Annotated in this window: 51 protein-coding genes, 8 tRNA genes, 3 rRNA genes, 2 pseudogenes and 2 other annotated features (1 of these 66 running past the window's edge); of the genes and pseudogenes, 61 read left to right on the forward strand and 3 right to left on the reverse strand. The window is 47.3% G+C overall.

The window, feature by feature from the left end; all coding sequences use genetic code 11:
• The 15 genes from DCMF_RS21955 to disA all read left to right on the forward strand — a co-directional run.
• Positions 1–691, forward strand: partial view of a saccharopine dehydrogenase NADP-binding domain-containing protein gene (locus DCMF_RS21955; protein ID WP_148136406.1) — the 3' portion only. 392 nt of this gene lie to the left of the window's left edge; 691 of the gene's 1,083 nt are visible here — the last part of the coding sequence; its start codon lies off the left edge, out of view; it ends in the stop codon at positions 689–691.
• Positions 692–920: 229 nt separating this feature from the next.
• Positions 921–1,397 carry a transcription elongation factor GreA gene (gene greA, locus DCMF_RS21960; RefSeq protein ID WP_148136407.1) on the forward strand — a complete coding sequence of 159 codons (477 nt, stop codon included), beginning with the start codon at positions 921–923 and terminating at the stop codon, positions 1,395–1,397.
• A 57-nt stretch (positions 1,398–1,454) separates the two neighbouring features.
• Positions 1,455–2,894: a lysine--tRNA ligase gene (gene lysS, locus DCMF_RS21965; protein ID WP_148138030.1), complete on the forward strand. Its 1,440-nt coding sequence runs from the start codon at positions 1,455–1,457 to the stop codon at positions 2,892–2,894.
• 677 nt (positions 2,895–3,571) lie between these two features.
• Positions 3,572–5,143: ribosomal RNA gene (locus DCMF_RS21970) — 16S ribosomal RNA — on the forward strand.
• Positions 5,144–5,288: 145 nt separating this feature from the next.
• Positions 5,289–5,365 (forward strand) — tRNA-Ile (locus tag DCMF_RS21975).
• Positions 5,366–5,374: 9 nt separating this feature from the next.
• A tRNA-Ala gene (locus DCMF_RS21980) sits at positions 5,375–5,450 on the forward strand.
• A 239-nt stretch (positions 5,451–5,689) separates the two neighbouring features.
• Positions 5,690–9,047, forward strand: a 23S ribosomal RNA gene (locus tag DCMF_RS21985).
• Positions 9,048–9,120: 73 nt separating this feature from the next.
• A 5S ribosomal RNA gene (rrf, locus tag DCMF_RS21990) occupies positions 9,121–9,237 on the forward strand.
• Together the 16S, 23S and 5S rRNA genes with 3 tRNA genes alongside form the textbook arrangement of a ribosomal RNA operon.
• A gap of 21 nt (positions 9,238–9,258) precedes the next feature.
• Positions 9,259–9,333, forward strand: a tRNA-Asn gene (locus DCMF_RS21995).
• A gap of 330 nt (positions 9,334–9,663) precedes the next feature.
• A complete protein-coding gene (locus DCMF_RS22000; protein WP_148136408.1) occupies positions 9,664–10,131 on the forward strand; it encodes a CtsR family transcriptional regulator in 468 nt (155 codons plus the stop codon).
• A complete protein-coding gene (locus DCMF_RS22005; protein ID WP_148136409.1) occupies positions 10,131–10,643 on the forward strand; it encodes a UvrB/UvrC motif-containing protein in 513 nt (170 codons plus the stop codon). Before DCMF_RS22000 ends, DCMF_RS22005 begins: the two co-directional genes overlap by 1 nt.
• A gap of 12 nt (positions 10,644–10,655) precedes the next feature.
• Positions 10,656–11,732, forward strand: a complete 1,077-nt coding sequence (locus DCMF_RS22010) for a protein arginine kinase (protein ID WP_148136410.1) — start codon at positions 10,656–10,658, stop codon at positions 11,730–11,732.
• Positions 11,733–11,734: 2 nt separating this feature from the next.
• Positions 11,735–14,263 carry an ATP-dependent Clp protease ATP-binding subunit gene (locus tag DCMF_RS22015; protein WP_148136411.1) on the forward strand — a complete coding sequence of 843 codons (2,529 nt, stop codon included), beginning with the start codon at positions 11,735–11,737 and terminating at the stop codon, positions 14,261–14,263.
• 81 nt (positions 14,264–14,344) lie between these two features.
• Positions 14,345–15,709, forward strand: coding sequence for a DNA repair protein RadA (gene radA, locus DCMF_RS22020; protein ID WP_148136412.1), 1,365 nt, complete (start codon positions 14,345–14,347; stop codon positions 15,707–15,709).
• A gap of 116 nt (positions 15,710–15,825) precedes the next feature.
• Positions 15,826–16,902 carry a DNA integrity scanning diadenylate cyclase DisA gene (gene disA, locus DCMF_RS22025; RefSeq protein WP_148136413.1) on the forward strand — a complete coding sequence of 359 codons (1,077 nt, stop codon included), beginning with the start codon at positions 15,826–15,828 and terminating at the stop codon, positions 16,900–16,902.
• On the opposite strand, the gene DCMF_RS22030 is transcribed toward disA, so the two are convergent.
• Both DCMF_RS22030 and DCMF_RS22035 read right to left on the reverse strand, forming a co-directional pair.
• Positions 16,861–17,406 (reverse strand): hypothetical protein, encoded by a 546-nt coding sequence (locus tag DCMF_RS22030; RefSeq protein ID WP_214658808.1) that lies wholly within the window; start codon positions 17,404–17,406, stop codon positions 16,861–16,863. The genes disA and DCMF_RS22030 overlap by 42 nt on opposite strands.
• A gap of 145 nt (positions 17,407–17,551) precedes the next feature.
• Entirely contained in the window at positions 17,552–17,953 is a 402-nt protein-coding gene (locus DCMF_RS22035) for a nucleoside triphosphate pyrophosphohydrolase family protein (RefSeq protein ID WP_148136415.1), read from the reverse strand.
• Between the two features lie 216 nt (positions 17,954–18,169).
• Between DCMF_RS22035 and DCMF_RS22040 the strand changes: the two genes are divergently transcribed.
• From DCMF_RS22040 to DCMF_RS30545, 14 genes and pseudogenes are all read left to right on the forward strand, one after another.
• The gene (locus DCMF_RS22040) at positions 18,170–18,667 is read left to right on the forward strand and encodes a CarD family transcriptional regulator (RefSeq protein WP_148136416.1); all 498 of its coding nucleotides are present in this window, start codon (positions 18,170–18,172) and stop codon (positions 18,665–18,667) included.
• Between the two features lie 138 nt (positions 18,668–18,805).
• Positions 18,806–19,951: a PIN/TRAM domain-containing protein gene (locus tag DCMF_RS22045; protein WP_214658809.1), complete on the forward strand. Its 1,146-nt coding sequence runs from the start codon at positions 18,806–18,808 to the stop codon at positions 19,949–19,951.
• Positions 19,939–20,628: a 2-C-methyl-D-erythritol 4-phosphate cytidylyltransferase gene (gene ispD, locus DCMF_RS22050; protein WP_148136417.1), complete on the forward strand. Its 690-nt coding sequence runs from the start codon at positions 19,939–19,941 to the stop codon at positions 20,626–20,628. Before DCMF_RS22045 ends, ispD begins: the two co-directional genes overlap by 13 nt.
• Position 20,629: 1 nt before the next feature.
• Positions 20,630–21,106 carry a 2-C-methyl-D-erythritol 2,4-cyclodiphosphate synthase gene (gene ispF / locus DCMF_RS22055; protein WP_148136418.1) on the forward strand — a complete coding sequence of 159 codons (477 nt, stop codon included), beginning with the start codon at positions 20,630–20,632 and terminating at the stop codon, positions 21,104–21,106.
• Between the two features lie 127 nt (positions 21,107–21,233).
• Positions 21,234–21,860 carry a LysE family translocator gene (locus DCMF_RS22060; RefSeq protein WP_148136419.1) on the forward strand — a complete coding sequence of 209 codons (627 nt, stop codon included), beginning with the start codon at positions 21,234–21,236 and terminating at the stop codon, positions 21,858–21,860.
• Positions 21,861–21,881: 21 nt separating this feature from the next.
• A complete protein-coding gene (corA, locus tag DCMF_RS22065; RefSeq protein ID WP_148136420.1) occupies positions 21,882–22,946 on the forward strand; it encodes a magnesium/cobalt transporter CorA in 1,065 nt (354 codons plus the stop codon).
• Positions 22,947–23,135: 189 nt separating this feature from the next.
• Positions 23,136–23,717, forward strand: a complete 582-nt coding sequence (locus DCMF_RS22070) for an ANTAR domain-containing response regulator (protein ID WP_148136421.1) — start codon at positions 23,136–23,138, stop codon at positions 23,715–23,717.
• A gap of 134 nt (positions 23,718–23,851) precedes the next feature.
• A complete protein-coding gene (locus DCMF_RS22075) occupies positions 23,852–25,183 on the forward strand; it encodes a DNA recombination protein RmuC (RefSeq protein WP_148136422.1) in 1,332 nt (443 codons plus the stop codon).
• 128 nt (positions 25,184–25,311) lie between these two features.
• Positions 25,312–26,352, forward strand: a complete 1,041-nt coding sequence (locus DCMF_RS22080; RefSeq protein WP_236860091.1) for an abortive infection protein — start codon at positions 25,312–25,314, stop codon at positions 26,350–26,352.
• Positions 26,349–26,576, forward strand: a complete 228-nt coding sequence (locus DCMF_RS22085) for a cupin domain-containing protein (protein ID WP_257790983.1) — start codon at positions 26,349–26,351, stop codon at positions 26,574–26,576. Before DCMF_RS22080 ends, DCMF_RS22085 begins: the two co-directional genes overlap by 4 nt.
• A 109-nt stretch (positions 26,577–26,685) precedes the next feature.
• Complete coding sequence (locus tag DCMF_RS22090; protein ID WP_148136425.1) at positions 26,686–27,498, forward strand: class I SAM-dependent methyltransferase; 813 nt, start codon at positions 26,686–26,688, stop codon at positions 27,496–27,498.
• 96 nt (positions 27,499–27,594) lie between these two features.
• The gene (locus DCMF_RS22095) at positions 27,595–28,440 is read left to right on the forward strand and encodes a hypothetical protein (RefSeq protein ID WP_148136426.1); all 846 of its coding nucleotides are present in this window, start codon (positions 27,595–27,597) and stop codon (positions 28,438–28,440) included.
• 71 nt (positions 28,441–28,511) lie between these two features.
• A pseudogene (locus tag DCMF_RS30540) lies at positions 28,512–28,736 on the forward strand (AAA family ATPase); the annotation flags it as partial.
• Positions 28,737–28,982: 246 nt separating this feature from the next.
• Positions 28,983–29,267, forward strand: a pseudogene (locus DCMF_RS30545) (AAA family ATPase); the annotation flags it as partial.
• A gap of 27 nt (positions 29,268–29,294) precedes the next feature.
• Here the strand turns inward: DCMF_RS30545 and DCMF_RS22105 are convergent.
• Complete coding sequence (locus tag DCMF_RS22105; protein ID WP_148136428.1) at positions 29,295–29,663, reverse strand: winged helix-turn-helix transcriptional regulator; 369 nt, start codon at positions 29,661–29,663, stop codon at positions 29,295–29,297.
• 184 nt (positions 29,664–29,847) lie between these two features.
• Between DCMF_RS22105 and DCMF_RS22110 the strand changes: the two genes are divergently transcribed.
• From DCMF_RS22110 to DCMF_RS22265, 32 genes are all read left to right on the forward strand, one after another.
• The gene (locus tag DCMF_RS22110) at positions 29,848–30,426 is read left to right on the forward strand and encodes a flavodoxin family protein (protein WP_148136429.1); all 579 of its coding nucleotides are present in this window, start codon (positions 29,848–29,850) and stop codon (positions 30,424–30,426) included.
• Between the two features lie 57 nt (positions 30,427–30,483).
• On the forward strand, positions 30,484–30,696 hold the full coding sequence (locus tag DCMF_RS22115) for a transcriptional regulator (protein WP_148136430.1): 213 nt from the start codon (positions 30,484–30,486) through the stop codon (positions 30,694–30,696).
• A gap of 92 nt (positions 30,697–30,788) precedes the next feature.
• Positions 30,789–31,289 carry a flavin reductase family protein gene (locus tag DCMF_RS22120; RefSeq protein ID WP_148136431.1) on the forward strand — a complete coding sequence of 167 codons (501 nt, stop codon included), beginning with the start codon at positions 30,789–30,791 and terminating at the stop codon, positions 31,287–31,289.
• A 160-nt stretch (positions 31,290–31,449) separates the two neighbouring features.
• Positions 31,450–31,944, forward strand: coding sequence for a DUF3052 domain-containing protein (locus DCMF_RS22125; protein ID WP_148136432.1), 495 nt, complete (start codon positions 31,450–31,452; stop codon positions 31,942–31,944).
• A 371-nt stretch (positions 31,945–32,315) separates the two neighbouring features.
• Complete coding sequence (locus DCMF_RS22130) at positions 32,316–33,053, forward strand: hypothetical protein (protein WP_148136433.1); 738 nt, start codon at positions 32,316–32,318, stop codon at positions 33,051–33,053.
• 260 nt (positions 33,054–33,313) lie between these two features.
• Positions 33,314–34,192 carry a DUF1002 domain-containing protein gene (locus DCMF_RS22135; RefSeq protein WP_148136434.1) on the forward strand — a complete coding sequence of 293 codons (879 nt, stop codon included), beginning with the start codon at positions 33,314–33,316 and terminating at the stop codon, positions 34,190–34,192.
• Positions 34,193–34,283: 91 nt separating this feature from the next.
• Positions 34,284–35,756, forward strand: coding sequence for a glutamate--tRNA ligase (gene gltX, locus DCMF_RS22140; RefSeq protein ID WP_148136435.1), 1,473 nt, complete (start codon positions 34,284–34,286; stop codon positions 35,754–35,756).
• Positions 35,757–35,847: 91 nt separating this feature from the next.
• Positions 35,848–36,068, forward strand: a binding site (T-box leader).
• Between the two features lie 118 nt (positions 36,069–36,186).
• The gene (gene cysE / locus DCMF_RS22145; RefSeq protein ID WP_148136436.1) at positions 36,187–36,870 is read left to right on the forward strand and encodes a serine O-acetyltransferase; all 684 of its coding nucleotides are present in this window, start codon (positions 36,187–36,189) and stop codon (positions 36,868–36,870) included.
• Positions 36,851–38,314 carry a cysteine--tRNA ligase gene (gene cysS / locus DCMF_RS22150; protein ID WP_148136437.1) on the forward strand — a complete coding sequence of 488 codons (1,464 nt, stop codon included), beginning with the start codon at positions 36,851–36,853 and terminating at the stop codon, positions 38,312–38,314. The genes cysE and cysS overlap by 20 nt, the downstream gene beginning before the upstream one ends.
• Positions 38,274–38,717, forward strand: a complete 444-nt coding sequence (locus DCMF_RS22155) for a Mini-ribonuclease 3 (protein WP_269467152.1) — start codon at positions 38,274–38,276, stop codon at positions 38,715–38,717. The genes cysS and DCMF_RS22155 overlap by 41 nt, the downstream gene beginning before the upstream one ends.
• 33 nt (positions 38,718–38,750) lie before the next feature.
• Positions 38,751–39,431, forward strand: a complete 681-nt coding sequence (gene thyX, locus DCMF_RS22160; RefSeq protein ID WP_148136438.1) for an FAD-dependent thymidylate synthase — start codon at positions 38,751–38,753, stop codon at positions 39,429–39,431.
• 4 nt (positions 39,432–39,435) lie between these two features.
• Positions 39,436–40,176, forward strand: a complete 741-nt coding sequence (gene rlmB / locus DCMF_RS22165) for a 23S rRNA (guanosine(2251)-2'-O)-methyltransferase RlmB (RefSeq protein WP_148136439.1) — start codon at positions 39,436–39,438, stop codon at positions 40,174–40,176.
• Position 40,177: 1 nt separating this feature from the next.
• The gene (locus DCMF_RS22170) at positions 40,178–40,690 is read left to right on the forward strand and encodes an NYN domain-containing protein (RefSeq protein ID WP_214658810.1); all 513 of its coding nucleotides are present in this window, start codon (positions 40,178–40,180) and stop codon (positions 40,688–40,690) included.
• A 28-nt stretch (positions 40,691–40,718) separates the two neighbouring features.
• Positions 40,719–42,434 carry a glutamine--tRNA ligase/YqeY domain fusion protein gene (locus DCMF_RS22175; RefSeq protein ID WP_148136441.1) on the forward strand — a complete coding sequence of 572 codons (1,716 nt, stop codon included), beginning with the start codon at positions 40,719–40,721 and terminating at the stop codon, positions 42,432–42,434.
• 231 nt (positions 42,435–42,665) lie between these two features.
• On the forward strand, positions 42,666–43,316 hold the full coding sequence (gene sigH / locus DCMF_RS22180) for an RNA polymerase sporulation sigma factor SigH (RefSeq protein ID WP_148136442.1): 651 nt from the start codon (positions 42,666–42,668) through the stop codon (positions 43,314–43,316).
• 221 nt (positions 43,317–43,537) lie between these two features.
• Positions 43,538–43,613, forward strand: a tRNA-Thr gene (locus tag DCMF_RS22185).
• 52 nt (positions 43,614–43,665) lie between these two features.
• Positions 43,666–43,751, forward strand: a tRNA-Tyr gene (locus DCMF_RS22190).
• Positions 43,752–43,755: 4 nt separating this feature from the next.
• Positions 43,756–43,831, forward strand: a tRNA-Met gene (locus DCMF_RS22195).
• 4 nt (positions 43,832–43,835) lie between these two features.
• Positions 43,836–43,911: transfer RNA gene (locus DCMF_RS22200), tRNA-Thr, on the forward strand.
• Positions 43,912–43,989: 78 nt separating this feature from the next.
• A tRNA-Met gene (locus DCMF_RS22205) sits at positions 43,990–44,065 on the forward strand.
• A gap of 112 nt (positions 44,066–44,177) precedes the next feature.
• On the forward strand, positions 44,178–44,840 hold the full coding sequence (locus tag DCMF_RS22210) for a nitrite/sulfite reductase domain-containing protein (protein ID WP_148136443.1): 663 nt from the start codon (positions 44,178–44,180) through the stop codon (positions 44,838–44,840).
• Positions 44,841–45,056: 216 nt separating this feature from the next.
• Positions 45,057–46,262 (forward strand): elongation factor Tu, encoded by a 1,206-nt coding sequence (gene tuf / locus DCMF_RS22215; RefSeq protein WP_148136444.1) that lies wholly within the window; start codon positions 45,057–45,059, stop codon positions 46,260–46,262.
• Positions 46,263–46,526: 264 nt separating this feature from the next.
• Positions 46,527–46,676: a 50S ribosomal protein L33 gene (rpmG, locus tag DCMF_RS22220; protein ID WP_148136445.1), complete on the forward strand. Its 150-nt coding sequence runs from the start codon at positions 46,527–46,529 to the stop codon at positions 46,674–46,676.
• 32 nt (positions 46,677–46,708) lie between these two features.
• Positions 46,709–46,936, forward strand: a complete 228-nt coding sequence (gene secE, locus DCMF_RS22225) for a preprotein translocase subunit SecE (protein WP_148136446.1) — start codon at positions 46,709–46,711, stop codon at positions 46,934–46,936.
• A gap of 65 nt (positions 46,937–47,001) precedes the next feature.
• The gene (gene nusG / locus DCMF_RS22230; protein ID WP_148136447.1) at positions 47,002–47,526 is read left to right on the forward strand and encodes a transcription termination/antitermination protein NusG; all 525 of its coding nucleotides are present in this window, start codon (positions 47,002–47,004) and stop codon (positions 47,524–47,526) included.
• Between the two features lie 74 nt (positions 47,527–47,600).
• Positions 47,601–48,026, forward strand: a complete 426-nt coding sequence (gene rplK, locus DCMF_RS22235; RefSeq protein WP_148136448.1) for a 50S ribosomal protein L11 — start codon at positions 47,601–47,603, stop codon at positions 48,024–48,026.
• A 61-nt stretch (positions 48,027–48,087) separates the two neighbouring features.
• Positions 48,088–48,786 (forward strand): 50S ribosomal protein L1, encoded by a 699-nt coding sequence (gene rplA, locus DCMF_RS22240; RefSeq protein WP_148136449.1) that lies wholly within the window; start codon positions 48,088–48,090, stop codon positions 48,784–48,786.
• Between the two features lie 54 nt (positions 48,787–48,840).
• Positions 48,841–48,973: a sequence feature (ribosomal protein L10 leader region), on the forward strand.
• A gap of 27 nt (positions 48,974–49,000) precedes the next feature.
• On the forward strand, positions 49,001–49,531 hold the full coding sequence (gene rplJ / locus DCMF_RS22245) for a 50S ribosomal protein L10 (RefSeq protein WP_418219609.1): 531 nt from the start codon (positions 49,001–49,003) through the stop codon (positions 49,529–49,531).
• 52 nt (positions 49,532–49,583) lie between these two features.
• A complete protein-coding gene (gene rplL / locus DCMF_RS22250) occupies positions 49,584–49,964 on the forward strand; it encodes a 50S ribosomal protein L7/L12 (protein ID WP_148136451.1) in 381 nt (126 codons plus the stop codon).
• Positions 49,965–50,290: 326 nt separating this feature from the next.
• Entirely contained in the window at positions 50,291–53,782 is a 3,492-nt protein-coding gene (gene rpoB / locus DCMF_RS22255; RefSeq protein WP_148136452.1) for a DNA-directed RNA polymerase subunit beta, read from the forward strand.
• A 32-nt stretch (positions 53,783–53,814) separates the two neighbouring features.
• Positions 53,815–57,354, forward strand: a complete 3,540-nt coding sequence (rpoC, locus tag DCMF_RS22260; protein WP_148136453.1) for a DNA-directed RNA polymerase subunit beta' — start codon at positions 53,815–53,817, stop codon at positions 57,352–57,354.
• A 56-nt stretch (positions 57,355–57,410) separates the two neighbouring features.
• Positions 57,411–57,656: a ribosomal L7Ae/L30e/S12e/Gadd45 family protein gene (locus DCMF_RS22265; protein WP_148136454.1), complete on the forward strand. Its 246-nt coding sequence runs from the start codon at positions 57,411–57,413 to the stop codon at positions 57,654–57,656.
• The last annotated feature ends 15 nt before the right edge of the window (positions 57,657–57,671 follow it).

Raw genomic sequence — 57,671 nt, forward strand, 5'->3', positions numbered from 1 at the left:
TGCTCTGGAAGGAATGAAAAGAGCGGCAGAACTGGTAGGAATTAATTGGAGCAAATCAGAGATACTAATTATCGGGGCTACCGGCTCCATCGGCAGTATTTGCGCCCGCATATTGGCCAGGGATTGTAAATTCTTAACACTGGCTGCCCGGGATGAAAGCAAACTGGAGAAGTTAGCCCAGCGCATTTATTATGAAAACGGCATCGCCGTCCGAACCTCTACCGAGGTAAAAAATGTCCTGAGGCAGGCAGACATTGTTTTGGCTGTGTCAAGCGCTGTTACCGATGTGATCAATCCCCAATATTTAAAAACCGGGGCCGTGGTTTGTGATGTGGCTCGACCCCGCAGTGTCTCGCAAACGGTAGCCCGGACAAGGGACGATGTGTTGGTGATTGAAGGCGGTTTAATTGAGCTACCGGGAGATGTTAACTTTAATTTTAATTTTGGCTACCCGCCCAGACTGGCTCTTGCATGTATGGCGGAGACCATTTTATTGGCATTGGAGAATAAATGGGAGAATTACACCCTGGGCCGTGATCTAACCATAGAACAGGTGGAGAATATGGGTAAAATTGCGCAGAGACACGGTTTTCGACTGGCAGGTTTGCGGAGTTTTGAACGGCCGGTAAAGGAGGAAAACATTCTCCGCATCCGGTCCCTAAGAATGACCGGCTCCTCTCAAGCAATTTAATACCGGGGATAGTAAATAATTCCCTTGACAATTTTTAGCATCCAGCATATAATACCGCATAAAGACATCGGTAATTTACGGTCAATGCAAGCACTGCCAGGTTTTTTCACCCAGGTAGTGCTTGTTGTGGTAGTTATAGACATTCCAAATTCGCCGCATAAATTTTGGTCTTACGTCATAATGATAATATGAACTGAAGGTAACTTAACAACAAAAGGGAGCGAAATCAATGTCGGATAAAGAAGTAATTCTAACGGTTGAAGGTCTTAAGAAACTGGAAGACGAACTGGAACAGTTAAAGACTGTCCGCCGCCGAGAAGTGGCGGCCCGTATCAAGCAGGCGATTGAATTTGGTGATATCAGCGAGAATTCTGAATATGAGGATGCAAAAAATGAACAGGCATTTATCGAAGGAAGTATTCTGGCTTTAGAGAAAAAATTACGCAATGCCCGCGTGATAGATGCTAACGACGTTGATGTAGCTACTGTTTCGGTAGGATCCACGGTAAAATTGGAGGATGCTAATTCTGGTGAGCAATTGGAGTATACCATCGTCGGTTCTGTGGAAGCAGACCCGGCTAAGAATAAGATCTCCAATGAGTCCCCGGTGGGGAAAGCACTGTTGGGAAATAGTATCGGTTCGGTTGTAGAAATCAACGTACCGGTAGGTACCATTAAATACAAAGTGTTAAACATCAGTAAATAAATTATTCTGCACAAGATTTGGGGAGTGACGAAATTGGATTTGGATTTTAATGACCAAATGGTGGTCCGCCGGAAGAAAATGGACGAGCTTCGGGAGATGGGGATTGATCCTTTTGGGGCAAAATTTGAGCGGACGAGTACATCAAAAGAGATTATTTCTCGCTTTGAAGAAATGGAGCAGCAAAAAGTAGTCATTGCGGGCCGGATTATGGCTGTTCGGGAACACGGCAAGGTTAGCTTTGCCCAGTTGCAGGACAATGAGGGCCAAATTCAGATTTATGTCCGTCTGGATGATGTGGGGGAAGAGCAATTTCAGATTTTTAAGAAGGTGGATATCGGAGATATTATTGGAGTGGACGGGTTTGTTTTTCGTACCAAACGAGGGGAAATTTCCGTGCACGTAGAGAAATTGACTTTTCTCACCAAGAGCCTGAGACCCCTTCCGGAAAAATGGCATGGATTAAAAGATGTGGAACTGCGTTATCGGCAAAGGTATGTGGATCTCATTGTAAATCCCGAAGTAAAACGGGTCTTTGAATTACGCAGTAAAATTATCCGGTCTATGAGACGGTATTTGGACGGCCGGGGCTTTTTAGAGGTAGAGACGCCCACCATGCACGCCATTCCTGGAGGAGCATCGGCCCGGCCCTTTATTACGCACCACAATGCCTTGGATATTGATTTATATATGCGCATTGCTTTGGAACTGCATTTAAAGCGTTTAATTGTCGGCGGCATGGAAAAGGTTTATGAAATCGGCCGGGTATTTCGTAATGAAGGGATTTCTATTAAACACAACCCCGAATTTACCATGATGGAACTCTACTGGGCATACGCCGATTATCACGATATGATGGAAATTACCGAGAATGTAGTCGCCCATATTGCCCGTGAGGTATTAGGGTCGACGAAAATTTCTTATCAGGGAGAAGAGATTGACCTTACCCCGCCCTGGACGCGCATCAGCATGATCGATGCCATTACCAAATACTCGGGAAAAGACTTTGGTACCATCAAAACGGATGAAGAAGCCAGAGGGGCCGCGGAGGAGATTGGCGTACACGTTGACAGAGACGCCACAAAAGGGGATGTGATCAATGCGGTCTTTGAAGAAAAAGTAGAAGGGCATTTGCTCCAGCCCACATTTATTATCGATTATCCCATAGAAATATCCCCATTGGCGAAGCGTAAAAGTGATGATCCCAGTTTGACCTATCGGTTTGAAGCCTTTGTTTATTCGAGAGAGCTGGCTAATGCTTTTACCGAATTGAATGACCCGCTAGATCAAGCGGAACGTTTCCGGGACCAGGTGAAGAGAAGAGATGCGGGTGATGATGAAGCGCAAATGATGGATGAAGATTTTGTACGGGCTTTGGAATACGGCATGCCCCCTACCGGTGGCTTGGGAATTGGCATCGACCGCCTGGTGATGCTGTTAACGGATTCTCCGTCCATCCGGGATGTGATTCTTTTCCCGACATTACGTCCCAGAGACTAATTTTTTACGCCCGTATATGTGGCATATAACGATCAATGGGGGGCATATCTCCCTTTAAGAAGCAAGGAGCAGGAGGCAAGAAGCAGGAAGGTTTTATACTGCATCATGCCTCCTGTATTCTGCATCTGGGACGAGGCGTGTCCCCTGACACCAATTGGGGACATACCTCAGCATTGTTACATTCATAAGAGGTGTGTCCCCTGACCTTTTTAGTTTGATTTTTTTCCTGACGATTTTTGTTGTTAGTAACTTGACAATGCCGGGAGAATAGTGGTATATTAATAAATGTCTCTGGCGGGGAAGAAATTTTTACCTGGTAACCAGAGATACTTTCCTGAAAGAGGAAGTTGACAAGAGCCAGAAAGTCTGGTAGACTGGTCAAGCGCTCGAGAGAGCGGGTAAAAAATGAAGATCGACTAAGAACGCAGCGTCCTGCTGCAACGTCGATCTTAGTGCATCCGTGCACGTCAAGAAAAAAAGTATGTTGACAAACGTAAAAGAGTTTGTTAAGATACGAAAGCTGGTCTTTGAGAACTGAACAGTGAAAAGCCTGATGTTTAAACAAAAAACATCAAACCCTGTAAATAACTTTGAGAGTTAAGAACAGGTAATTCAAAAACGAGCCAATTAAACTACGATAAAGAGCGTAGCGGCCGAGAGGCTGAGACGATAAATTTTTATTGGAGAGTTTGATCCTGGCTCAGGACGAACGCTGGCGGCGTGCTTAACACATGCAAGTCGAACGGAGAAAGAAGAGGAAGCTTGCGAATCTTCTTTTTTAGTGGCGGACGGGTGAGTAACGCGTGGGTAACCTGCCCTAGAAACCGGGACAACAGCTGGAAACGGCTGCTAATACCGGATAAGTTCATTAAGAGGCATCTCTTGATGAAGAAAGGTGGCCTCTGAAGATGCTACCGATCAAGGATGGACCCGCGTCTGATTAGCTAGTTGGCAGGGTAGAAGCCTACCAAGGCGACGATCAGTAGCCGGCCTGAGAGGGTGACCGGCCACACTGGGACTGAGACACGGCCCAGACTCCTACGGGAGGCAGCAGTGGGGAATCTTCCGCAATGGGCGAAAGCCTGACGGAGCAACGCCGCGTGAATGAAGAAGGCCTTCGGGTCGTAAAGTTCTGTCTTTAGGGAAGAAGACTTTCTATGTAAACAATGTAGGAAGGAGACGGTACCTAAGGAGGAAGCTCCGGCTAACTACGTGCCAGCAGCCGCGGTAATACGTAGGGAGCGAGCGTTGTCCGGAATTACTGGGCGTAAAGGGCGCGTAGGCGGGATATTAAGTCAGGTGTGAAAACTCCGGGCTCAACTCGGAGATGGCACTTGAGACTGGTATTCTTGAGGACAGGAGAGGAAAGTGGAATTCCTAGTGTAGCGGTGAAATGCGTAGATATTAGGAGGAACACCAGTGGCGAAGGCGACTTTCTGGACTGAACCTGACGCTGAGGCGCGAAAGCGTGGGGAGTGAACGGGATTAGATACCCCGGTAATCCACGCTGTAAACGATGGGTACTAGGTGTAGGAGGTATCGACCCCTTCTGTGCCGGAGTTAACGCAATAAGTACCCCGCCTGGGGAGTACGGCCGCAAGGTTGAAACTCAAAGGAATTGACGGGGACCCGCACAAGCGGTGGAGCATGTGGTTTAATTCGACGCAACGCGAAGAACCTTACCAGGGCTTGACATCCCTCGCAATCCATAGAAATATGGAGTTCTATGCTTCGGTATAGACGAGGAGACAGGTGGTGCATGGTTGTCGTCAGCTCGTGTCGTGAGATGTTGGGTTAAGTCCCGCAACGAGCGCAACCCCTACTTTTAGTTGCCAGCATTAAGTTGGGCACTCTAAAGGAACTGCCGGTGACAAACCGGAGGAAGGTGGGGATGACGTCAAATCATCATGCCCTTTATGTTCTGGGCTACACACGTGCTACAATGGCCGGTACAGAGGGAAGCGAAGCCGCGAGGTGAAGCAAATCCCAAAAAGCCGGTCTCAGTTCGGATTGCAGGCTGCAACTCGCCTGCATGAAGTCGGAATCGCTAGTAATCGCGAGTCAGCATATCGCGGTGAATACGTTCCCGGGTCTTGTACACACCGCCCGTCACACCACGAAAGTTGGCAACACCCGAAGTCGATGAGCTAACTCTTTATGAGAGGCAGTCGCCGAAGGTGGGGCTGATGATTGGGGTGAAGTCGTAACAAGGTAGCCGTATCGGAAGGTGCGGCTGGATCACCTCCTTTCTAAGGAGCTACACGAAAGTGTACATCCTAAGGTCGATCTCAGGCTTTTAAACACTGTTTAGTTCTCAGGGACCAAAAATCTCTGAAGACAGGGGACTGTCAAAAGAAAAGCTAAAAACAGGAGACAGAACCCGGTGAAAAGAATGGGCCTGTAGCTCAGCCGGTTAGAGCGCACGCCTGATAAGCGTGAGGTCGGTGGTTCGAGTCCACCCAGGCCCACCAAAGAAATATGGGGGTGTAGCTCAGCTGGGAGAGCACCTGCCTTGCAAGCAGGGGGTCAGCGGTTCGATTCCGCTCATCTCCACCATCATGATCTTCAGAATTGAAGATCAGGGTCCGGGTAAAAGGAAATACGGGAAAGAAAAGAAAACGCGCTTGCGCGTTTTAACAAACTCTAAGCCCGAAAAGCCGAAACCGGAGAGAGGCGCACACAAAGTGCGCGTGTTCTTTGAAAATTACACAGTGAAGCAAAAAAGGGTAAATCAGTGTAAGAACTGAAAATTACAATTTTAAATGCTTAGGATTCATCATCAAAAGAAAAAATAAGGTCAAGGTAATAAGAGCGTACGGTGGATGCCTTGGCGCCAAGAGTCGAAGAAGGACGTGGTAAGCTGCGAAAAGCTTCGGGGAGCCGCAAGCAGGCGTTGAACCGGAGATGTCCGAATGGGGAAACCCGGATGGAGTAATATCCATTCATCCTGTATTGAACACATAGATACAGAGAAGACAACCTGGGGAACTGAAACATCTAAGTACCCAGAGGAAGAGAAAGAAAACTCGATTCCCTGAGTAGCGGCGAGCGAAACGGGAAGAGCCTAAACCAGCGTCTTCGGATGCTGGGGTTGCGGGACTCACATCAAAAGGATGAAAGCCTAGCCGAAGAGGTCTGGAAAGGCCCATCACAGAGGGTAACAATCCTGTAGGCGAAAGGCAGAAATACTTGTGAGGATCCCAAGTACCGCGGGACACGAGAAACCCCGTGGGAATCCGGGGGGACCACCCCCCAAGGCTAAATACTCCTTGGCGACCGATAGTGAACCAGTACCGTGAGGGAAAGGTGAAAAGAACCCCGGGAGGGGAGTGAAAAAGAACCTGAAACCGTATGCTTACAAACAGTCAGAGCACTTTTAATGTGTGATGGCGTACCTTTTGTAGAATGGACCGGCGAGTTACGGTAACGAGCGAGGTTAAGTCGAAAAGACGGAGCCGGAGCGAAAGCGAGTCTTAAAAGGGCGAATAGTTCGTTGTCGTAGACCCGAAACTTGGTGATCTACCCATGGTCAGGGTGAAGCTTAGGTAAGACTGAGTGGAGGCCCGAACTGACCGGCGTTGAAAAGCCGGCGGATGAACTGTGGGTAGGGGTGAAATGCCAATCGAACCAAGAGATAGCTGGTTCTCCCCGAAATAGCTTTAGGGCTAGCCTCAATTGATGATTCATGGCGGTAGAGCACTGTTAGGGCTAGGGGCCTAACCAGGTTACTGAACTCTCACAAACTGCGAATGCCATGAATTTAAGTTGGGAGTCAGACTGCGGGGGATAAGCTTCGTAGTCGAAAGGGAAACAGCCCAGACCGACAGCTAAGGTCCCAAAGTAAGTGCTAAGTGGAAAAGGATGTAGAGTTGCTAAAACAACCAGGATGTTGGCTTAGAAGCAGCCACCATTCAAAGAGTGCGTAATAGCTCACTGGTCGAGTGACTCTGCGCCGAAAATGTAACGGGGCTCAAGCACAACACCGAAGCTTCGGATTCAAGAGGCAAGATGCTAGAGGCAAGAAACAAGAGGTGAAAGAATGATTACAAGTTACAAAGACTTGGAAGTATATCAAAGGTCGTATAAAGCGGCACTGATGATACATGAAATCACCTTAAAATTTCCTGATTATGAGAGATATGAACTAGGAAGCCAGATCAGAAAAGCAACAAAATCCATACCACTAAACATAGGGGAAGGATATGGAAAGAAGAACTCGACAGAAGAGTTTAAGCGCTTTTTACAAATGGCAATTGGTTCATGTGACGAGGTCAAGATATTGATTGAATTTGCCAAAGACTTAGGATATATAACAGGAAACGAATATTTGGTATTAACAGATGAATATGACCAAATAGGAAAGATGTTATATATGCTGCACAAGAAATGGCAAAAGAAATAATCTTGCATCTTGTTTCTAGCTTCTTGCTTCTTGAATGGTAGGGGAGCGTACTCAACAGGACGAAGCATGACCGGAAGGACATGTGGACAGTTGAGCAGAGAGAATGCCGGTATAAGTAAGCGAAAAGGCAGGCGAGAATCCTGCCCGCCGAAAGCCTAAGGTTTCCTGGGGAAGGCTCGTCCGCCCAGGGTAAGTCAGGACCTAAGTCGAGGCGAAGAGCGTAGATGATGGACAATCGGTTAAAAATCCGATACCACCTGAACCCGTATGAAGGAAGGGGTGACACAGGAGGGTAGGCACAGCGCACCGTTGGTCGAGTGCGTCCAAGCCGGTAGGGAGAATAGTAGGAAAAACCGCTATTCAAAATCCCGAGAGGTGACGGGGAGCGAAACTAAGTAGCGAACTGGCTGATCCCACACTGTCAAGAAAAGCCTCTAACGAGGGTTTGGGTGCCTGTACCGCAAACCGACACAGGTAGGTGGGGTGAGAATCCTAAGGCGCGCGAGAGAACCCTCGTTAAGGAACTCGGCAAAATGACCCCGTAACTTCGGGAGAAGGGGTACCTCGGTAATGTGAAAGTAAACAACTGGAGCAAGAAGAGGTCGCAGAGAAAAGGCCCAAGCGACTGTTTAACAAAAACACAGGTGCCTGCAAAGTCGAAAGACGACGTATAGGTGCTGACGCCTGCCCGGTGCTGGAAGGTTAAGGGGATTGCTTAGCGCAAGCGAAGGTGAGAACCGAAGCCCCAGTAAACGGCGGCCGTAACTATAACGGTCCTAAGGTAGCGAAATTCCTTGTCGGGTAAGTTCCGACCCGCACGAAAGGCGTAACGATTTGGGCACTGTCTCAACGAGGGACTCGGCGAAATTGTAATACCGGTGAAGATGCCGGTTACCTGCGACAGGACAGAAAGACCCCGTGGAGCTTTACTGTAGCCTGACATTGGATTTTGGTATATCATGTACAGGATAGGTGGGAGACTTGGAATCTGGTACGCCAGTATCAGAGGAGTCACCGGTGGGATACCACTCTTGATGTGCTGAAGTTCTAACTTTAAACCGTAAGCCGGTTAAAGGACAGTGTCAGGTGGGCAGTTTGACTGGGGCGGTCGCCTCCCAAAGAGTAACGGAGGCGCCCAAAGGTTTCCTCAGCGCGGATGGAAATCGCGCGAAGAGTGTAAAGGCAGAAGGGAGCTTGACTGCGAGAGAGACATCTCGAGCAGGGACGAAAGTCGGGCTTAGTGATCCGGCGGTACCGAGTGGAAGGGCCGTCGCTCAACGGATAAAAGCTACCCCGGGGATAACAGGCTTATCTCCCCCAAGAGTCCACATCGACGGGGAGGTTTGGCACCTCGATGTCGGCTCATCGCATCCTGGGGCTGTAGTAGGTCCCAAGGGTTGGGCTGTTCGCCCATTAAAGCGGTACGTGAGCTGGGTTCAGAACGTCGTGAGACAGTTCGGTCCCTATCCGTCGCAGGCGTAGGAAATTTGAGAGGAACTGTCCCTAGTACGAGAGGACCGGGATGGACAGACCTCTGGTGTACCAGTTATCCTGCCAAGGGTACAGCTGGGTAGCTAAGTCTGGAAGGGATAAGCGCTGAAAGCATCTAAGCGCGAAGCCGGCCTCAAGATAAGATTTCCCACAGCGCAAGCTGGTAAGACCCCAGAGAGACGATCTGGTTGATAGGCCGGATGTGGAAGGGCAGCAATGTCCGGAGCTGACCGGTACTAATTGGTCGAGGACTTGACCTTAAAGATAGAATCTAAGCATGAAAAGCTCACTGTGTAGTTTTGAGAGAACAATTCTTTCAAGCGCATAAATTTTCCTGGTGATGATGGCGGAGAGGCCACACCTGTTCCCATTCCGAACACAGAAGTTAAGCTCTCCCGCGCCGATAGTACTTGGGACGCAGGTCCCTGGAAGGGTAGGTCGTTGCCGGGATCTAATTTGAATAAATTTTGATCCTCGATAGCTCAATGGTAGAGCACCCGGCTGTTAACCGGGTGGTTGTTGGTTCGAGTCCAACTCGGGGAGCCAATTTTGCAAAACCTCTTAGAATATAAGAGGTTTTTTGTTATGTTATGGTAGAGAAAGAATGCATCATCAGGCGCCTATCAAGTAGGCGTTTTTTTATTTGTAGCAGCTGAGGCAAACCTCCCCGGCTTTCTTCTGCTGTCTGAATCTTGAGCAATAGAAAGAGATTCAAAGAGATGAAGAGGAAATGAACCCATAACACGTGAATAAACCTGATTTTGTTTGAATATAGCCTAAGCAGGAAATTGCATAGGACGGGTAAAGAGTGTGTATAATATAGTAAGGTCAAAAATGGTCAAAATATCAGTGAAAGTCAGACGATGAGGTGATGGTGTGAGCACACTGGCAAATGAAATTGAGAAGTACTTAAAAAGACTATTGGAAGGTCAAAGGGATGGCTGTCTAGAGATTAAGCGGAATGATTTGGCGGAAGTATTTATGTGTGTCCCCTCTCAGATAAATTATGTTTTAGAAACCAGGTTTACCCATGCCCAGGGTTATCATGTAGAGAGCAGGCGTGGGGGGGGCGGTTATATCAAGATTGTGAAATTAGGCGTGAAAGAGGATGAAGATCTCTTAACCATGGTAAACAGCACCGTAGGCAAAATGATTTCCCAGCAATCCGGAGAAGGCTTGATTAAAAGACTGGAGGAAGAAGGGTTTTTAACCAAGCGGGAAAGCATCTTGATCAGGTCCATCATTGACAGAAATACGCTGGTGCTTGACCTGCCGGACCGGGATCTGATCCGGGCCAGGATTCTTCGGGTGGTCTTAATATCGTTATTAAGGGAGGATTTATAATGCTTTGTGATAAATGCAAGCAACGCCCTGCCACCGTCCATTTTACCAAAATTGTCAACAATGAGAAATATGAACAGCACCTGTGTGACGAATGTGCCAAAGGGGTACCCCATTTTGGCTTCGGCGGCGACCCCAACTTCTCACTGAACAAGTTTCTGGCCCATCTTTTGACCAATGATCCGGCCTTGTCCGGGTTGGGACTGACCTATAAGACGGAACGATGCGAAAATTGTGGTTTGACCTATAGCCAGTTTTCCCAAGGAGGAAAACTGGGGTGCAGCAACTGTTATCATGTATTTCGGGAAAAGTTGGATCCCCTGTTAAGGCGGATTCACAGTTCCGAATACCATAAAGGGAAAGTGCCGGAAAGAACCGGGGGAAAATTAAAGCTGCTCAAGGAAATGGAATCGTTAAAAAATGAACTGGGTGTTTTGGTGAGCCGGGAAGAATTTGAAAAAGCCGCCGAGGTGCGGGATAAAATTAAAGACCTGGAAAAGAAAATGGGGAGCTAGGGGGTGAAAAGGATGGACAGAGCCGATATTTTTTCTCATCCGGACAGCAAATGGACGGAGGGATTAGGGCCCAACGCGGACATTGTGATCAGCAGCAGGGTGAGACTGGCGAGAAATATTCAGAATATACCATTTCCCTATTTGCTTGGGGATGACAAGGAAGGGGAAATACTAAATTTAATTAAGAATATCATTCAAGATCCTGATTTCAAAGAAAAAGTAGGCATTTTTCACTATCTTCCCCTCAGTGAATTGACCCCCATGGAAAGATGGGTTTTGGTGGAAAAACATTTAATCAGTCCCCAGCATGCCCAAAGCCACGGCCACAAAGGTGTTGTGATTCGGGAGGATGAAGCGGTAAGTGTAATGATTAACGAGGAGGACCACCTGCGCATCCAGTGTTTGCTGCCTGCGATGCAGCTAAATGAGGCATGGCACCTGGCCGATGAAATAGACGATCGATTTGAGCAGGCATTGGATTTTGCTTTTGATAAGGACAAAGGCTATTTAACTTCTTGTCCGACCAATGTGGGTACGGGGATGCGAGCTTCTGTAATGCTGCACCTGCCGGGATTGGTCTTAACGAGACAGGGATACCAGATTTTTGCCACCATGTCCCAAATTGGTTTGACCGTGAGAGGGATGTACGGGGAAGGAACCGAAGCCTTGGGAAACCTGTTTCAAATTTCCAATCAGGTAACCCTGGGACTGTCTGAGGATGATATTATTAACCACCTTACCTCCGTGACGCTGCAGGTTATTGAACAGGAGCGCCATGCGCGGGGAATTCTATTACAGGAAGCAAAAGAACAGCTGGAAGATCGGGTATGGAGGGCATACGGCATTCTCTCCCATGCCAGAATCTTATCTTCCCAAGAAGCGATGACCCTCTTATCGGAGCTTCGTTTGGGAATCGATATGAAGATCATTAAAGAGATAGATCCCAAGGTATTTAACGTCTTAATGGTCACCACCCAGCCGGCCTTTTTACAGCAAAAAAGCGAGCTTGAGCTTCAGCCGCAGGTAAGAGATATTAAGAGAGCTGAAATTGTCCGGGAGAAAATATCAAGCTATAGTGGAGGAGATTAAAAATGTCGAATAGATTTACGGAAAGGGCCCAGAAAGTAATCTACCTGGCCCAAATGGAGGCCAAAAGACTGCGGCACCCGGCAGTAGGGACGGAGCATCTCTTGCTGGGACTTCTGAAAGAAGGGGAAGGCGTGGCCGCGAGAGCCCTCCAGGAATTGGGGATTAACTTACTCCCGGCAGCTGCGGAAATAGAGAAGATGCTGGGTAACGGAGGAGAACAATCTATCGGGGAACTCGGCCTGACTCCCCGGGCCAAAAAGGTACTGGAACTGGCCGGGGAAGAGTCTCGCGCGCAAGGCGTTAATTATGTGGCCACAGAGCATATTTTATTGGGTTTAATTCGGGAAGGAGAAGGCCTGGCCGCCCGGATCCTCATTTCTTCCGGGGTCAGCCTGGATGTGGCCCGGGAAAAAGTCATCGAAATTATCACGGGCGGGACGGCAATTCCTCCGGGTCCGGCCAGCACGGGAACGCCCAACATGTTTTTTACCAACGGCGGGTTTGCCGGTAACGGGAAACAACCCAAGTCTGCCAAAAGGGCGAAACCCACGTCCACCACACCGACTTTGGACAATTTTGGCCGGGATCTGACCGAAATGGCCCAAAAGGGGAAAGTAGATCCTGTGATTGGCCGGGAAAAAGAGATTCAACGCGTGATTCAGGTATTGAGCCGGAGAACCAAGAATAATCCGGTGCTGATCGGAGAACCGGGCGTGGGGAAAACCGCTATTGCAGAGGGTCTGGCCCAAAAAATTGTTGACGGCAAAGTTCCTGAAATCTTAAAGGATAAGCGGGTCGTGACCCTGGATATGTCTTCCTTGGTGGCCGGGTCTAAGTACCGGGGCGAATTTGAGGAAAGATTGAAGAAAGTGATGGAAGAAATCCGTCAGACGGAAAATGTGATCCTTTTTATTGATGAAATGCATACCTTAGTTGGGGCCGGGGCAGCGGAAGGGGCCATTGACGCCGCCAATATTTTAAAACCGGCTTTAGCCCGGGGAGAACTGCAGTGCATCGGGGCGACTACCCTTGATGAGTACCGGAAACACATTGAAAAGGACGCCGCTTTAGAACGCAGGTTCCAGCCCATTACCGTAGATGAACCCACGAAAGAAGAATCTTTGGAAATTCTCCGGGGGTTAAGAGATAAATACGAAGCCCATCACCGGGTAAAAATTACCGACGGGGCTCTGGAAGCCGCAGTTAATCTATCCGACCGCTATATTACCGACCGGTTTTTGCCTGACAAAGCCATTGACCTGATCGATGAAGCGTCGTCCAAAGTAAGACTGGCCGTGCATACGGCCCCGCCGGAGGTACGGCAACTGGAGGAGAAACTGGAAGGGGTCAAAAAGGAAAAGGAGGCCGCCATCAATAGCCAGGAGTTTGAAAAAGCGGCCCGTTTCAGGGACGAAGAAAAAGGGATCCAGCAGCAGCTGGAGGACCTGAAAAACCACTGGACTCAGGAAAAAGAAACGGAAAAATGGGTTGTGGACGAGGAAGACATTGCCCATATTTTGTCCAGCTGGACCAGAATCCCTGTGAGTAAGCTGAAACAAGAAGAAACGGAACGTCTGCTCAATTTGGAAAATATTCTGCATCAAAGAGTGATCGGACAGGATGAAGCGGTGAAGGCCATTTCCCGGGCCATCAGAAGGGCACGCTCAGGGTTAAAAGATCCCAAGCGTCCGGTCGGGTCCTTCATTTTCTTAGGTCCCACCGGCGTAGGGAAAACGGAATTAGCCCGGGCTTTGGCGGAAGCTATATTTGGTGCGGAAGACGCGCTGGTCCGCATCGATATGTCGGAATATATGGAGAAACACGCTGTCTCCCGCTTAGTAGGGGCCCCTCCGGGCTATGTGGGTTATGAAGAAGGGGGACAGCTTACCGAGGCGGTGCGCAGAAGGCCCTATTCCGTAATCTTGTTGGATGAAATCGAAAAAGCCCATCCGGAAGTTTTCAATATCCTGCTCCAGGTTTTGGAGGATGGCAGGCTGACAGATTCCAAAGGAAGGACGGTGGATTTTCGCAATACCGTAATCATTATGACCTCCAATGCCGGGGCGAGAACCATTCGCAAAGAGACTACCCTGGGCTTCACGGCATCGATCTCGTCGGATCATTACGACACCATGAAAGAACGGGTAATGGAAGAAATGAAAAAAACCTTCCGGCCAGAGTTTCTAAACCGGATCGACGAGATTATTGTCTTCCATGCCCTGAACCGTGACCATATTAAGGAAATCGTCACCTTAATGGTGGATGAATTAAACAAGCGGGTCCGGGAGCAAGGGTTTGAGCTGGAAGTAACCGATGCCGCCAAAGAATTTTTGGCCCAGGAAGGATTTGATGAGATTTTTGGCGCCCGTCCCTTGCGCAGAGCCGTTTTACGATACATTGAAGATAATCTGTCGGAGGCACTGCTGAGAGAGGAATTTAAACCGGGGGATCATATTGTAGCTGATGTTCAAGAGGGTACGGTGATCCTGAGGGGCAAAAAGGATTTGAACCCGGTTGTGTCGAACAAGTAGCTGGGATAAGCTGCTGATAACCAAATAGGAAGAGGAAGCAGGGCAGCTTTTGCCCTGCTTTTTTAATAGGAGGGAAGGGCGTTGTCAAAGAACAAAACAATTTATGTGTGCCGGGAGTGTGGCCACGATTCTGTGAAATGGCAGGGACGCTGCCCGGGGTGCGGCGCGTGGAACACCCTGGAAGAAGAAGTCATCAGCACTAAAAGGTCCCCCCTTTCGGGGCTGGGGGAAAATCCGGCTTCTTCTAAACCCCAGCCCATCAGCGAAGTAGAAGTGAAGGATGCCGACAGGCTGGTCCTTGATAACGAAGAATTAAGAGGCGTTCTGGGCGGAGGCATTGTTCCGGGTTCCTTAATCCTGGTAGGAGGGGAACCGGGCATTGGCAAATCGACCCTTTTAATGCAGGTTGCCTATGAAATTGCCCAGAAATACGGCAAGGTACTGTATGTTTCCGGAGAGGAATCTGCCCATCAGGTAAGGATACGGGCAGAGCGTTTGGGGACCCTTTCCCCCCGGGTGCTGGTTTTAACGGAAACCAATATGGAACAAATCATGGACCATGCCAAAAAAGAAAAACCGGTATTAACCGTGATTGACAGCATCCAAACGGTTTTTTTGCCCGACTTGTCCGCCGCACCGGGCAGTGTCTCCCAGGTCCGGCAGTGTGCTGCCGAAGGGATGCGTTTTGCCAAAACCCATAATCTGGCCTTGATTTTGGTGGGCCATGTCACAAAAGAGGGAATGCTGGCCGGCCCCCGGGTTTTAGAGCATATGGTGGATACGGTTTTGTATTTTGAAGGAGAACGTCATCATTCTTTTCGCCTCTTGCGGGCGATCAAGAACAGATTCGGCTCAACCAATGAGATTGCTGTTTTTGATATGCAGCACCAGGGCTTGATCCCTTTCACCAACCTGTCTCAGTTGTTTTTAGCCCAGCGGCCGGAAGGGGTGTCCGGATCTGTTGTTGTTTGCGCCATGCAGGGAACCAGACCTGTGTTACTGGAATTACAGGCTTTAGCCTCATCTACGGCTTTTGGAAATCCCCGCCGGCTCACCTCAGGGGTTGATTACAACCGCACCTTAATTATTCTGGCCGTACTGGAGAAAATCGTCGGCATGAATCTGAGCAGTCAGGATGTTTACGTAAATATTGCCGGCGGTGTGCGGGTGGAAGATCCTGCCGTTGACCTGGCGATTGCTGTGGCCGTGGCATCCAGTTTCCGGGACCGGGAAATTGACGGCCATACTGTGGTGATGGGGGAGATTGGCTTAGGAGGAGAGGTAAGGGCGGTGACGAATTTGGAGCGCAGGCTCAAAGAGGCGGTAAAAATGGGATTTAAGAAAGCGGTAATTCCGAAAGGGAACAAGGTAGGGGATGACATTAATCTTAATGTGGTACCGGTAACTAGTGTGGCGGAGGCTTTAGAAGTGGTCATGGAAAGGTGATGGGCGACATAATTATTTTAGTAGTGGGGAAAATGATGAAAGTCTCTGATTTTCCAGTTAAGGCCTGCCATTCGTGAGGCAAAGGGATGAGACTTGGTAATAAGAAGGTGACCTGATTGAAACCGGAAAAAGAATTGCCGGATCATTTTTTATCAGCGATCCGGACGGTGGCTCCGGGGACAGTGATCCGGGAGGGCATCGAAAGCGTATTACGGGCCAAAACAGGGGGGCTGCTGGTACTGGGGGATAGCCCGGAAGTAAAAGGGCTTGTTGAGGGCGGCTTTGAAATTAATTCCCCCGTTTCTGCGCGCAAGATTTATGAGCTGGCAAAAATGGATGGCGCCATTATTCTGGATGAAAAAGGCGAAAGCATTTGGAAGGCCAACGCACAACTGGTGCCTCAGTCCGGAATTTTTTCCGAGGAAACAGGGATCAGGCACCGCATTGCCGAAAGAGTGGCCCGGCAGACGGGAGCCCTGGTGATCGCCATTTCTCAAAGGAGGTCACTGATTACGGTCTTAAAAGGGCCGGTAAAATATGTATTACCTGACCTGAGTTTAATCCTCACGAAAGCGAACCAGGCCATTCAAACCTTGGAGAAATACCGGTCGGTTTTGGAGCGGGTTCTGGTCAATTTAAGCATCCAGGAATTTGAAGACGTAGTCACCGTGCTGGATGTGAGTAAAGTGATCCAAAGGGTAGAAATGGTGAAAAGGATTATTCATGAGCTGGATTTTTATCTTGCCCTGTTAGGCTCGGAAGGCCAACTGGTAAACATGCAGATGGAGGAATTGACCACCAATGTCCATGAAGAGGCCCAGCTTGTTTTGCTCGACTATGTGGATACGGAACCCAAAAATCTGGACCAGATCAACAAAAATCTGCGCAGTTTAGGATGGGAGGATCTTTTGGAACTCACGGTGATCAGCAGGATTCTCGGGTATGGCAATACCTTTAGCTCGTTAGATATGGCCGTAAGTCCCAAGGGGTTCCGGATCTTAAATAAGCTTTCCCGGATGCCCTTCAACATCGTGGAAAATCTGATCCGATTCTTTGGTAGCCTGCAAAAGATAATTGCCGCCACCATTGAAGAGTTAGATCAGGTGGAAGGAATCGGGGAAATCCGGGCTAAAGCCATCAAAAATGGATTATTAAAACTGCGGGAGCAAGTACTCTTGGACCGGCATTTCTGAACATGACTTAACGGAAGCCAGGATTTGCCGGTATTTGGGCCGGTCCTGACCGTAAACATCTGTGGCAAGAACGGTTTCGCATACTTGGCCGGCGTCTTTCAGCCTGTTCATTTGGATCAGGTTATTGATGAGGGTGTCTACCGCCCATTTATTATAGCACTGGGTGGATAAAGCTTGCCTGCAGTGAAAATTACTTTTCTCCCTGTTCCCCTCATCTTGGTAGATCTGGGCCAAATTGCTGTGGATGTAGCACAGGTCCTTCTGACCATGGGCATGGGTGAGTGCTTGGAAAAGAAGTTTTTTGGCAAATTCTTTCTCCCCCACAGGAATGGCATTGGCGGCGATCACCCAAAGCAGGGTTGGTTGGGAAAACTGGAACCCAAAGTGTTCCTCTTCCGCCAGGTAAGAGCCAAAACGGTGCATCAGCTCCTTTTCCCGGACCGGAAGCTGGAGATAGAACCGGTGTAATTGAAAAGATTTCATGAGCGAAATGAATTGATCCACAGGATCACCTTCCCGGACAGAATCTGGTAGGTAGTCTGCCCAGAGGGGAAAATATCATGTAAGTCCATAAATACCACTTTATGCACACAAAAACCGTTGGCATTCTTGTTGCCAACGGTTTTTAGAAAATCGGCTTTCGGATTGTTTAGGTAAAATTAAAAATCCTTAAAGTGGAAAGTTTTTTGTGCTCTTTGAGCAGGACATCATACAAATTTAAATCCAATGCGTTACAGAGGGCGGCCAGATAAAAAAGAGTTTTACCCAGTTCCGTTTCCACCATTTCTTTGCAGTCTGCACAAAGCTCCCCTTCTAAGTTATTATCCAGCAGTTTGGTTATGGCAAAGTCATCAAAGGTGGCATCCGGAGGCATTTCTTTTTTTGCCGCATGTATCTGTACACAACCGCAATTGGTTACTGCCTTGATCGTTGCTCTGTTCACCCGGGCGGTTGACTCTTGGATTTTGGAAAGAATGTCTAAAATACTTTGATGACGTACTAAATATTTTGACACGGTGTTCTGGAATTCATCGCAAATCAGATCCTTCATCCCCTGCCCACTCCTTTAAACGTGCCTTTTATAAATTCATTATACTTTTTATGGCGTTACATTGTCAATGTGATGGAGCGGGCAAAAGGACGCAAAAGATGTTGAAAAAAATGTTGACACTGTACAACCACTGTGTTAAAATATCATTTTAAATTGACAGCGGAGGCTTCCTTTGATACAATTAGCTTATTAGGTGATTTTTTGGGGGGTTGCGGGATGTTTCGAATTGGTGATAAAGTTGTCTACCCCATGCATGGAGCCGGAGTCATTGAAGCGATTGAAGAAAAAGAAATATTAGGCGAAAAGAGAAGCTATTACGTGATGAAAATCCCCATTGGCGATATGAAAGTGATGGTTCCCATGGATAATGTGGAGGAGATTGGCTTGCGCCAGGTGATTGATGATGTGGGATTCCAAAAAGTAATGGCCATTTTAAACGACCGCAAAAGCCCCATGTCCTCAAATTGGAACCGGCGCTACCGGGCCAATATGGAGAAAATAAAAAGTGGAAATATTTATGAGGTAGCAGAAGTGGTGCGAAATTTAATGCTCAGGGACCGGGAGAAATCCCTGTCTTCGGGAGAAAAGAAGATGCTTGACTATGCCAGGCAAATATTGATCAGTGAGCTGGTACTATCAAAGGGGCAGGAAGAGGGTAAGGTGCTATCCATGATTGAAGGCGTTCTGGGCGGTATTTCCAAGGCGCTCTGTTAGGCCCAAATCAGATGGGCTATTTTTCTTTTTTAATTTATAGTTGAAACATTTTCCAAACATGACGTATAATGTTAACCGGGAGCAGCACAGAATAATAGCTGGATTGTCTTGATAAATCTTTATAAAGGAGGTGAAAAGATGCTAAGAAAATTTATTCAGGCTTTTATCGGCATTGCTACGGCGGTAGGTGGTTTTTTTCTGAGCAGATTTTTAATTGACTACTTTCTTGTTTCCCCATCTGATGAAATCCGGTGGTCTACCATATCTTTCAGCGTGGTTCTGTCTTTACTGATCGGTTTGAGTATCGCACCTAAAATCATGGTGGGTGTCCAGCGCTTTACGAATTGGTTTTTAACCCAATTATTTAAGATTCCTGTTCAGGATATTGCAGGAGGGGCAGTTGGACTTATAATTGGCCTTTTTATTGCCAATCAATTCGGCTCGTCGGTTGCGCGGATCAAATACGTGGGCCCTTACTTGTCCCTAACGGGCAGCTTGTTTTTAGGATATGTGGGGCTTAGTGTAGGGGTAAAAAAGAGAGATGAGCTGCTTTCATTCCTCACAAACGTAATGCGTTTTTCCGGAAAAGATAAAGAAAAGGCCAGCAAAACCGAGACAAAAAAAATAATACCTGGTAAAATTTTAGATACCAGTGTGATTATTGACGGCAGGATTTCCGATATTTATAAAACTGGTTTTGTGGAAGGGACGTTGGTAATTCCTAATTTTGTTTTGGAAGAGCTGCGCCATATTGCGGATTCATCCGATTTGCTCAAGCGCAACAGGGGCCGCCGGGGTTTGGATATTTTGAACAAACTGCGGCAGGAGTTCGACCTCATGATCGAAATTGTCGACAAAGATTATGAAGACATTACGGAAGTTGACAGCAAGCTGGTGCGGTTGGCCCAAGAAACAAACGGGTATATCATTACCAATGATTATAATCTCAATAAAGTGGCTCAACTGCAAGGCGTGGTAGTATTGAACATAAACGAATTGGCCAATGCGGTCAAACCCGTCGTCCTGCCGGGGGAAGAGATGATTGTCCGTGTCATTAAAGATGGAAAAGAAATGGGACAAGGTATTGGGTATCTGGACGACGGCACCATGATTGTGGTGGAAAACGGCAAGAAATATATGGGCCAGACCATTGGAGTGGTGGTGACAAGCGTGCTGCAGACGGCGGCAGGAAGAATGATTTTTGGCCGACCCAAGCAGTTAGACAAAAAAATGGGTATGATTCATGAGCTTGATAGCAGAGGTGAGTACCAGTGCCTTACGTAACGGCGGTAATAGCGGCAGCCGGTCAGGGGACCAGAATGAAAGCAGGTGTCAACAAACAATTCCTCTTGCTCCAGGGCAAACCGGTGTTGGTACACACGCTGGAACTATTTCAACAATGTGACCTGATTACCGAGGTGATTCTGGTCGCCACCCCCGGAGAAGAGGATTATTGCCGGAAAATGGTGCAAGAATATGGACTCACAAAGGTGACAAGAGTGGTCTCCGGTGGGCGGGAACGCCAGCATTCAGTCGCTCATGGGCTTGCCCCACTTTCGAGTGAATGTGAAATAGTGGCCGTGCATGATGGTGCGCGGCCACTTTTGCTGCCTTCCCACCTGACCAAGGTGATTCAGGCAGCCGGTGCGCATGATGGCGCGATTTTGGCTGTCCCCGTGAAAGATACCATTAAAGAAATCTCCGGTAACGGTCAGGTAAAAAGTACCTTAGAAAGGGCAAAACTCTGGGCGGTGCAAACTCCTCAGGTGTTCAAAAAAGGAGTCATTACCTTTGCTTACGACCGGGCGTTTCAGGAAGGAATCAAGGGGACAGATGATGCCTCCCTGGTGGAGCAGTGTGGCTTTCAGGTCCAGGTTGTGGAAGGAAGTTATGAAAATATAAAAATTACGACTCCGGAAGACTTGGACTTTGCCGAATTAATATTGAGAAGGAGAGGATAGGGTGCGCATTGGTTACGGTTATGACGTGCACAGATTGGTGGAAGGACGCAAATTAATTCTGGGAGGAGTTGAGATTCCTTATAAATTGGGACTTCTGGGGCATTCGGATGCCGATGTGCTGATTCATGCCATTATGGATGCTCTTTTGGGCGCCGCGGCCCTGGGTGATATTGGTAAACATTTTCCTGATTCAGATCCCAAGTTTAAAGGAATCTCCAGCCTGTTCCTTTTAAAAACGGTGAGAGAATTATTAGAGGAAAAAGGATATCGGACCCACAACGTAGATGCGGTGATTGTGGCTGAACAGCCTAAGCTGGCTCCTTTTATGCAAGGGATGTGCCGGCAAATTGCCCTTGCCTTAGAGATTGAAACCGATCAGGTCAATGTGAAAGCTACTACTACGGAAGGACTGGGATTTACGGGAACCGGAGAAGGGATCGGGGCCCATGCGGTAGTGACTGTCACTGCATCTCACTGATCGGGGAAGGGGGATAAAGTTTTTTTGCCTAAATTTACATAAGATTGAAGGAAAATAAAGTTTTCCGGATAACATGAAACAAATATGAATATGATGGATCACAGGCGAATTGATGCGGGAGAGTGAAATGGGGATCTCTGTTTTCCTGAAAGGGATTGTTGTGGGGCTAATCGTAGCGGTGCCGGTTGGTCCGATCGGGGTGCTATGCTTATGCCGTACTTTGACGGAGGGGCGGGTATACGGAATTATTTCCGGGTTGGGTGCCGCAACCGCAGATGCTGTTTATGGATTTGTTGCCGTGTTGGGGGTATCCTATGTATCCCAAATACTGACCCATGAGCAAATCTGGTTTGGCCTGCTGGGAGGATTGGTGCTAGGCGTTTTAGGCATGAGAATTTTCTTTACGGTGCCTGTACCGGAGCCCCGGGGTACGGTGCGAAAAAATAGTCTCCTCCGGGCATATTTCTCGGCCTTGTTTTTGACCTTTACCAATCCTATGACTATCCTGTCCTTTGCCGGCATATTTGCCGCCCTGGGTGTAGTTGACGTCAGGGGGCATTATCTGGGAGAGGGAGAATTAATCTTAGGCGTTTTTACCGGATCCGCTTTGTGGTGGGTGGTTTTGGGCGGCGGTTTTAAAATCTTCGGGCTCAGGTTGGACCCTCCCAAAATCCAATGGGTTTACCGGATTTCCGGTTCATTTATCGGGGGTTTAGGGCTTTTGCTATTATTAAACTTGGTGAAAATTATTTGAGATCGGCTTGGAGGAACTGAGATGAAGGGAAGAATCAGGGGCCATTCCCAAAAGGCCGGGCTGCCTCCAGGGACTTTGGTACATATCGGGCAAAACTATGGAGAAAAGCCGAAAATCAACTTTTTAAAGTATGATGAGAAGGGATACCAGGAGCAGGAAGTAAATATATTTGATCAGTGTCCGGTTGTTTTTAAGAATGCCACGGTGAGCTGGATTAATATCTCTGGTATCCATGATATTCAACTATTAGAGAACTGTGGAGAACGGTTAGGCATTCACGCCTTGGTTTTGGAGGATATCCTCAATACCAACCAGCGGCCGAAATTTGAGGATTATGGCGAATATTACTTTATCATTTTAAAAAGAATCGGTTATCAAGAGCAGCAGCATGAAATTGATATGGAGCAGGTCAGCCTCATCGTGGGAAAGAATTTTGTGGTCTCTTTTCAAGAAAGAGAGGGAGACATTTTTTCCCCTGTCCGGGATCGGATTATCAACGGGAAGGGCTCGATCCGGAAAATGGGTGCTGATTTTTTGGCCTACTCCTTGTTGGATGGGGTAATCGACAACTATTTTATCGTGTTGGAGGTTTTGGGAGAAGAAATTGAACAATTAGAAGAGAATCTGATGTCCCGTCCCACCCGGGAGACTCTGCGTATGATTCATAAATTAAAACATGAAATGCTCTTGCTGCGGAAATCTATTTGGCCCTTGCGTGAAGTGATTGACAGTATGCAAAATGAGGTGACGCCTATGATCCAAGCGTCCACCGGGCCTTATTTACGGGATCTTTATGACCATGTCATTGAAATGGTAGATGTGATTGAGACGTACCGGGATATGTTGTCCGGCATGCTGGATATTTACCTGTCCAGTATCAGCAACCGCATGAATGAAGTGATGAAAGTGTTGACGGTAATTTCCACCATTTTTATTCCGCTCACCTTTATTGCCGGTGTTTATGGCATGAATTTTACTTTTATGCCGGAACTGAAGTGGCATTGGGGCTACCCGGTGATTATGGGATTTATGTTGATCATCGCTATTCTGATGCTGTTTTTTTTCCGGCGCAAAAAATGGTTGTAGAATTGACAGAAAATAAATAAAATTGTTTAAATTTGCGTATTGCATTATTGACCTGAATGTATTATGATAACTTTTACAACTAATGATGTTGTGTTTCCTCGATGGGAACAAAATTTTTAAATGCCTTTTAGGAGTAAGCACTCTCTGGAAGGCATTTGTGGTACCTAAACTCAGAAAGGTGGTGGGCAGATGCTTGGATTAAATGTGATCATTGTATGTACGGAGATAAAAACCGCTGAAACATTAGAGGAGATTTTTCACCGCCTGGGATGTGCGGTGACGGGGCGCATTCTGGAAGATGCCAATGCCCTGAACATAATTAAGGCAATCCAGCCCGGTTTGGTGGTTGTGGAGGGGATACCTGCTTTTATGGATTTGGCCAAAACGATCCGCAAAAATAATCTGGTGCCCATTATCTTGTTTGCCGATAAGGACTGCCCGAAGTTTATCGCTCAGAATAGGAACAAATGGGGCGTTGCCTTCTTGGACAAGTTGGCAGATGAGACAAAGTGGAAGTCAGCCATTAAGGTAACGATGGATCAATTTCATAAAGTTATGGAGCTTGATTCCAGATACCAGCAGGTTCATTCTGCCCATACTACCCGGAAAATTGTAGACCAGGCCAGGCAGCTGCTCATGGAAAATTGGCAAATCGGGGAGGTACAGGCCCTTTATACCATCCAGATATTAGCACATAATCAGGGAACTCCCATTCGGGAGATGGCGGAGAAAATCATTTCCGCACACCAGTCTAATCAGGAAACAGCATAATACATCAGGGGCTTTGCTGAGAGGCAAAGCCTTTATTCTTGAAAAAGGTGGCATCAGGAAGGAAACCATCTCTTTTTGGAGAAGTGAATAGCAAATAGCCTGATGGAAAAGTTTTCGGAATGGGGGAGTGGACGATGCCTGAAATATTAATGATCGCGCTGATCGTGCTGAATCTAGTTGCCGTGATTTTATTATGCCTATTATTATTGAGGAATCCTTATACGTATCTGGCCCAGTTGGAGACTTCCCTAGGTAATCTGGACAGAAACCAGGAAAAAGCAGAGCGGATGATGCAAGGGGAACTGGCAAAAAACCGGGAAGAAGCTGCTCTTAATTCCAAAGAAGTGAGAAGGGAAGTAAGCGAATCCCTGAAAACATTCGGAGATCTTTTCCTGGCCAGAATGACGGAAATTGCCACCCTGCAGAAGAATCAGCTGGACCTTTTCTCTACCCGACTGACCAATCTTACCCAAACAAATGAAACCAAACTGGACAAAATGCGGGAAACGGTGGAACAAAAAATGACCCACCTCCAAGAAGACAACAACAAGAAGCTGGAGCAGATGCGGGCTACGGTTGACGAAAAACTTCATGCCACGCTGGAAAAACGCCTGGGCGAGTCCTTTAAGCTGGTGAGCGACAGGCTGGAGCAGGTACATAAAGGGTTGGGAGAAATGCAATCCCTTGCGTCCGGGGTGGGAGATTTAAAGAAAGTTTTAACCAATGTGAAGACCAGGGGAACTTGGGGAGAAATCCAACTGGGGAATCTTTTGGAGCAAATTCTTACCATGGAACAGTACGCGCAAAATGTGGCGACCAAGAAGGGCGGTTCCGAACGGGTAGAGTTTGCTATCAAACTGCCGGGACGCCACGACAAAGAGCAGGATGTGTGGCTGCCGATCGATGCGAAATTCCCCCAGGAGGATTATCAACGACTTCTTGATGCCCGGGAAGAAGCTAACGCAGAACTGGCAGAAGAAGCGGGCAAACTGCTGGAAGCCAGGATTAAGGGGGAGGCCAAGGATATTAAGGAAAAATATCTGGATCCTCCTTATACGACTGATTTCGGCATTATGTTTTTGCCCACGGAAGGCTTATATGCAGAAGTACTGCGCCGTCCCGGGCTTTGTGAAAACCTGCAGCGGACCTACCGGGTGGTCGTGACCGGGCCCACCACTTTAGCGGCCCTGTTGAACAGCCTGCAGATGGGATTCCGCACCCTGGCCATTGAGAAACGGTCCAGCGAGGTCTGGGCTTTGCTGGGTGCGGTGAAAACCGAATTTGGCCGGTTCGGCGATATTTTGGACAAGACCAAGAAAAAACTTGAGGAAGCCAGCACAACCATTGAAAATGCGGCGAAAAAGTCCCGCACCATTGAGCGGAAGCTGAAGCAGGTTCAAGAACTGCCCTCGGCCGAGGCGGTACAGCTTTTGGAGGATGAAGAGACAGAAAGTGCAGCCATCTAATTCAATTCAGGGACGGTTCTTGAATTGAATTAGGGCAGCAGTGTTAGAATAGAAAAAGTGAGATTAAGCAGGGAATCAGTAAGATTCAATTCAAGAACCGTCCCTTGAATTGAATAGGAGGGTATTCAGTGCGTAAAGGTGTTAATTATGATGTAGGAACGTTTACCAGGGGAAAAGAATCATCCTCCCGTGATAAATTCGAGCCTGATATTGTACAGCGTGAACTTGAAATCATCAAAAGTGATTTGCACTGTAACGCTATCAGAATTTCAGGCCAAGATATCGCCAGACTCACGATGGCCGCTGAATCCGCATTGGAGCTGGGTTTAGAAGTCTGGTTTTCCCCGTCCTTTGTTGATGCCAATGAGCAGGAGACACTGTCCTACTTAGCCGAATGTGCTAAGGCGGCGGAACAATTACGGGTGCAATCCCCACACATTGTTTTTGTCATCGGATGTGAGCTTACCTTCTTTATGAAGGGGCTGGTGGAAGGAAACACTACATTTGACCGGATCAATACTTTTATGAAACCTTGGCGCTTGCTTAAAAGCACGCTTTTGAAAGGTTCTTTCAATAAACGGTTAAATTGTTTTTTGTCTCAGGCTACAACTGTTGTGAGAGCACATTTTCATGGCCAGCTTACTTATGCGTCTGGTCCCTGGGAAGATGTAAATTGGGATTTATTCGAAATTGTGGGCATTGATTACTACCGGGAGGCCATGAACAAGAATTCATACCGGAAGAAGTTAAGAACATACTTTAAACATGGGAAACCGGTAGTGATTTTAGAGTTTGGCTGTTGCACATATAGAGGCGCTGAAGATAAGGGCGGTTATGGTTGGGCAATTGTTGACCGGAGCCAAAAACCCTATCAGCTTAAAGGGGAGTTTGTGCGCGATGAAAGCGTACAGGCTAATTATGTAATTGAGTTGCTGGATATTTTTAAAGGGGAAAATGTCCAAGGGGCATTTGTGTTTACTTTCGTAAGCCCGACCTACCCTTATCATGAAAATTCTTTATACGATTTGGATATGGCGAGCTATAGTCTGGTCAAAACCTACGTGAATCGAAATGGGACCACCTATAAAGATATGCCGTGGGAGCCCAAACAGTGTTTTATGGCGTTGGCTGAGTATTACGCAAAAAATGAGGAGGGGAAGAGGAACTGAAAAGGGCTGGTAGAGTATCTAAGAAACACACCCATGAACTTGATAAGTATATGGTCTGTGTAAACGGTCAATATACAGCAGTGATAAATGATCAGGAGTATGTTCTCCATCCGGGTGATGAATTATTTATTCCCAAGGGGACGGAACAGTGGGGAAAGTGTATTGCCGGAACAAGATCCATCCATGCATTTGGGGATAAACGTATTCATAGCGCCAATGACTAATTCATAATGGTATTTGCCACTTGTTAAGAATCCTTGAAACGTTATCCAAGTCCTACGTGAGACCCCACATTGATCGGACGGATAAACGTTTTTGCGGAGGTGATATCCTATGGACAAGATAATTTTGACCCGCGAAAAGGAAACTTTGCTCATTCCCTTATACGGCAAAGCAAAAGAAACCCAAAAAGCATCCCCCATCCTTGTAGATACAAAAGCAGTCGAGATAATTAGTCAAATTGATTACGATTTTTCCTCGCTAAAAATTCCTGAGAAAACGAATATCTTGATGTGCCTCAGAGCCAAGCTGATTGATAATTTTACAAAAGATTTTCTGTCCGGGCATAGGGATAGTGTGGCCCTGCATTTGGGTTGCGGGCTGGACAGCAGGTATCACAGAATCCAAAACAGCAATGTTGACTGGTACGATGTGGATTTTAAAGAAGTGATGGAGATTAGAAAACTGTTTTTTGAGGAGACAAATAAGTATCATCTGGTCTCGTCTTCAGTTACTGAGGACGAATGGATTGAGAAAGTACCGGAGGGCAAAGGGCATAACCTAGTTATCGCTGAGGGACTGTTCATGTATCTGAAAGAAGATGACATCAAAAATTTATTGAGAAAGCTGAAGCATAGACTAGGTTGTTATACCTTAATTTTTGATGCTTTTAATGTCTTTACAGCTAAAAAAGCAGGAAATCACCCCTCAATCAAGAAAACTAGTGCAGTGATTCAATGGGGTATTGATCACCCGGAAGAACTGGAAAGATGGGGAAGGGAAATTAAATTTCTCAACGAATTGTATTTTACTGCTAATAAAGAGGTGGAAAATTTAAATTTTGGCATGAAAGTAATGTATGGGATCGCGAACTTATTTCCATTTGTTAAAAAAGCACAGAGATTATTAATTTATAAGGTGTGTTAGTGTCCAGAGGCTGCTCTCATGGTACTCGAAAATGACCCGATAAAATAATGGATAGGGTTTGAGGCGGGACTGATCCCAATCTGGAGGTATCATATTTTGAAGAAATTGTTATCTGTGCTTCTCATTTTAAATTTATGCTTATTCATTTGTCCCTTCTTGGCTTATGCAGATGTCGGGCCAAAGCCTACATTGGAAGTAATCGCCCAAAATATGCCGGATACCACTTGCTACCTGGACTTGCTTGTTAATGATCCTCCGGAAGGCGTGCATCAAAACATCACGGAAGTGGAGAAATATGATCCCCAGTTGCTTGAGAAATTGAAGAAATACAAAATTGACGGTTGGCGCCCCGCCATGGTTACGGGAACGATGCCGCCCTTATTTGGCGATATTATCTGCGACATAAAAAACGGTCAATGCACTCTGAATTTCAGTTATTTGGGCGTACCGGACAAGTTCAAAATCATCGTGGTTTCATCCGATGGCAAGACAACAGTTTCCAACGTGATTGAGCGGAAAGCGTTTAATAGTACCGTCCGCTTTGATTATGAAACGGGAAGAGCATCAGAAAGGTCTCCCCTCTGGGCGTACTTGTTTCAGTTTATTTTCACTTGCTCCGTAACAATAGTTATTGAAGGGGTTGTGTTGTTATTATTTGGGTTTAACTTAAAATCTAACTGGAAGCCATTTATCACAATTAATGTTATTACGCAAGTCTTATTAACATTGGTCGTGTTTTCTACCATGTATAAGTTAGGGACGTTGTTAGCAGTGTTACTGTATTTGCCCTTTGAAATGATCATTCTTGTAATGGAAGCAAGTTTATTTGCGAAATATCTGAAGCAGCATTCCAAAGCTAGACGAGTCTTTTTTGCCGTGACAGCTAACATAGCCAGTTTTATTTTCGGCATCATGGTCATGTTACATCCAATGTGGTGGTAAGAGAAAAATAGCTTATTCAATTCAAGAACCGTCCCTGAATTGACTGCCTGAATTGACTGGGGGAATCGAGGATGCCTTTTCTAAAGAATATTCTATTTGATTGGGAGGGGGTGCCGGATAAAAATATCTTCCCTTTTAATATCCCCTCCATCAAAGGATTATCATGTCTTCAATTAAAAAGCAATGTGACATTTTTCATTGGTGAAAACGGTTCGGGCAAGTCAACTTTACTGGAAGCGATTGCCTTGAAGTGCGGCTTTAAGCTGATGGGCGGGGGCAGCGGAACCCTTTTATCGGCATATGAGGATGCGTATACCTTAGAGCACGTGATCCGGTTATCCTGGATGCCCAAAATTAAAACCGGTTTCTTTTTAAGGGCCGAGACCTTTTATGACTATGCCAATTACATAGATGATTTGGCAAAGGACCCGGATAACGATGCAGGGGAGGTCTATCGGCCATATGGAGGAAAATCCCTGCATCAGCAATCCCACGGGGAATCCTTTATTTCGCTATTTATGAATCGTTTCAAAAAGAGAGGAGTTTACTTACTGGATGAACCGGAAGCAGCCTTATCACCCCAGCGGCAACTGGCTTTTCTCAGGATTATGAGACAGTTGGATAAGAGTGATCGGGGACAATTTATCATTGCCACCCATGCCCCGATTCTGATGGCCTATCCGGGGGCCACGCTGCTTAATTTTGATGTGTCGCCTTTGGCTGAGATTGCCTATGAAGATACGGCCCATTTTTATATCACAAAAAGATTCCTCAATCACCGGGAACATTTTTTGCGGGAACTTTTTCATGATGAAGAGGAAGGATAAATAATCGTATGCAAAATCAGGAGACACTTATTGGTTTGACCTTTCACAAGCAGTTTTGTTGTTACCTGGTTCAAGGTTGTTGACATAGTCCAAACCCCATTGACACATGGTGGATAAAATGGGCAAAAGGCTTTTGCCGGCTTCCGTCAGAGAATATTCCACCTTAGGCGGTACCTGGGTATAGATAAACCGGTTCACCAATCCGTTCCCTTCCAGCTCTCTCAGCTGCTGCGTGAGCATTTTCTGGGTAATCCTGGGGATCATTTTTCTCAGCTCACTAAAGCGCAAAGTGTTTTCCCCTAAATACCACAGAATCAGAGATTTCCATTTACCTCCGATCAGATCCAAAGTTAATTCCATGGAACACTGGTATTCGGTATCCTTAAATTTAATCATTTTTTTCGTCCCTCCGTGTCTCTCGTTCATGGAAAGGCAGGAAACATGGTATCCTAATGGGTACAATGCCACAAATAAGTGCGTACTTGTTGCTTTCTTCACTAATACCCTATTATTATAGCATGATATCTGCTTTCGAGAAGGGTAAAATAGCAAAGAATCAAAGTAGAAGGAGTGGTTATACGTGAAAGTTGTTGCATTTAACGGAAGCCCGAGAACAAATGGAAATACGGCACAAAGCATTCGCATGGTACTAGAGGAATTAAAAAAGGAAGGCATTGAAACGGAATTTGTTCAATTAGGCGGGACGAAGGTTTTCGGATGCCTTTCCTGTGGGAAATGCTGGGAAACAAAAAACAATCGTTGTGCCCGGCAGGGAGACGAGATGAATACATTTATTCAGAAGATGCAGGAGGCAGATGGCATCATTATTGGTTCTCCCACTTATTTCAGTAATGTCAGTACGGAAGTAAAGGCGCTGATCGACCGCTGCGGTTTTGTATCAAAAGCAAATAACGGCAACATTCTCCGGGGAAAAGTAGGTGCTGCGGTGGTATCTGTGCGCAGAGCGGGATCCAATTTTACCTATGCTGCCATCAACTTCTTTTTCGGCATCGCCGAGATGGTTATTCCCGGCTCCAGCTACTGGAATATGACTTTATCATTAGAACCGGGCGACGTCCAAAAAGACCAGGAAGGGATCCAGACCTTTCAAACGCTGGGCAAAAACATGGCAAGACTATTAAAGCAGATTCATGCATAGGAAGACCATGCATGCTGAGGCGAGGAAAGGACTTGTTGTGAATCAGGGGAGATAAACATGATCTTTGGTTTTGGTTTCAGGAACAAGACTGTGAAAGAATTGAGAAAGAATAAAGGATATACAGTGATCGAACTGGCCAATCGGCTGAAATTAGAGAGTATAGAAATTAAACGTGTCGACGAACTCAAGTTAAAAGACGTTTCAGAGCCTTTACGGAGTAGGCTGGAGCCCATATTCCGAGGAGATGATTTTGACAAAATACCTTGGTGAAAAATTTTTCGGGCATGGGGCGCATTGTTAAAACTGACAAATATGGTAAAATATTACTAATAATTCTATTATGTTTATGTGGAGGTAAAAAGATGGAAGTAGATTTTATCAAAGGCTTAGAAAAAGCACTGGAGCATTTACCCAAACAAGGCGCTTTCCTTACGGTAAAAGATCAAGATCGCATCAATACCATGACCATCGGTTGGGGAAGCGTAGGTTTCATGTGGCAAAAGCCGGTCTTTATGGCGCTGGTGAGAAAATCAAGATATACCTATCAATTAATTGATCATGCCGACAGCTTTACCGTCAGCATTCCTTACGAAAAGGAAATGAAAAAAGCATTGACCATTTGTGGGACGATATCCGGCCGAGATAGGGATAAATGTAAAGAAGCCGGGATATCTTTTATCCCTTCTATAGCCGTTGGTTCCCCGGTCATCGCGGACTGCCGTCAGTACTATGAATGCAAGATCGTCTATAAGCAAGAGATGAATCCGGAAATGCTCATGCCCCAAATCCAAAAGGCGATGTATGCAGACAACGACTATCATACGCTATATTTCGGAGAAATAGTTGCCTGCTATGAAAAATAGGCTTGGCACCATCCCAATAAAACCACCTTCGGTGGTTTCTATTTTTGAGATGCATAATGGGAATATCTGAAAACAGGCAGAATACATATGTTTTATCATAGGAGAAGAAAATGGAAGAAGCGATCAAGCAAGGACAGAGTTTTGGGGGAGGGATCATTTGATGGATCGCGTAGGAATTGAAACATTAGACCCAAAGTTAGAGATGGAGGAAACGATGAGTGTGGCCGTGCTCAATGCGCCGGCGGATTACTGGGAGCGCATTGGCCGAAGCCCAAGTGATTTCATGATCCGGCAGCCGAGTTACGGCCGGCTGGACTTCATTCATCTCTTTGCCGTTAACAAGAAAATGCTTGAACAACAGTTGCGTCAATGGATTTACCTGCTGAAACCTGCAGGAATGATTTGGGTTTCCTGGCCAGAGAAGTCCTCTGAATTTATCAGCGATTTGGATGAGCAGGTGATTAGAGAGATGGCCGGGAAAATAAACTTGGTGGGTGTTAAGATTTGCTCTTACGATGAGACTTGGCGGGCGATAAAACTCGTCATCATGAAGGAAAAATCAGGCTGGCACAAGGGGTTAGGGCATCATGGGCATGGACGCGGCAGCAGCTTCACCCATCTTTGGAAAGGATTTTTGTCAAAAAGCCGATCATAGAAAAGGACTCGGTTGACGCAAGTTCTTAGCAAGTTTTAGAACTGCTAATACAGCGTGAGAACTGCAAATGCATGACTTAGTTGGCGTTTGACTCCCGCATATTTGGGGACATTCCGTTAGCGGTCAGGGGACACACCTCTTACAGAGGAATGTCCCCAATGAGTATGTCCCCTGACCGCTGATGGCGGGAGACTGAAGCAAGTTCTTGGTTTGGTTGCTTTTTACCAAACCTTAGAACTGCGAATACAGAGTAAGCCAAGTTAGTCAGGTTAAAAAATGTAAAGGGCCGGACAGTTATGGACTCCCATTGGTATGAATCATGCAACACATAAATAAGAATAGAGCAGAATGAAGTTCAATGGGAGTGCGGCATGTCAACAAATAAAAGGCGATATCTTTTATTCTTAATGATCCTGTTTTTGGCTGTTACCGGATGGTATCTTTATTGGGACTTTTCCGGCTTCTTCGCGTCCTGCGGCTTATATCAACCATATCCCGGTAATTTAATTAAACGGATTAATATTATGCTGGCAACCATGATGGTGTGGTCAGCCGGGAAAGACAGGTACGATTTAACAGACAACAGGCGCATGAAGGTTATTTTTTTGATATTATGGGGGGGAGAAGTTTCCTTTCTTCTGGGAAAAACCTTTGCCGGCATAGGATTCTTTGCGCTCTGTCAGTTTTTACTGATCCGAAGAAACGGTAGAGGACTGATCAGAAGTCTCAAGTGTGCCGGCGAAAAACAAAAAACTAAGCTCAAATTATTGGGGTTCATGATCGTATGTATTCCACTGGTAGCGGTCGCATTCTGTTATCCTTTGCTCAGGGGTCACTTATTTTTCATCGCTTTGTTCTATGAAGTGCTTCTGAGTATATCCTTATGGGTAGGATTAGCAAATTATCTAATAGGTCTATTTCCGAAAAAAAATGCAAAAATGGTTGCCTTAGGAATGATGTGTTTTTATTGGAGCGATTTCTTCATGGCACTTGGCCATATCATAGAGGTTAATCTTGTTTGGCTATTCGTCAACAGTGCTATTTGGATTCTTTATACCTGGGCCCTCCTTTTCCTTGCCTTGAGTTGTTATAAGTATCACAGCACGTGAGAAGTTCAGATTGTCACACTATTTCAAAGGAGGTGAATTTACATGTTTACACAGCACTGGATGTTGCGTGAAACCGCCCATTGCAAAGAAGGCTGCATAGGATAGTCCCGGGGAAGACGGTAAACTCCCCAAAAGCTCATTCCCACGAATGGGCTTTTTTACTTTCGCTCTGATGGAGGGGGAAAAGTTGTCGGCGCAAGATTGATTTTTGTTTCAATTGGGTATGCTAAATCATACCAGAATGAGTAGGAGGGATAGGTATGCATACCCGTAAAATAGCCATTATCATTTTAGTTTTCTTGGGAATTTTTTGCGCAAAGGAAGTTTTGGCGGATGCGGTGCGTGTCATCAGTTATGGGGCTGACCTGACCGATGCCCAAAGAGACAAGGTATATGGCATCTTTGGATTGGAGGAAGGGGAGAAAAAGGATATTGCCGTAACAGAGGTGAGCAATAAAGAAGAAAAGAAATACCTGGAGGGTTTAGTGGAACCAAAGGTGATCGGGTCGAAAGCTATTTCCTGCGCTTATGTGGAATTATTGGAAGCAGGTGCAGGCATTACGGTAAAAACCCACAATATTACTTGGGTTACTCCTGAAATGTACGCCAGCGCTTTAACGACCGGAGAAGTGAAAGATGCCAAGGTGGTTGCCGCCGCTCCATTTCCTGTTTCGGGAACGGCAGCTTTGACAGGGATTTTTAAGGCTTTTGAGGCTGCTACCGGAAAGAACCTGGATAGAGAGGCGAAAGTTGTCGCCAACGAAGAAATGGTACGTACCGGAGAAATCGGAGAAGCCATTGATAACAACCATAAAGCGGCTGATCTGGTGATTCGTATCAAAGAGGAAGTAATCAAAAGGAACTTAAGTGATCCCAGTGAAATTCGCCAGGTGGTGATCAATATTTCTCAGGACCTAAATGTGCAGCTGACGGAAAAGCAGATTCAGCAGTTGGTGTCGCTGATGCAAAAAATTAACGGCCTAAACTTAAGTGCCTCTGAAATCGGCACCCAGTTGGCGGATATCCGGTCCAAGCTGGATACCTTAGTCGCCCAAAGTCAAGGAATTAGAGGTTTCCTCCAGCGGATTCTGGATTTTTTGGCCCAAATCGTCAACGGCATTAAGTCTCTACTGAGTTAATGTAAGCCATTGACTTGTTGTCAGGCAGGAAAAGCCTATGGTATAATTAGGAAGAATTTTAACTTGGTGAGATAGGGGAGGTCTTCGGCACATGGATAAGATCAGAGTGCGTTTTGCCCCAAGTCCCACGGGGCCGTTACATATAGGAGGGGCCAGATCGGCTCTTTTTAATTATTTATTTGTCAAACAAAATCAGGGGGACTTTATCCTGCGCATGGAGGATACCGACTTGGACAGGTCCTCTAAAGAATCGGAAGAAAACATTAAGCGTTCTTTAAAATGGTTGGGCATTGAGTGGAATGAAGGAATAGATGTGGGCGGCCCTCATGGCCCTTACCGCCAAACGGAGCGTTTGGAGATTTATCAAAAAGCGGTGCACCGGTTGATCCAGGAGGGACAGGCCTATTTCTGCTACTGCTCTGAAGAAGAATGTGAAGCGGAACGACAGGAATTAATAGAAAAAGGAGAAACGCCCAGGTACTTGGGTAAGTGCCGCAACCTGACGGAAGAAGAGAAGAAAAAGTATGAGCAGGAAGGACGGCAGCCGGTGGTGCGTTTCCGGGTGCCGGACAACCATACCGTCACCATCCATGATCTGGTCCGGGGTGAAGTGTCTTTTGAGACGGCAGGAATGGGAGACTACATTATCGTCAAGTCCGACGGCATTCCTACCTATAATTTTGCCGTCGTCCTGGATGATGCCGACATGGGCATCACCCACGTCATACGGGGAGAAGAACATTTATCCAATACGCCCAGGCAGATTTTGATCTATGACGCCTTAGGCCTGCCGATGCCTCAATTTGCCCATATTTCTTTGATCTTAGGCAAAGACCGGTCTAAAATGAGCAAACGGCACGGGTCAACTTCTGTGGTGGCTTATCAGGAGCAAGGATACTTACCGGAAGCCCTGGTGAACTTTTTGGCTTTACTGGGATGGGCTCCGGAAGGAGAAGAAGAAATCTTCTCCATGGGCCAATTAATTGAAAAATTCAGCTTGGACCGGGTGTCCAAGAGTCCGGCGGTATTTGACATGGAAAAATTAAAGTGGATTAACGGCCACTATATCAGAAATACCGAGCCGGAAAAATTAAAGGCTCTGGCCATTCCTTATCTTCAAGAGGCGGGATTTATCGGTGCGGAGCTAGATGCGGACGAGTCGGCTTGGGTCAGTCTGGTCGTGGAAACGCTGCGCAATTATCTTTCCTGCCTGGAAGATCTTAAAGAACGGCTGGAAATATTCATGGGCCAGACGGTGCGCTTTGAAACGGAGGAGGCTAGAGCCATTCTCCAGGCGGAGCAGGTACCGACGGTGGTGAATCTGTTTGTAGCAAAAATCCGGGACAGTGAATCTGTTACAGCGGATTCGGTAAAAGGGATTTTGAAGCAAATTCGCAAAGAGACCAGTCTGGGGGGCAGCCAGGTTTTTATGCCGATCCGGGTGGCCCTGACCGGACAAATGCACGGGCCCGATCTGGATAAACTGGCCGCCATTTTGGGTAAAGAAGTGATCATTGCCCGGCTGAGGGATAGCGCGGCACAAATTGGCTATGCCATTGATTAATTTTTTTTATCCGGTTCCCGGACCCTGATATATCTTGACTATTTCCCCGTAATGGGGCTATAATTTTACGTAAAACTATCAAAAATATGTTTTATCGATCATGAAGGGAAAGAGTAAGCCGGATTGGCCTGCAGAGAGAATCCGCCGCCGGGTGTAAGCGGATTTAGGAACCAGTACGGTTGAAGTGCGTCCCGGAATCCATGGCCTGAAAGTGCTGCAAAGCCGTTAGGGCTGTGCGTGGCCTGCGTTAAGGGCGGCAAAGGAGGGGCTTTGGCCCAAACAGAGTGGAACCGCGGTGATCCCGTCTCTGTAGGCGACTACAGGGACGGGCTTTTTATTATTTTATTTTGGCACAGGTTGGGATTTTTTCCTGGGAACTTGTGGACTTTTTTAGACATAACATAGTAAATGTGGTATTCTAGAAAGGAGAATGTCCATGTTTAAACAATTGAGGGAAGATATTCAGGTTGTTTTTGACCGGGATCCGGCGGCAAAGAGCAAATGGGAGGTTTTACTCTGCTATCCGGGACTGCACGCGATTTGGATGCACCGCTTAGCCCATAAACTTTATAAAAAAGGATGGACTTTTTGGGCCAGATTTGTTTCCCATATCAACAGGTTTATTACGGGGATTGAGATTCATCCCGGTGCCCTTTTGGGGGAAGGACTGTTTATTGACCATGGCATGGGGATTGTGATTGGGGAAACGGCGGAAGTGGGAAAAAACGTCACCCTGTATAAAGGGGTTGTTCTGGGCGGCACCGGAAAAGAAAAAGGGAAACGGCACCCTACCATTGGCGACAATGTAGTGATCAGCAGCAATGCAACTGTTTTAGGATCCATTAAGATTGGAAATAATGTAAAGATTGGAGCGGGATCGGTGGTACTCAGGGAGGTCCCGGATAATTGCACGGTGGTAGGTGTTCCTGGACGGGTTGTGGTGCGTAACGGACGAAAAATTGGCGATGCGAAAATAACCACCATCGATTTGGAACATGCGGAGCTGCCCGATCCCATCGCGGAAATGCTGGCTTGCATGCAGCGGAGGATTGGGATTTTGGAGCACCGCTTATTGGAATTGGAGGGAAAGAAAGATGGCAGTCAAAGTATTTAATACCTTGACGAAAAAGAAAGAGGAATTAGTGACCCGGGACCCCGGCAAAGTGAGCATGTATGTGTGCGGGCCGACCACCTATAATTATATCCACCTGGGCAATGCCCGCCCCCTGGTGGCTTTTGATACAGTAAGACGCTATCTGAAATACCGGGGTTACGATGTCACATACGTACAGAATTTTACCGATGTGGACGATAAGATTATTAATAGGTCCCGGGAAGAAGGGGAAAGTCCGGCGGCATTAGCCCAAAAATATATTAACGCCTATTTTGAGGATGCGGATGCCTTAAATGTCTTAAGGGCGGATGTACATCCCCGGGTGACGGATCATATGGGTGAAATCATTCAAATGGTACAGGGGATTATGGAGAAGGGCCTGGCTTATGAAGTGGGGGGAAACGTCTACTTTGATGTGCGCAAGTTCTTCGGATACGGCAAGCTGTCCGGGCGGGACCTGGACGAGATGAAAGCGGGGGCCAGGGTAGATGTAGGGGAGGAAAAACAGGATCCTCTGGATTTTGCCCTGTGGAAAGCGGCCAAACCTGGGGAGCCCAGTTGGGATAGCCCCTGGGGCCAGGGACGGCCGGGGTGGCATATTGAATGTTCCGCCATGTCTTTAAAATATTTGGGCCCTGGTTTCGATATTCACGGGGGAGGAGCAGACCTGATTTTCCCCCACCATGAAAATGAAATCGCTCAAACAGAGGCTTTTTCCGGACAGCAGTTTGTGCGCTACTGGCTGCACAACGGCTTTATTACGGTAAACGAAGAAAAAATGTCTAAATCTTTGGGGAATTTTTTCTTGCTCAGGGATATCCTGGCCAGGTTCTCCCCGGACGTGATCCGGTTTTATCTTCTTTCCACCCACTATCGCAGCCCTTTGGATTTTGACGACCAAAAGCTGCACGTGGCGGAAAAGGGTCTGGAACGGATCCGTACCTCTTTGAGGCTGGTGGAGGATACTTTAAGGATGTGTAAGAAATCCCCGGATCAGGGACAAGCCGGAGCGGCAGGAGAATTGCAGCAGAAGCTGGATGCCATTAAGGCTGCTTTCATTGAAGCTATGGATGATGATTTTAACACTTCCCTGGCTATTGCCGCGGTATTTGATTTGAGCCGGGAGGCAAACAGTTTTATTAATGACAGCAGTTTTAAGCCGGGAAAAGCTGCGGTGCCGGTGCTGGAAAAGGCCCTCGGTATTTTTCATGAATTTCATGAGGTATTGGGGATGATTGAACCAAATAGACCGGCAGGAATACAAGATCAAGGTATGGATGAAAAGTTAATGGAAATAATTATCGATATCAGGCAAGAGGCCCGGAAAAAGAAGGATTGGGCTACCGCCGACGCCATCCGGGACCGGCTGAAAGCAGCGGGAATCATCCTGGAAGATACGCCCCATGGTGTGCGCTGGAAAAAGATTGATGGTGCCCATGAATAGGGAGACGCCGGAAAAGGTGGAATTGCTGCCTTCTTTAACCTTGGCTTATATCGGGGATGCCGTATATGAGCTCTGGGTCCGTGAGCATTTAGTGGCCCAAGGCTGCACCAAAGTGCATGATTTGCACCGGATGGCCATAAAATATGTGAATGCGGGAACCCAATCCAAATTGGTGGCCCAATTGGATGCCCTTTTAGATGAAAAAGAGGCCCAGGTTTTAAGGAGGGGCCGTAACGCCAAAAGCGGCCGGCAGCCAAAGCATATGGAGATGATTGATTACCGGCGGGCTACCGGATTGGAGGCCCTGGTAGGTTATTTGTATCTTGAGAAAAAACAGGAACGGCTGGAACAAATTTTTTCCTTGCTGGCCCAGTTGATCGAAGCAGAGCTGGCCGTGAAATAACCTGAAACAGCATCGGTTCCGGGAGGGAGAGAAATGAAGGTCACATTAATAAATCATACTCCGAACCCTGATGAAACAGTGGCGGCAGCAGCCCGCTTGTGCTATTCTCCTCTGGGGGCGGCAGAGATTAGGGAGAAGTTTTTACCAGGGGAAGCGGAAAGCTTTTTGAATAACCTGGTGGAGATGGGGCACTTGTCACCGGTGGAACATGTCTCCTTTACCTTTGCCATCGAAGGGGTGAGCCGGGTTTTGTCCCATCAGCTGGTGCGCCACAGAATTGGTGTATCCTATTCCCAAAAGTCCCAGCGTTATGTGAGAGAGAACCAATTTGAATATATCATTCCTCCCTCGATTCTGAAGAATCCGGAAGCGGAAAAAATATTCCGGGACAAGATGGGAGAAATTCAGCTGGCTTATAACGAATTAGCAAAGCTGGTTCCCCCGGAAGATGCCCGGTATGTTTTGCCCAATGCCACGGAGACGAAGCTGGTGGTGACCTATAACGCCCGCAGCTTATACCACTTTTTCCAGCTCCGGTGCTGTAAAAGAGCCCAATGGGAAATCCGCCATCTGGCGGAATTAATGCTGGAGGAAGTGAAGAAGGTGGCGCCAAGCCTTTTCAGTAAAGCGGGCCCTACCTGTGTTTCCCAGGGAATCTGTTTTGAGGGAAAGATGTCATGCGGCAGAGTTGCCAGCATTCGAAGCAGGAGTTGAGCGTATGCCCGAATTGATTGCGGGCCGCAACAGCGTGTTGGAGACGCTGAGGTCCGGAAGATCGGTGAACAAAGTTTATGTAGCCCAAGGAAGCCGGGAAGGCTCCATCCGGGAAATTATCGCTTTGGTAAAAGAGCGGGGAATTCCCTTGCAGGAGTCGGACCGGAGTGTTTTAGACAAGCTGACGGCAGAGAGACATCAAGGAGTAGTGGCGGAGGCTGCTCCTTATGAATACGTTGAGGTGGAAGACATCATTAAAAAGGCCCGGGATCGAGGAGAAGACCCCTTGGTGCTGATTTTGGCCGAATTGGAAGATCCCCATAATTTCGGCGCCATTCTACGGACTGCGGAAGCGGTGGGCGTACACGGGGTGATTATTCCCAAGCGGCGGGGCGTGCAATTGAATGCTACCGTAGCAAAAGTGTCCTCCGGCGCCGCTGAGTATGTGCCCGTGGCCCGGGTGCCGAACCTGGTCAACGCGGTAGAAAAGCTGAAGGAATTAGGCCTTTGGATTTCGGGGGCGGATATGGAAGGAGACAGTTCCTTATGGGCGGCCAATTTGACCGGACCTTTAGCCCTCATGATCGGGGGGGAAGGCCGGGGCATTCCCCGGCTCTTAAAGGAGAAATGTGATTTCCGGACCTATATTCCCATGAAAGGGGTTATTTCTTCCTTAAATGCTTCCGCCGCTGCCTCCGTGCTTTTATTTGAGGTGCTGCGCCAAAGGAGTAAAATGGGGGAATGAAGTGGGCGAAGAGATCCTGATCGTAGACGGCTATAATATTATTAACGCCTGGCCGGAATTAATCAAATTGAAAAACGAGAGTTTGGAACATGCCCGGGACAGATTGCTGGACCTTTTGTCCAACTTTCAAGGCAGCACCGGCTTTGTTGTTGTCGTCGTCTTTGATGCCCATCTCGTAAAAAGAGGCGTGGGCAGCAAGGAAAGCCTGCCCGGTTTAGAAATTATCTTTACCCAAGAAGGAGAAACCGCCGACTCTTGCATTGAGCGTTTAGTGACCCTGATGCCCCGCGATATTCGTATCACGGTGGCCACTTCCGATTGGGCCCAGCAGCGGCTGGTCATGGGGCAGGGGGCTTTGCGTTTGTCTGCCCGGGAACTATTAATGAGAATCAGGGAAGCGGAGAACCAGAGCCGCTCGTCCATGCAGCGTGGGCGTAAAAATAATACCACCATCCATGATGTGATCAGCGCCGATATCAAAGCTACTTTAGAAAAATGGCGCCGGGGAAAGTAATATTTATTTGGAAAGGAATGACCATGCGATGTATGAAGAGGAAAAGGATGTTCCGGAAACCGGAGAGAATAAGTCGTTTTTACCTCCTAATTTTATTCAAACCATCATTAACGACGATTTAAAAGAAAACAAAAATAACGGCCGGGTTCATACCAGGTTTCCTCCGGAACCAAACGGTTATTTACATATCGGACATGCCAAATCGGTTTGCCTGAATTTCGGTATCGCCGCCCAAAACGGCGGTTTATGCAATTTACGTTTTGATGATACCAATCCCAGCAAAGAAGAAGTAGAATACGTGGAATCCATTAAAACCGATGTACGGTGGCTGGGATTTGATTGGGAAGACCGCATGTATTATGCCTCGGATTATTTTGAAGAGCTTTACCGGTTTGCCGAACAACTAATTCAAGACGGTCAGGCATATGTCTGTGACTTAAGTGCCCAGGAGATCCGGGAATACCGGGGCACCTTGACGGAACCGGGCAAGGACAGTCCTTTCCGCAACCGTTCTGCGGAAGAAAACCTAAATCTATTTCGCCGCATGCGGACAGGCGAGTTTGCAGATGGCTCCCGGGTGCTGCGGGCGAAAATTGACATGGCCTCCCCCAATCTGAATATGCGTGATCCTGTGCTTTACCGCATCCAACGGGCTCATCACCACCGGACCGGGAATGACTGGTGCATCTATCCTATGTATGATTATGCCCATCCCCTGTCCGATGCTTTGGAAAAAATTACCCACTCCATTTGTACGCTGGAGTTTGAAAATCACCGTCCCTTGTATGACTGGGTGATCGAAGCCTGCCGGACGGATCCCCGGCCCCAACAGATTGAGTTTGCCCGGTTGAATCTTACCTATACGGTAATGAGCAAACGGAAGCTGCGGGAACTGGTGGAGCAGGGGTATGTGAGCGGGTGGGATGATCCCAGAATGCCCACCATTTCCGGACTGCGACGACGGGGCTACACGCCGGAAGCAATTAAAGATTTTTGTGACCGCATCGGGGTGGCCAAGAGCAACAGTACCGTCGATATCGCCATGCTGGAACACTGTATCAGAGAGGACTTGAATAAGCGGGCTCCCCGGGCCATGTGCGTCCTGCACCCCCTCCGGGTGGTGATTGAAAATTATCCGGAAGGCCAGGTGGAATGGTTAAAGGCGGAAATTAACCCGGAGGATCCCACCATGGGAACCCGGGAAGTGCCTTTTTCCCGCGTGATTTATATTGAGCAGGAAGATTTCATGGAAAATCCGCCGAAAAAATTTTTTCGCTTGTCTCCCGGAACGGAAGTACGGCTAAAACACGCCTATATCATTAAATGTGTCGACGTAGTAAAAGACGAAAAAACGGGGGAAATAGTGGAATTGAAATGTACTTATGACCCGGAGACAAAGAGCGGGATGGCGCAGGACCACCGAAAAGTAAAGGGTACCCTCCACTGGGTGTCCGCCGCTCATGCGGTTCCGGCTGAAATCCGGTTATATGAGAATCTTTTCTTAAAAGAAAACCCGGAAGAAGAGGACAGTGCCGATTTTAAGGCGAATTTAAATCCCCAATCCTTAACCCTGTTGAAATCATGTCTGGCGGAGCCCGGCCTGGCCCAAGGGATGCCGGGAAGCCGGTTTCAGTTCCTGAGACAAGGATATTTTTGTGTCGATCCAGATTCTACCAAGGATGTGCTGGTTTTCAACCGGATCGTATCCCTGAAAGACTCCTGGGCTAAGATCCAGCATGTTTAATTGGGGAAGATGCCAAATATTGAGCATGATCACGTAAATTGGCGCTTGTCACACGGATCACCTGCTATTGACTTTTCTGATTTCTCTCAGGTATAATAAGAATGTCCAAAAGACAGGCTACGTCTCATGTCTCCATAGGAAAGAGGGCATTGATGCCGGGAGATTGCTTACTACTGTGATGTATAGCTGTGAGGTACCATTACTTGTAGAAAATGGGGTGGGGACGAGAAGATGAGTGTGAATGTGCAGCGAGAAATATTTGACGGGTTTGGGATCATGGTGGATGAAGAAATTGTTGAATTGGCAAAGGATGGTGACATTGGCGCTCAAGAGTACTTGATCAATAAGTACAAAAATTTTGTACGGGCGAAAGCCAGATCATATTTTCTGATTGGCGCCGATCGGGAAGATATTATCCAAGAAGGTATGATTGGATTATACAAAGCGATTCGGGACTTTCGCTGTGACAAATTATCGTCTTTCCGGGCTTTTGCCGAACTGTGTATTACCCGGCAAATCATTACGGCCATTAAGACCGCGACCAGACAAAAGCACATTCCGCTTAATTCCTATGTGTCTTTGAATAAACCCATTTATGATGAGGATTCAGATCGTACCTTGCTGGATGTGATTTCCGGATCGAAAATCACCGACCCGGAAGAGCTGATCATCAGCAGGGAAGAATTTGATGATATTGAAGAAAAAATGGGAGAAATCTTGAGTTCCCTGGAGTGGAAAGTGTTGATGTATTACCTGGAAGGAAAGTCTTATCAGGAAATTGCCGTGGATTTGAAGAGACATGTGAAGTCCATCGATAATGCGTTACAGCGGGTAAAACGGAAACTGGAACGTTACTTGGAAAATAGAGAAGGAAGCTGCTGAGCCGGTCCAAAAGATCGGCTTTTTCACTGGCTTCCCCAGGTGCCAGCCCATAAACAATGAGAATCCGTAATCCGGCGTTGTTTTTTCCCGCAACCGGGTCCCGGGTGCCCATGCAGGGCCCGCGGGCCTTGATATTTCTTGGCACTTTTGGTAAGAAAATATCCTGGATAAATTCATTGACTTTTAAAATAGAAGTTGTTATAATGTGTTTTGTCAGTTGCGCCGACGTAGCTCAATTGGCAGAGCAGCTGACTTGTAATCAGCAGGTTGCGGGTTCGAGTCCCATCGTCGGCTCCAGTAAAGTTAAATAGTTTTTGCTTGAAACCATCTTGGTTTCTGGCGTATATATGGAGGGGTTCCCGAGTTGGCCAAAGGGGGCAGACTGTAAATCTGCTGGCTCCGCCTTCGCTGGTTCGAGTCCAGCCCCCTCCACCATCATCGCGGAGTGGAGCAGTTGGTAGCTCGTCGGGCTCATAACCCGAAGGTCAGAGGTTCAAGTCCTCTCTCCGCAACCAACCTGCCGCTGTAGCTCAGTAGGTAGAGCGCATCCTTGGTAAGGATGAGGTCACCAGTTCAATCCTGGTCAGTGGCTCCAAAGAAAATAATGGAGAAACGGGCATTACCCGTTTTTTTTAATCGGAAAAAGCTTATAATAGTGTCATAGGTATTCCGTCGCGGAGTGGAGCAGTTGGTAGCTCGTCGGGCTCATAACCCGAAGGCCGTGGGTTCAAGTCCCTCCTCCGCAACCAAGAAATGAATGCTTTCAGAGCAGCAACTCTGAAGGCTTTTTTATTTATCATGGTTAAAATCCTAAATTTAGTTTATACTAATATATAACAACTTTGGAAAAGGGGAGGTACCGTGAACAAAAAGGATCTATTGGAAAAAGGTGCAGTTTTGCAAAGGGATGGTGAAACTTTTGCCATTGCCCCGCATATCCCGGGAGGGATTGTTTCGGCGGATACTTTAAGAAGGATTGCCGATGTGGCGGACAAGTATCAAGCCCAGGCCTTAAAAATTACTTCATCTCAGCGGATTGCCATTGTGGGCCTCCGGGAAGAGGAAATTGACCAGGTGTGGAAGGATCTGGGCATGAAAGCGGGAGCGGCGATTGGGCTGTGTGTGCGCAGTGTCAAGTTTTGCCCGGGAACGACTTTCTGTAAAAGAGGACAGCAGGATTCTGTGGGGACAGGCATGAAATTGGATGAACTGTACCACGGCATGAACTTACCCAGCAAGCTGAAAATTGGGGTTAGCGGTTGCGCCAACTCCTGCGGGGAGAATCATGTCCGGGATATCGGCCTGATGGGTATGCCAAAGGGATTTAAAATTCAGGTAGGAGGGAAAGGTGGGGTTAAACCGAGACTGGGAGATACCTTATTTGAAAACGTAGACCAGAGGGATGTTTTTCCCATCATCGATAAAATCGTCAAGGTATATGCGGAAAATGCCAAAAAGCATGAAAGATTGGGTTCCCTCATCGATCGGATTGGCTTGGAGCAATTTAGAAGCCTGGTGGAATAGTAGTAAGTTTTTCTAAACCGGCGCGGAGCAATAAAGGGTTCCGGGAAACAGCATTAGGGCTTGTTGCATACTCAAGGAATGTAAAGAGAATTAATTTTCTATTATTTGGAGGAAATATGGGTTGTTTGTAGAATTTATATCCAAATTTCACGGAAGAAATGAAGCTAATTACAATTGTAATAAACAAATTATTTAATTAATAGGGGGGAAAAATTCATGGCTAAACAGAAATTTGAAAGAACGAAACCACACGTAAACGTGGGCACCATCGGTCACGTGGACCATGGCAAAACCACATTGACTGCAGCGATTACAATTTGTTTATCAAAGGTAGGGGGTGCCGTAGCTACGGCCTATGACCAGATTGACGCGGCGCCGGAAGAAAAAGCAAGAGGAATCACCATCAACACCGCTCACGTGGAATATCAGACGGAAAAAAGACACTATGCCCACGTAGACTGCCCGGGACACGCGGACTATGTAAAGAACATGATCACCGGCGCAGCCCAGATGGACGGCGCGATTCTGGTGGTATCGGCCGCTGACGGCCCCATGCCCCAGACCCGGGAACATATTCTCCTGGCCCGTCAGGTAGGGGTACCCTACATTGTGGTATTCCTGAACAAAGCAGACCAGGTTGATGATCCTGAATTGATGGAACTGGTAGAAATGGAAGTGCGGGAGCTCTTATCCGAATACGAATTTCCGGGAGACGAAATTCCCATTATCGCCGGATCCGCCCTCAAGGCCATGGAATGCGGCTGCGGCAAAAAAGAGTGCGAGGCCTGCGGCGCGATTTGGAAGCTGATGGATGCGGTAGATGAATACATTCCCACTCCGGAACGGGATAAAGACAAACCCTTCTTAATGCCTATTGAAGATGTCTTCACCATTACGGGCCGGGGCACAGTGGTTACCGGTCGTGTGGAAAGAGGCCAGGTGAAGGTGGGAGATACCGTCCACATCGTCGGTTTAATGGAAGAAAAGAAACAAACGGTGGTCACCGGTGTGGAAATGTTCCGGAAATTATTAGACTATGCAGAGGCAGGAGACAACGTGGGATGTCTGTTAAGAGGTGTAGAGCGTAAAGAAGTGGAGCGGGGACAAGTATTGGCTAAGCCGAACAGCATCCATCCCCACACCAAATTCCAAGGGGAAGTATACGTGCTGACCAAAGAAGAAGGCGGACGCCATACGCCGTTCTTCAATGGATACCGTCCCCAGTTCTATTTCCGGACCACAGACGTGACGGGAGTGGCTCATCTTCCCGAAGGAGTGGAAATGGTGATGCCGGGAGACAATATCCGGATGAACATCGAACTGATCACGCCCATTGCCATTGAAGAAGGACTGCGCTTCGCCATTCGTGAAGGCGGCCGTACAGTTGGTGCCGGTGTCGTCACAGCTATCAACAACGACTAAAAATGCGGGACAAGCTCCCGCATTTTTTTACCTGCCCATTTGTGTTTTTCATTTCTATCAAATCGAAACCCCGAATTCCCTGTTTTTTCCCGGTACCCGGAAACCGTCCCTTATCCGCGTATATAAGGGGAAATAATTGCAGACAATATTACTTGGATTTTTCGGTTCAGGTAAAAGTCTTGACACTAAATTTAATTTGTGTTAAATTATTCAAGGTAGTCTGTAAAATCAGGTTTTGCTAGGATTAGTTAGGAGGTGGCAACAATGCGTGTAGCGGCTACTTTGGCTTGTACTGAATGCAAGAGACGCAATTATATCACCAATAAAAATAAGAAAAATAATCCCGATCGTTTAGAAATGAAAAAATACTGCAGTTTCTGCAAGACTCATACTGTGCACAAGGAAACAAAATAGGCACAACGACTTTGTTATAAGGATGTGAGCTCATGGTTGCTGGTAAGGTTGCAGCTGGCTCGATAAAAAAAGTAGGATTAAGAGAAAGATCAGGTAAGTTTCTCCGGGGAGTTTGGGCTGAACTGAAAAAAGTTCACTGGCCCGACCGGAAACAAATTATGGTATATACCTCGGTGGTATTAGCGTCAGTATTTATTATTGGATTTGTCATCTGGATTGTGGATTCCTGTCTGACATTTATTCTTAACCGAGTGTTATAGGAAGTCTTTTCCTAAAAGCTTTTAAGGGGGTGAGGGACCTATATTGGTGTAGGTTCCCTTATGTTATGCTAAAACAATGGTATGTGATACATACTTACGCGGGATATGAGAATAAAGTCAAAGCCAACCTGGAAAAAAGGGTAGATTCCATGAATATGGGAGAAAATATTTTCCGGGTGATTGTACCGATGGAAGACGAGGTACAGGTGAAAGACGGGAAAAAGAAGGTTACCAAACGGAAAGTATATCCGGGATATGTCCTGGTAGAAATGAATATGACGGACGATTCCTGGTATGTGGTAAGAAACACGCCGGGGGTAACGGGATTTGTCGGTACCGGTTCCAAACCGGTTCCTTTACGTGACGAAGAGGCCCGGCATATTCTGAAACAAATGGGTGTGATTGAACCCAAAGTAAAAGTAAACTTTATGCTCGGGGAAAGTGTGCGGGTTTCCAGTGGGCCTTTTGAAAATTTCGTCGGCAATGTAGAAGAGATTTATCCCGAAAAGGGTAAATTAAGAGTAATGGTATCTATGTTCGGAAGAGAAACACCTGTAGAATTAGAGTTTTCGCAAGTGGAAAAGATGTAAAGGACTAGCGGTCTAAAAAAGTGGGAGGGGGTAATGCCCCGGAAAACCACAAACTGAGTAAGGAGGTGTTGGTCATGGCGAAAAAAGTAATGGCGATGGTGAAACTGCAAATTCCTGGCGGGAAAGCGAATCCGGCTCCGCCTGTAGGTCCTGCTTTGGGTCAGCATGGTGTGAATATTATGGCCTTTTGTAAAGAATTTAATGAAAGAACAGCCAAAGAACCAGGCTTAATTATCCCGGCAGAGATTACGATTTATGCGGACCGTTCTTTTTCTTTTGTTCTGAAAACCCCGCCCGCGGCTGTTTTATTAAAGAAGGCGGCCGGCATTGAAAGTGGTTCAGGAGAACCGAATAAGAAAAAAGTAGCAAAGTTGACACGATCTAAAGTTCAGGAAATTGCGGAAATGAAAATGAAGGATTTAAATGCGGCAGATGTCCCTGCAGCGATGCGGATGATTGAAGGCACTGCCAGAAGCATGGGGATTACTATTGTAGATTAATTCCTACCCCTAGTGGGAGGAAGAACTCTTCCGAAATTACCACAGAGGAGGTTGCAATAAAATGCCGAAACATGGCAAGAAGTATCAAGAATTATTAAAAGCTTTTGACCGGAATACTTTTTATGATCCCCAGGAAGCCCTGGAAATCGTCAAAAAGACTGCACCGGCCAAATTTGATGAAACCGTTGAAGTGGCGGTGCGGCTGAATTTGGATCCCCGACAAGCCGATCAGCAGATCCGTGGTGCGGTGGTACTGCCCCATGGAACAGGAAAAAGCCGCAGTGTTTTAGTCTTTGCCAAAGGGGAAAAGGCAAAGGAAGCGGAAGAAGCTGGTGCTGACTTTGTTGGTGCCGAAGATATGGTAGAAAAAATTCAGGGCGGCTGGTTTGGTTTTGACGTGGCTGTGGCAACCCCGGATATGATGGGTACGGTAGGTAAATTGGGCCGTTTGCTGGGCCCCAAAGGTTTAATGCCCAATCCCAAAACCGGTACGGTGACCATGGATGTAACCCGGGCGATCAAGGAAATTAAAGCCGGTAAAATTGAGTACCGCCTGGATAAAGCTGCTATTATTCATGCACCTCTTGGGAAGGTATCTTTTGAAGCGGACAAACTTTTCGACAACTATGTCACGCTGGTGGATGTATTAATAAAAGCAAAACCGGCTGCGGCCAAAGGACAGTACGTGAAAAGCATTACCGTTTCATCAACCATGGGAGCCGGGGTCCGGGTGAATCCTTTAAAACCTACGGGTAAGTAAAGAAAACTGTTTTCAGTTGACATTCCGGCAGATTCGTGGTATGTTTGAGGAAACTTCATAAAGATAAACTGACTGTAGACAGTAGGTGCCGCAGGGCATAAAGGGAAACCGCCTACCGAGGTTAGGGGAATGATCGTCCAAGGTAATGATAACCCCTGCATGTCTGCAGGGGTTTAATTATTTTTGTGAAAGATGCGTGGGAGGAGGTGGAAACGTGACCCATAAACCTCAAGTTATCAAAAAGGAAGAGGAAATCAGCGCATTAAGCCAGCATTTGACCCAATCTTCCATTGCCGTTTTAACCGATTACCGGGGGCTTGATGTTGCTGAAGTGACAGAATTAAGAAGTAAACTAAGAGAGGCCGGGGTTAAATACAAGGTTGCCAAAAATACATTAATTAGACTGGCCGCTCATGAACTGGGTATTGTGGACCTTGATAAATACCTGGAAGGACCTACGGCGGTAGCCTTCAGTGCCGATCCGGTGGCCGTAGCGAAAATTTTAGTGGAATTTGCCAAAACCCATAATGACCTGGAAATCAAGTCCGGCCTTTTGGACAAAAAGGTTGTTAACGCGGAAGACATTCGGAATTTGGCGAAACTGCCGCCGCGGGAGGTATTGTTAGGGCAAGTATTAGGGGCAATGCAATCTCCCATGGCTGGTTTTGCCGGATCCTTGGCCGGTGTGCTGAGAAAATTTGTTTATGCTCTTGATCAAATCAGGGAACAAAAAGCGGGAGCATAAAGAAGCTTCAAACGAAAAGAATTATATTTTATATTTGAGGAGGAAAAGATAAATGTCCAAAGTTGCTGAGATTTTAGAAGCCGTAAAAGGTATGACTGTTTTAGAACTTGCTGAGCTGGTAAAAGCTTTTGAAGAAGAATTTGGTGTTAGTGCCGCTGCTCCTGTCGCTGTTGCTGCTGCCCCTGCTGCGGGTGCTGCTGCTGCCGAGCCGGTGGAAGAACAAACGGAATTTGATGTGATTTTAGCTGCCGCTGGAGAAAAGAAAATCAACGTAATTAAGGTTGTCCGTGAAATCACTGCTCTGGGCTTGAAAGAAGCGAAGGATCTGGTTGACGGCGCTCCCAAGCCTGTGAAAGAAAAGGTCAGCAAAGAAGAAGCGGAAAGCATTAAGGCCAAATTGGTTGAAGCCGGTGCCACGGTAGAAATTAAATAGTTAAAAAGATGCTATAAAATTTCAGGTCTGAAAGGCACCTCATCCGGGGTGCCTTCAGCACTTTCTGTTAGTAGCGTATCCCGTCATCAATGACCGTGAAGAATCCATCCATAGGAGATTCATTTATCTAGCAATTTTGAGGCCAATTCACACCTTAAAACCGGTTTTTTTGTTGACAAAGCTTTCCTTTTGTGATAACATCATTAAATGGCTCATATTGGTTTCTTTGGGTATTTTACCAAATATGCCTGCTAAGTTGCATAAAATTATGTTTTGACGGTAAGAATATCAAGATGGAAAAATTGGCACTGAGGGGTGAGTGTTTGATGCTTAATCCTGCTGATGTTGGTACCAGAAAAAGAAGAAGTTATGCCCGCATTCAGGAAGTCCAAGACATGCCGAACCTGATTGAGGTTCAGAAAAAGTCCTATAACTGGTTTTTAGAAGAAGGATTGAAGGAAATGTTTGATGACATTTCCCCCATTCAAGATTTCACAGGCAATCTGGTCCTGGAGTTTGTGGGTTATACACTGGGTGAGTCCAAATATTCTGTTGACGACTGCAAAGAAAGAGACGTAACATATGCCGCTCCTCTACGGGTAAAGGTTCGCTTGATTAATAAGGAAACGGGCGAAGTAAAAGAACAGGAAGTCTTTATGGGTGATTTTCCTTTGATGACAGACAAAGGAACTTTTATCATTAACGGTGCGGAACGTGTCATTGTCAGCCAGCTGGTGCGTTCCCCCGGTGTCTATTATAATGAATCGATTGATCCCAGCGGTGTGAAAATTTACGGGGCCACCATTATTCCCAACCGGGGGGCCTGGTTGGAATTTGAAACGGATATTAATGAAAACATCTATGTGCGTGTGGACAGAACCAGAAAAGTGCCTGGAACCGTATTGATCCGGGCTTTAGGATACAGCCATAATGCCCAGATTCTGGATTTGTTTGAAAATGACCGGCGCGTCCAGGTGACGCTGGAAAAAGACAATACGGACTCTGAAGAAGAAGCATTGGTGGAAATTTATAAAAGGCTGCGCCCGGGAGAACCTCCCACGGTGGATTCCGCCCGTTCCCTTTTATATACTCTTTTCTTTGACCCCAAACGCTATGATTTGGGCAATGTAGGCCGGTACAAATTACATAAAAAACTGCATCATGGCGTATTAAGACGTTTTTCGGAAGACGGCAAGGTTTGGGATGATGAAAAACAAAAATATGTGGAAGGGGATCCTTCCCTCTATTCTAATGATGATTATATTAGACATCTCACGAAACCTGATATTATAGAAACCCTGCGCTGCATGCTGAAATTAATGAACGGGGACCAGAAGGCGGATGATATCGACCATTTGGGCAACCGCCGCCTTCGTTCCGTGGGAGAATTACTGCAAAATCAATTCCGCATCGGCCTTTCCCGGATGGAACGGGTGGTGCGGGAACGGATGACGATTCAGGATGCCGATGTGATCACGCCCCAAGTATTGGTAAATATTCGACCGGTGGTGGCCGCGATCAAAGAATTTTTCGGTTCCAGTCAATTATCCCAGTTTATGGACCAGACCAATCCCTTGGCAGAATTAACTCATAAACGCCGACTCAGCGCCCTGGGCCCCGGGGGACTGTCCCGGGAACGGGCCGGTTTTGAAGTGCGGGACGTACACCACTCCCACTATGGACGGATGTGCCCCATTGAAACGCCGGAAGGTCCCAACATCGGTTTGATTGGATCCTTAAGTACCTACGCCCGGATTAATGAATTTGGTTTTATTGAAACACCCTACCGGAAAGTGGATAAGGAACGGGGTGTGGTCACCGATGTGATTGACTATCTCACTGCCGATGAAGAAGACAAGTTTGTAGTGGCCCAGGCCAATGAGCTATTGGATCAAGAGGGGCGTTTTATCAATAAAAGGGTGAATGCCCGCCACGGCCACGATATTCTGGTGGTTCCTTCTGATCGGGTGGATTATATGGACGTAAGTCCCAAGCAGGTTGTTTCCGTTGCCACAGCTTTGATCCCCTTTCTGGAGCATGACGATGCCAACCGGGCCCTGATGGGCGCCAACATGCAGCGCCAGGCCGTACCTTTACTAAGGACAGATGCCCCGCTGGTGGGCACAGGGATTGAAGGGAAAACCGCCCGGGATTCGGTAGTGGTGGAATTGGCCCAGAATTCCGGTGTGGTAGAGAAAGTCACGGGGAACGAAATCGTGCTCAGGACGGACCAGGCCACCCTGGAGCGGCATAAACTGCTTAAATTCCAACGGTCCAACCAGGGCACCTGTATGAATCAGAAGCCCATCGTGCACAAAGGTCAAAAGGTGGAAAAAGGGCAGGTCGTTGCGGACGGACCCTCCACCGACCAGGGAGAATTGGCCCTGGGAAGAAATGTTCTGGTGGCCTTTATGACCTGGGAAGGTTATAACTATGAGGACGCTATTCTGCTCAGCGAGAAGCTGGTAAAAGAGGACTATTTTACCTCCATTCATATTGAAGAGTATGAATGTGATGCCCGGGATACCAAACTGGGGCCGGAAGAAATTACCCGGGATATTCCCAACGTAGGGGAAGATATTCTCAAGGATTTGGACGAAAACGGCATTATCAGAATCGGCGCCGAAGTACGTCCCGGGGATATTTTGGTAGGGAAAGTTACCCCCAAAGGAGAGACCGAACTCACCGCAGAAGAGCGGCTGCTCCGGGCCATATTCGGGGAAAAGGCCCGGGAAGTGCGGGATACCTCCTTAAGAGTGCCCCATGGGGAATCGGGAAAAGTAGTGGACGTGAAAGTTTTTTCCCGGGAAAACGGCGATGAACTGGCTCCGGGCGTAAATAAATTGGTTCGGGCTTATGTAGCCCAAAAAAGAAAAATATCCGTGGGAGACAAAATGGCGGGCCGTCACGGCAACAAAGGGGTTGTGTCCCGGATTTTACCGGAAGAGAATATGCCCTTTCTACCCGACGGCACACCGGTAGAAATCGTCCTCAATCCCTTGGGCGTACCATCCCGGATGAACATCGGACAGGTGCTGGAATGTCATTTGGGCTGGGCCGCAAAGACCTTGGGCATCCAGGTGGCCACACCGGTTTTCGATGGCGCCCGTGAGGATGATGTGCATAACACGTTAAAAGAGGCAGGTTTACCGGTCCACGGCAAAACGAGACTCTTTGACGGCAGAACGGGAGAACCCTTTGATAATGAAGTAACGGTGGGCTACCTGTATATGTTGAAACTGGCCCACCTGGTGGACGATAAAATTCATGCCCGGTCCACGGGACCCTATTCTTTGGTCACCCAGCAGCCTTTGGGCGGGAAGGCCCAATTCGGGGGCCAGCGTTTTGGAGAGATGGAGGTTTGGGCCCTGGAAGCATATGGCTCCTCTTATACCCTCCAGGAAATCCTCACCGTGAAGTCCGATGACGTGGTAGGCCGGGTGAAAACCTACGAAGCCATCGTCAAAGGGGAAAATGTTCCGGAGCCCGGGGTGCCTGAATCCTTTAAGGTTTTGATCAAAGAATTGCAAAGCCTTGGTCTGGATGTGAAGGTGCTCTCCGAAGAGGATGAAGAAATTGAAATTAAGGAAGAGGAAGAAGACATTTCCGAAACGGCCAAAGAGCTGGGCATTGATATTTTAGGGGAAGATGCGGAAGGCAAGGGTAGCGGAGAAGAAATTGAAGAGGACGAAGAGGATGAAGATTTGGAAGACGATGATTTAGAACTGGATTTGGGTAGCCTGAAGCCTTTGGCGGAGGAACCTGATGAGGAACTTGATTTTGAAGATCAAGACGACGATTTTGAAGATTTGGACTAGGTAGTGAAAAATTCCTGAAGGGAGAGAGGCCCTTGTTAGATGTTAGTAACTTTGATCGCATGCGAATTGGGCTAGCATCACCGGAACAAATTCGGCAGTGGTCCTTTGGAGAGGTGAAGAAACCCGAGACCATTAATTACCGGACATTAAAGCCGGAACGTGACGGGCTGTTCTGTGAAAAAATATTCGGCCCTACCAGGGACTGGGAGTGTCATTGCGGGAAGTACAAACGGGTACGCTATAAGGGAATTGTTTGTGACCGGTGCGGCGTTGAGGTGACCCGGTCAAAAGTACGTCGGGAAAGATTGGGGCATATAGAACTGGCTGCTCCCGTATCCCATATCTGGTATTTTAAAGGCATCCCCAGCCGGATGGGGCTATTATTGGATATGTCCCCCCGTTCCCTGGAAAAGGTCTTGTATTTTGTTTCCTATATTGTTTTAGATCCCGGGGATACCCCTTTGATGAAAAAACAACTGCTTACGGAAACAGAATACCGGGAATACCGGGAAAAATACGGCCAGCGTTTTCAAGCAGGCATGGGTGCGGAAGCCATTAAGGCCATGCTCATGGAAATGGAGCTGGAAAAACTGGCCCAGGAACTGCGTACGGAACTGAAGGAAGTAAGCGGGCAGAGAAAAATCAGAGCCATCCGGCGTTTGGAGGTCGTAGAGGCCTTCCTGATTTCCAACAACAAACCGGAGTGGATGGTTTTGGATGTGGTCCCCGTGATCCCGCCGGAATTGCGGCCCATGGTCCAGTTGGACGGAGGAAGATTCGCCACGTCGGATTTAAATGATTTATACCGGCGGGTGATTAACCGGAATAATCGCTTGAAACGGCTTTTGGATTTAGGGGCACCGGATATTATTGTGCGCAATGAGAAGCGCATGCTCCAGGAAGCGGTGGATGCTTTAATTGATAACGGGCGGCGGGGCAGACCGGTGACAGGACCGGGCAATCGTCCTTTAAAATCCTTAAGCGATATGTTAAAAGGAAAACAAGGCCGGTTCCGTCAAAACTTGCTGGGAAAACGGGTGGATTACTCGGGACGGTCCGTGATCGTGGTAGGACCGGAGCTGAAATTCCATCAGTGCGGCTTGCCTAAAGAAATGGCCTTGGAATTATTTAAGCCTTTTGTGATGAAACGGCTGGTGAATGACGGCCATGCCCATAATATCAAGAGCGCCAAAAGAATGGTGGAAAGAGTTCGTCCGGAAGTATGGGACGTACTGGAGGAAGTGATTAAGGAGCACCCAGTCTTGCTGAACCGTGCTCCAACCTTACACCGCTTAGGTATTCAGGCTTTTGAGCCGGTTTTGGTGGAGGGACGCGCCCTGCAAATTCACCCCCTGGTATGCACGGCCTATAACGCCGACTTCGACGGAGACCAGATGGCTGTTCACGTACCCCTGGCGGCAGAAGCGCAGGCGGAGGCCCGTCTCTTGATGCTGTCCGCCTATAATATTCTCAACCCCAAAGATGGCCGTCCGGTGGCGGTTCCTACCCAGGACATGGTCCTTGGTTCTTATTACTTGACCGCGGTTAAGGAAGGGGCAAAAGGAGAAGGCAAGGCTTTTGTTGGCTATAATGAGGCTTACCTGGCCTATCTGAACGGAGTCGTGGATTTGCATGCCAGGATCATTGTGCCGAAGCCTGTGGAGTGGGACTTCAGTATTGAAAATAAACAAGAAAAAGAGTTTGAAATAGACGAATATGGCCGGTTTAAAAAGTTTGAAACCACTGTGGGCAGACTAATTTTTAATTATGAAATTCCATTACCCCGGGCATTGGGCTACTACAACAGCGAGGTCGATAAAAAAACCTTGGGGAAAATTGTGGACCGATGTTACCGGAAGATGGGAATTTCTGCCGCGGCCCAATTGATTGACGGTATTAAAAAGCTTGGGTTTACCTATTCCACCCGGGCCGGAATAACCATTGGGGTGAGCGATATTCAGGTTCCTGAAGCCAAGAAAGAGATTATGGCCAATTCGGAAGCAACCGTGGAACAGGTGGAAGATCAGTACCGCCGCGGTTTGATTACGGAAGAGGAGCGTTATCAGAAAGTAATCGGGGTCTGGAACCAGGCCACGGAAGATGTCACAAAGGCCTTAATGGCCCATCTGGATAAATTTAACCCCATCTTTATGATGGCCAACTCCGGGGCCCGGGGTAATGTGCAGCAGATCCGGCAGCTGGCTGGAGCCCGTGGCTTAATGGCCGACCCTTCCGGGCGCATTATCGACCTGCCCATCAAAGCCAATTTCCGGGAAGGTTTAACGGTACTGGAGTTTTTCATCTCCACCCACGGCGCCAGAAAAGGTTTGGCAGATACCGCACTGCGGACGGCCGACTCCGGTTATTTGACCCGTCGTTTGGTGGATGTGGCCCAAGATGTGATCGTCCGGGAAGACGACTGCGGCGATACCCAAGGGGTCTGGGTCGATGAAATTAAAGATGTGGAGCCTTTGGCCGAGCGGATTGAAGGCAGGATTGCCAATAAGGAGATTATCGATGAACGTACCGGTGAAGTATTGGCGTCTCCCGGGATGGAAATAAGTGAAGAAAAAGCCAACCAAATTGAGGCCTACCTGAGTACCTTGCCTGTGGAAAAACGGAAAGTAAACATCCGCTCCGTGCTCACCTGCCGGACCAAATACGGCGTGTGCCGGAAGTGTTATGGACGGAACCTGGCCACAGGATCATCGGTAGATATCGGGGAAGCGGTGGGCATTATTGCTGCCCAGTCCATCGGGGAGCCGGGAACCCAGTTGACCATGAGAACTTTCCATACCGGTGGGGTAGCCGGGGACGATATTACTCAAGGTTTGCCCCGGGTGGAGGAATTATTTGAAGCCAGAAAACCCAAAGGTCAAGGGATCATTGCGGAAACCGACGGGGAAGTCAAGGTTTTTGAGAACAAAGGAAAACGGGAAATCAGGATTTTCCGGGACGGAGAAGAAAAAGACAGCTATTCCGTTCCTTATGGCTCCCGGCTAAAGGTATATGACGGACTCTGGGTGGAAGCAGGGGATGAGCTGACCGAGGGTTCGGTGAACCCCCATGATTTGCTCAAGGTGAAAGGGATTCGCGGGGTTCAGATGTATCTTTTAAGAGAGGTTCAAAGGGTATACCGGCTTCAGGGTGTGGACATCAATGATAAGCATATTGAAGTGATGATCCGGCAGATGCTGAAAAAGGTAAAGATTGAGGAATCAGGAGATACCGGCTTGCTCCCGGGTGCCCTGGTGGATAGTTTTGAATTTGAAGCGAAAAACCAGGAAGCTCTGGACCAAATGCTGCAGCCGGCCATGGCCCGTCCGGTGCTGTTGGGTATTACCAAGGCGTCTTTGGCCACGGATTCCTTCTTGTCTGCCGCTTCCTTCCAGGAAACAACCAGGGTTTTGACGGATGCGGCCATTAAAGGCAAGGTAGACCCCCTCTTGGGGTTGAAAGAAAATGTGATCATTGGGAAACTAATTCCTGCGGGTACCGGCATGTCCCGTTACCGTAATATCAAAGTGTTATCTCCGGATCAGATGGAAGAAGCGGAAGTGTCTCCATCTTGACACCAATAGTGGGAAATGATAATATATAAAAGTGTGCTATGCGAGGAGGTTAAGCAATGAACCTTGACCTACTGAAAAGAAGCAATAAGAGTGTAGGCACCAAGCAGGCGATCAAAGCAGTACAAAAGGGTTTGGCAGTTCAGGTTCTGATTGCGGAAGACGCTGAGTCCCATATTGTCACACCTTTATATGAATTGTGCGCGGAAAAAAATGTGGAAGTAATCAAAGTCGATTCTATGGCAGCACTTGGAAAAGCATGCGGCATTGATGTGGGAACAGCTTCAGTAGCCATCTTAAAATAAAGATTTTGCATAAGT

Source organism: Candidatus Formimonas warabiya, from assembly GCF_002777255.1.
Taxonomy (GTDB): Bacteria; Bacillota; Dehalobacteriia; order Dehalobacteriales; family Dehalobacteriaceae; genus Formimonas; species Formimonas warabiya.

Excerpts from the sequence above, each read along its gene's own strand:
- DCMF_RS22155 (WP_269467152.1), top strand. The coding sequence starts at position 38,274 with ATGGTGTGCGCTGGAAAAAGATTGATGGTGCCCATGAATAGGGAGACG.
- rpoB (WP_148136452.1), top strand. The coding sequence starts at position 50,291 with ATGCTTAATCCTGCTGATGTTGGTACCAGAAAAAGAAGAAGTTATGCC.
- sigH (WP_148136442.1), top strand. The coding sequence starts at position 42,666 with ATGAGTGTGAATGTGCAGCGAGAAATATTTGACGGGTTTGGGATCATG.
- DCMF_RS22265 (WP_148136454.1), top strand. The coding sequence starts at position 57,411 with ATGAACCTTGACCTACTGAAAAGAAGCAATAAGAGTGTAGGCACCAAG.
- cysS (WP_148136437.1), top strand. The coding sequence starts at position 36,851 with ATGGCAGTCAAAGTATTTAATACCTTGACGAAAAAGAAAGAGGAATTA.
- DCMF_RS22015 (WP_148136411.1), top strand. The coding sequence starts at position 11,735 with ATGTCGAATAGATTTACGGAAAGGGCCCAGAAAGTAATCTACCTGGCC.
- DCMF_RS22175 (WP_148136441.1), top strand. The coding sequence starts at position 40,719 with ATGTATGAAGAGGAAAAGGATGTTCCGGAAACCGGAGAGAATAAGTCG.
- thyX (WP_148136438.1), top strand. The coding sequence starts at position 38,751 with ATGAAGGTCACATTAATAAATCATACTCCGAACCCTGATGAAACAGTG.
- DCMF_RS22045 (WP_214658809.1), top strand. The coding sequence starts at position 18,806 with ATGCTAAGAAAATTTATTCAGGCTTTTATCGGCATTGCTACGGCGGTA.
- DCMF_RS22070 (WP_148136421.1), top strand. The coding sequence starts at position 23,136 with ATGCTTGGATTAAATGTGATCATTGTATGTACGGAGATAAAAACCGCT.
- tuf (WP_148136444.1), top strand. The coding sequence starts at position 45,057 with ATGGCTAAACAGAAATTTGAAAGAACGAAACCACACGTAAACGTGGGC.
- rplK (WP_148136448.1), top strand. The coding sequence starts at position 47,601 with ATGGCGAAAAAAGTAATGGCGATGGTGAAACTGCAAATTCCTGGCGGG.
- DCMF_RS22035 (WP_148136415.1), bottom strand. The coding sequence starts at position 17,953 with ATGAAGGATCTGATTTGCGATGAATTCCAGAACACCGTGTCAAAATAT.
- DCMF_RS22060 (WP_148136419.1), top strand. The coding sequence starts at position 21,234 with ATGGGGATCTCTGTTTTCCTGAAAGGGATTGTTGTGGGGCTAATCGTA.
- DCMF_RS22115 (WP_148136430.1), top strand. The coding sequence starts at position 30,484 with ATGATCTTTGGTTTTGGTTTCAGGAACAAGACTGTGAAAGAATTGAGA.
- DCMF_RS22040 (WP_148136416.1), top strand. The coding sequence starts at position 18,170 with ATGTTTCGAATTGGTGATAAAGTTGTCTACCCCATGCATGGAGCCGGA.
- rplL (WP_148136451.1), top strand. The coding sequence starts at position 49,584 with ATGTCCAAAGTTGCTGAGATTTTAGAAGCCGTAAAAGGTATGACTGTT.
- DCMF_RS22105 (WP_148136428.1), bottom strand. The coding sequence starts at position 29,663 with ATGATTAAATTTAAGGATACCGAATACCAGTGTTCCATGGAATTAACT.
- DCMF_RS22010 (WP_148136410.1), top strand. The coding sequence starts at position 10,656 with ATGGACAGAGCCGATATTTTTTCTCATCCGGACAGCAAATGGACGGAG.
- DCMF_RS22090 (WP_148136425.1), top strand. The coding sequence starts at position 26,686 with ATGGACAAGATAATTTTGACCCGCGAAAAGGAAACTTTGCTCATTCCC.
- secE (WP_148136446.1), top strand. The coding sequence starts at position 46,709 with ATGGTTGCTGGTAAGGTTGCAGCTGGCTCGATAAAAAAAGTAGGATTA.
- DCMF_RS22135 (WP_148136434.1), top strand. The coding sequence starts at position 33,314 with ATGCATACCCGTAAAATAGCCATTATCATTTTAGTTTTCTTGGGAATT.
- cysE (WP_148136436.1), top strand. The coding sequence starts at position 36,187 with ATGTCCATGTTTAAACAATTGAGGGAAGATATTCAGGTTGTTTTTGAC.
- corA (WP_148136420.1), top strand. The coding sequence starts at position 21,882 with ATGAAGGGAAGAATCAGGGGCCATTCCCAAAAGGCCGGGCTGCCTCCA.
- DCMF_RS22130 (WP_148136433.1), top strand. The coding sequence starts at position 32,316 with ATGTCAACAAATAAAAGGCGATATCTTTTATTCTTAATGATCCTGTTT.
- greA (WP_148136407.1), top strand. The coding sequence starts at position 921 with ATGTCGGATAAAGAAGTAATTCTAACGGTTGAAGGTCTTAAGAAACTG.
- DCMF_RS22075 (WP_148136422.1), top strand. The coding sequence starts at position 23,852 with ATGCCTGAAATATTAATGATCGCGCTGATCGTGCTGAATCTAGTTGCC.
- rplA (WP_148136449.1), top strand. The coding sequence starts at position 48,088 with ATGCCGAAACATGGCAAGAAGTATCAAGAATTATTAAAAGCTTTTGAC.
- nusG (WP_148136447.1), top strand. The coding sequence starts at position 47,002 with ATGCTAAAACAATGGTATGTGATACATACTTACGCGGGATATGAGAAT.
- rpmG (WP_148136445.1), top strand. The coding sequence starts at position 46,527 with ATGCGTGTAGCGGCTACTTTGGCTTGTACTGAATGCAAGAGACGCAAT.
- DCMF_RS22125 (WP_148136432.1), top strand. The coding sequence starts at position 31,450 with ATGGATCGCGTAGGAATTGAAACATTAGACCCAAAGTTAGAGATGGAG.
- DCMF_RS22005 (WP_148136409.1), top strand. The coding sequence starts at position 10,131 with ATGCTTTGTGATAAATGCAAGCAACGCCCTGCCACCGTCCATTTTACC.
- DCMF_RS22120 (WP_148136431.1), top strand. The coding sequence starts at position 30,789 with ATGGAAGTAGATTTTATCAAAGGCTTAGAAAAAGCACTGGAGCATTTA.
- lysS (WP_148138030.1), top strand. The coding sequence starts at position 1,455 with ATGGTGGTCCGCCGGAAGAAAATGGACGAGCTTCGGGAGATGGGGATT.
- rlmB (WP_148136439.1), top strand. The coding sequence starts at position 39,436 with ATGCCCGAATTGATTGCGGGCCGCAACAGCGTGTTGGAGACGCTGAGG.
- gltX (WP_148136435.1), top strand. The coding sequence starts at position 34,284 with ATGGATAAGATCAGAGTGCGTTTTGCCCCAAGTCCCACGGGGCCGTTA.